Annotated in this window: 51 protein-coding genes and 1 tRNA gene (2 of these 52 cut by a window edge); 26 read left to right on the top strand and 26 right to left on the bottom strand. The window is 45.2% G+C overall.

Annotated elements, in window-relative coordinates; genetic code table 11:
- The 3 genes from ACWPOD_RS00525 to ACWPOD_RS00515 all read right to left on the bottom strand — a co-directional run.
- A protein-coding gene (locus tag ACWPOD_RS00525) for a M14 family metallopeptidase (protein ID WP_005395332.1) crosses the window boundary here: on the bottom strand, window positions 1-538 show its beginning. It extends 587 nt beyond the left edge of the window; only the first 538 of its 1,125 coding nucleotides appear in the window; its start codon is at window positions 536-538; its stop codon lies off the left edge, out of view.
- Between the two features lie 113 nt (window positions 539-651).
- Window positions 652-2,052: an FAD-dependent oxidoreductase gene (locus ACWPOD_RS00520; RefSeq protein WP_456231419.1), complete on the bottom strand. Its 1,401-nt coding sequence runs from the start codon at window positions 2,050-2,052 to the stop codon at window positions 652-654.
- A 216-nt stretch (window positions 2,053-2,268) separates the two neighbouring features.
- A complete protein-coding gene (locus ACWPOD_RS00515; RefSeq protein WP_005395335.1) occupies window positions 2,269-2,628 on the bottom strand; it encodes a DUF3316 domain-containing protein in 360 nt (119 codons plus the stop codon).
- Between the two features lie 424 nt (window positions 2,629-3,052).
- Between ACWPOD_RS00515 and ACWPOD_RS00510 the strand changes: the two genes are divergently transcribed.
- Window positions 3,053-3,961: a VirK/YbjX family protein gene (locus ACWPOD_RS00510; protein ID WP_046873855.1), complete on the top strand. Its 909-nt coding sequence runs from the start codon at window positions 3,053-3,055 to the stop codon at window positions 3,959-3,961.
- Window positions 3,962-4,013: 52 nt separating this feature from the next.
- Window positions 4,014-4,565: a porin family protein gene (locus ACWPOD_RS00505; protein WP_047008000.1), complete on the top strand. Its 552-nt coding sequence runs from the start codon at window positions 4,014-4,016 to the stop codon at window positions 4,563-4,565.
- Between the two features lie 47 nt (window positions 4,566-4,612).
- On the opposite strand, the gene ACWPOD_RS00500 is transcribed toward ACWPOD_RS00505, so the two are convergent.
- From ACWPOD_RS00500 to ACWPOD_RS00480, 5 genes are all read right to left on the bottom strand, one after another.
- Window positions 4,613-5,521 (bottom strand): EamA family transporter, encoded by a 909-nt coding sequence (locus ACWPOD_RS00500; RefSeq protein WP_456231418.1) that lies wholly within the window; start codon window positions 5,519-5,521, stop codon window positions 4,613-4,615.
- Window positions 5,522-5,652: 131 nt separating this feature from the next.
- Window positions 5,653-6,354 carry a phosphonate utilization transcriptional regulator PhnR gene (gene phnR, locus ACWPOD_RS00495; RefSeq protein WP_053808131.1) on the bottom strand — a complete coding sequence of 234 codons (702 nt, stop codon included), beginning with the start codon at window positions 6,352-6,354 and terminating at the stop codon, window positions 5,653-5,655.
- Window positions 6,355-6,363: 9 nt separating this feature from the next.
- Window positions 6,364-8,088, bottom strand: a complete 1,725-nt coding sequence (locus tag ACWPOD_RS00490) for a putative 2-aminoethylphosphonate ABC transporter permease subunit (RefSeq protein ID WP_005445406.1) — start codon at window positions 8,086-8,088, stop codon at window positions 6,364-6,366.
- 8 nt (window positions 8,089-8,096) lie between these two features.
- Window positions 8,097-9,203 carry a putative 2-aminoethylphosphonate ABC transporter ATP-binding protein gene (locus ACWPOD_RS00485; protein WP_047007997.1) on the bottom strand — a complete coding sequence of 369 codons (1,107 nt, stop codon included), beginning with the start codon at window positions 9,201-9,203 and terminating at the stop codon, window positions 8,097-8,099.
- 1,047 nt (window positions 9,204-10,250) lie between these two features.
- Complete coding sequence (locus ACWPOD_RS00480; protein WP_029830462.1) at window positions 10,251-11,261, bottom strand: putative 2-aminoethylphosphonate ABC transporter substrate-binding protein; 1,011 nt, start codon at window positions 11,259-11,261, stop codon at window positions 10,251-10,253.
- A gap of 266 nt (window positions 11,262-11,527) precedes the next feature.
- Here ACWPOD_RS00480 and phnW point away from each other — a divergent pair, with 266 nt between their 5' ends.
- The 3 genes from phnW to phnX all read left to right on the top strand — a co-directional run bounded on the left by phnW (window position 11,528) and on the right by phnX (window position 14,940).
- Window positions 11,528-12,631 carry a 2-aminoethylphosphonate--pyruvate transaminase gene (gene phnW / locus ACWPOD_RS00475; RefSeq protein WP_456231417.1) on the top strand — a complete coding sequence of 368 codons (1,104 nt, stop codon included), beginning with the start codon at window positions 11,528-11,530 and terminating at the stop codon, window positions 12,629-12,631.
- 26 nt (window positions 12,632-12,657) lie between these two features.
- Entirely contained in the window at window positions 12,658-14,037 is a 1,380-nt protein-coding gene (locus ACWPOD_RS00470; RefSeq protein WP_456231416.1) for an aspartate aminotransferase family protein, read from the top strand.
- Window positions 14,038-14,124: 87 nt separating this feature from the next.
- The gene (gene phnX / locus ACWPOD_RS00465; protein ID WP_029843612.1) at window positions 14,125-14,940 is read left to right on the top strand and encodes a phosphonoacetaldehyde hydrolase; all 816 of its coding nucleotides are present in this window, start codon (window positions 14,125-14,127) and stop codon (window positions 14,938-14,940) included.
- A gap of 76 nt (window positions 14,941-15,016) precedes the next feature.
- Here the strand turns inward: phnX and ACWPOD_RS00460 are convergent, their stop codons facing one another.
- Entirely contained in the window at window positions 15,017-16,045 is a 1,029-nt protein-coding gene (locus ACWPOD_RS00460; RefSeq protein WP_005463961.1) for a LacI family DNA-binding transcriptional regulator, read from the bottom strand.
- 249 nt (window positions 16,046-16,294) lie between these two features.
- Between ACWPOD_RS00460 and ACWPOD_RS00455 the strand changes: the two genes are divergently transcribed.
- From ACWPOD_RS00455 to ACWPOD_RS00445, 3 genes are read left to right on the top strand one after another with little or no spacing between them, the layout of a single operon-like run.
- Window positions 16,295-16,738 (top strand): PTS sugar transporter subunit IIA, encoded by a 444-nt coding sequence (locus tag ACWPOD_RS00455; protein WP_395203387.1) that lies wholly within the window; start codon window positions 16,295-16,297, stop codon window positions 16,736-16,738.
- A gap of 58 nt (window positions 16,739-16,796) precedes the next feature.
- Window positions 16,797-17,084, top strand: a complete 288-nt coding sequence (locus ACWPOD_RS00450) for a PTS sugar transporter subunit IIB (protein WP_262681428.1) — start codon at window positions 16,797-16,799, stop codon at window positions 17,082-17,084.
- Window positions 17,085-17,093: 9 nt separating this feature from the next.
- Window positions 17,094-18,350: a PTS ascorbate transporter subunit IIC gene (locus tag ACWPOD_RS00445; protein WP_074189780.1), complete on the top strand. Its 1,257-nt coding sequence runs from the start codon at window positions 17,094-17,096 to the stop codon at window positions 18,348-18,350.
- Window positions 18,351-18,472: 122 nt separating this feature from the next.
- Here ACWPOD_RS00445 and ACWPOD_RS00440 read toward each other — a convergent pair whose 3' ends face one another.
- Complete coding sequence (locus tag ACWPOD_RS00440) at window positions 18,473-18,820, bottom strand: hypothetical protein (protein ID WP_005395359.1); 348 nt, start codon at window positions 18,818-18,820, stop codon at window positions 18,473-18,475.
- Between the two features lie 9 nt (window positions 18,821-18,829).
- On the bottom strand, window positions 18,830-20,863 hold the full coding sequence (locus ACWPOD_RS00435) for a S8 family serine peptidase (protein WP_456231415.1): 2,034 nt from the start codon (window positions 20,861-20,863) through the stop codon (window positions 18,830-18,832).
- Between the two features lie 466 nt (window positions 20,864-21,329).
- On the opposite strand from ACWPOD_RS00435, the gene ACWPOD_RS00430 reads away from it, so the two are divergent.
- From ACWPOD_RS00430 to ACWPOD_RS00410, 5 genes are all read left to right on the top strand, one after another.
- The gene (locus ACWPOD_RS00430; protein ID WP_005395362.1) at window positions 21,330-22,586 is read left to right on the top strand and encodes a type 2 secretion system lipase; all 1,257 of its coding nucleotides are present in this window, start codon (window positions 21,330-21,332) and stop codon (window positions 22,584-22,586) included.
- 708 nt (window positions 22,587-23,294) lie between these two features.
- Window positions 23,295-24,638: an OmpP1/FadL family transporter gene (locus ACWPOD_RS00425; RefSeq protein WP_256949404.1), complete on the top strand. Its 1,344-nt coding sequence runs from the start codon at window positions 23,295-23,297 to the stop codon at window positions 24,636-24,638.
- A gap of 78 nt (window positions 24,639-24,716) precedes the next feature.
- Window positions 24,717-25,436: a carbonic anhydrase gene (locus tag ACWPOD_RS00420; protein WP_020841751.1), complete on the top strand. Its 720-nt coding sequence runs from the start codon at window positions 24,717-24,719 to the stop codon at window positions 25,434-25,436.
- Window positions 25,437-25,515: 79 nt separating this feature from the next.
- Window positions 25,516-26,067 carry a YtfJ family protein gene (locus ACWPOD_RS00415; RefSeq protein WP_029838455.1) on the top strand — a complete coding sequence of 184 codons (552 nt, stop codon included), beginning with the start codon at window positions 25,516-25,518 and terminating at the stop codon, window positions 26,065-26,067.
- A gap of 20 nt (window positions 26,068-26,087) precedes the next feature.
- Window positions 26,088-26,522, top strand: coding sequence for a hypothetical protein (locus ACWPOD_RS00410; RefSeq protein ID WP_005393700.1), 435 nt, complete (start codon window positions 26,088-26,090; stop codon window positions 26,520-26,522).
- Window positions 26,523-26,601: 79 nt separating this feature from the next.
- Here the strand turns inward: ACWPOD_RS00410 and ACWPOD_RS00405 are convergent, their stop codons facing one another.
- Together ACWPOD_RS00405 and yjjG are read right to left on the bottom strand one after the other, a co-directional pair.
- Window positions 26,602-27,141 carry an NUDIX domain-containing protein gene (locus tag ACWPOD_RS00405; RefSeq protein ID WP_456231414.1) on the bottom strand — a complete coding sequence of 180 codons (540 nt, stop codon included), beginning with the start codon at window positions 27,139-27,141 and terminating at the stop codon, window positions 26,602-26,604.
- A 51-nt stretch (window positions 27,142-27,192) separates the two neighbouring features.
- On the bottom strand, window positions 27,193-27,867 hold the full coding sequence (gene yjjG / locus ACWPOD_RS00400) for a pyrimidine 5'-nucleotidase (protein WP_029800868.1): 675 nt from the start codon (window positions 27,865-27,867) through the stop codon (window positions 27,193-27,195).
- Window positions 27,868-28,005: 138 nt separating this feature from the next.
- On the opposite strand from yjjG, the gene ACWPOD_RS00395 reads away from it, so the two are divergent.
- The 4 genes from ACWPOD_RS00395 to ACWPOD_RS00380 all read left to right on the top strand — a co-directional run bounded on the left by ACWPOD_RS00395 (window position 28,006) and on the right by ACWPOD_RS00380 (window position 30,440).
- Window positions 28,006-28,929, top strand: coding sequence for a LysR family transcriptional regulator (locus ACWPOD_RS00395; RefSeq protein ID WP_053307145.1), 924 nt, complete (start codon window positions 28,006-28,008; stop codon window positions 28,927-28,929).
- A gap of 115 nt (window positions 28,930-29,044) precedes the next feature.
- Complete coding sequence (locus ACWPOD_RS00390; protein WP_456231413.1) at window positions 29,045-29,359, top strand: hypothetical protein; 315 nt, start codon at window positions 29,045-29,047, stop codon at window positions 29,357-29,359.
- 47 nt (window positions 29,360-29,406) lie between these two features.
- Window positions 29,407-30,093: a helix-turn-helix transcriptional regulator gene (locus ACWPOD_RS00385; protein WP_005497912.1), complete on the top strand. Its 687-nt coding sequence runs from the start codon at window positions 29,407-29,409 to the stop codon at window positions 30,091-30,093.
- Window positions 30,094-30,257: 164 nt separating this feature from the next.
- Window positions 30,258-30,440 (top strand): hypothetical protein, encoded by a 183-nt coding sequence (locus ACWPOD_RS00380; protein ID WP_005393690.1) that lies wholly within the window; start codon window positions 30,258-30,260, stop codon window positions 30,438-30,440.
- 70 nt (window positions 30,441-30,510) lie between these two features.
- Here ACWPOD_RS00380 and ACWPOD_RS00375 read toward each other — a convergent pair whose 3' ends face one another.
- The 5 genes from ACWPOD_RS00375 to ACWPOD_RS00355 form a co-directional block, all read right to left on the bottom strand.
- The gene (locus ACWPOD_RS00375) at window positions 30,511-34,629 is read right to left on the bottom strand and encodes a M66 family metalloprotease (RefSeq protein WP_456231412.1); all 4,119 of its coding nucleotides are present in this window, start codon (window positions 34,627-34,629) and stop codon (window positions 30,511-30,513) included.
- A 31-nt stretch (window positions 34,630-34,660) separates the two neighbouring features.
- On the bottom strand, window positions 34,661-35,530 hold the full coding sequence (locus ACWPOD_RS00370; RefSeq protein ID WP_456231411.1) for a hypothetical protein: 870 nt from the start codon (window positions 35,528-35,530) through the stop codon (window positions 34,661-34,663).
- Between the two features lie 1,029 nt (window positions 35,531-36,559).
- Window positions 36,560-36,793: a hypothetical protein gene (locus ACWPOD_RS00365; RefSeq protein WP_005393681.1), complete on the bottom strand. Its 234-nt coding sequence runs from the start codon at window positions 36,791-36,793 to the stop codon at window positions 36,560-36,562.
- An 87-nt stretch (window positions 36,794-36,880) separates the two neighbouring features.
- A complete protein-coding gene (locus ACWPOD_RS00360) occupies window positions 36,881-37,435 on the bottom strand; it encodes a sugar O-acetyltransferase (protein ID WP_005393677.1) in 555 nt (184 codons plus the stop codon).
- Window positions 37,436-37,563: 128 nt separating this feature from the next.
- Window positions 37,564-37,962: an OsmC family protein gene (locus ACWPOD_RS00355; protein WP_005393675.1), complete on the bottom strand. Its 399-nt coding sequence runs from the start codon at window positions 37,960-37,962 to the stop codon at window positions 37,564-37,566.
- A 203-nt stretch (window positions 37,963-38,165) separates the two neighbouring features.
- Between ACWPOD_RS00355 and msrB the strand changes: the two genes are divergently transcribed.
- Both msrB and ACWPOD_RS00345 read left to right on the top strand, forming a co-directional pair.
- Window positions 38,166-39,308: a peptide-methionine (R)-S-oxide reductase MsrB gene (msrB, locus tag ACWPOD_RS00350; protein ID WP_257888485.1), complete on the top strand. Its 1,143-nt coding sequence runs from the start codon at window positions 38,166-38,168 to the stop codon at window positions 39,306-39,308.
- Between the two features lie 51 nt (window positions 39,309-39,359).
- A complete protein-coding gene (locus ACWPOD_RS00345; RefSeq protein WP_074189751.1) occupies window positions 39,360-39,506 on the top strand; it encodes a DUF2256 domain-containing protein in 147 nt (48 codons plus the stop codon).
- A gap of 71 nt (window positions 39,507-39,577) precedes the next feature.
- Here the strand turns inward: ACWPOD_RS00345 and ACWPOD_RS00340 are convergent, their stop codons facing one another.
- Genes ACWPOD_RS00340 through ACWPOD_RS00330 form a run of 3 tightly spaced genes read right to left on the bottom strand, consistent with a single transcriptional unit; the run spans window position 39,578 to window position 43,167 of the window.
- Window positions 39,578-40,285 (bottom strand): SDR family oxidoreductase, encoded by a 708-nt coding sequence (locus ACWPOD_RS00340; protein WP_456231410.1) that lies wholly within the window; start codon window positions 40,283-40,285, stop codon window positions 39,578-39,580.
- On the bottom strand, window positions 40,285-41,829 hold the full coding sequence (locus ACWPOD_RS00335) for a cryptochrome/photolyase family protein (protein ID WP_258689198.1): 1,545 nt from the start codon (window positions 41,827-41,829) through the stop codon (window positions 40,285-40,287). Before ACWPOD_RS00335 ends, ACWPOD_RS00340 begins: the two co-directional genes overlap by 1 nt.
- A 3-nt stretch (window positions 41,830-41,832) precedes the next feature.
- Window positions 41,833-43,167: a DASH family cryptochrome gene (locus tag ACWPOD_RS00330; RefSeq protein ID WP_456231409.1), complete on the bottom strand. Its 1,335-nt coding sequence runs from the start codon at window positions 43,165-43,167 to the stop codon at window positions 41,833-41,835.
- Window positions 43,168-43,533: 366 nt separating this feature from the next.
- Here ACWPOD_RS00330 and gefA point away from each other — a divergent pair, with 366 nt between their 5' ends.
- Window positions 43,534-44,547 carry a diguanylate cyclase GefA gene (gene gefA, locus ACWPOD_RS00325; RefSeq protein WP_005393654.1) on the top strand — a complete coding sequence of 338 codons (1,014 nt, stop codon included), beginning with the start codon at window positions 43,534-43,536 and terminating at the stop codon, window positions 44,545-44,547.
- Between the two features lie 104 nt (window positions 44,548-44,651).
- On the opposite strand, the gene ACWPOD_RS00320 is transcribed toward gefA, so the two are convergent.
- Window positions 44,652-45,230, bottom strand: coding sequence for an aldolase/citrate lyase/malate synthase family protein (locus tag ACWPOD_RS00320; RefSeq protein ID WP_005393653.1), 579 nt, complete (start codon window positions 45,228-45,230; stop codon window positions 44,652-44,654).
- A gap of 176 nt (window positions 45,231-45,406) precedes the next feature.
- Between ACWPOD_RS00320 and ACWPOD_RS00315 the strand changes: the two genes are divergently transcribed.
- Window positions 45,407-46,963, top strand: a complete 1,557-nt coding sequence (locus tag ACWPOD_RS00315) for a DUF3612 domain-containing protein (RefSeq protein WP_167427213.1) — start codon at window positions 45,407-45,409, stop codon at window positions 46,961-46,963.
- A gap of 388 nt (window positions 46,964-47,351) precedes the next feature.
- On the opposite strand, the gene ACWPOD_RS00310 is transcribed toward ACWPOD_RS00315, so the two are convergent.
- Window positions 47,352-48,707, bottom strand: coding sequence for a diguanylate cyclase (locus tag ACWPOD_RS00310; RefSeq protein ID WP_167427212.1), 1,356 nt, complete (start codon window positions 48,705-48,707; stop codon window positions 47,352-47,354).
- Window positions 48,708-48,838: 131 nt separating this feature from the next.
- Here ACWPOD_RS00310 and ACWPOD_RS00305 point away from each other — a divergent pair, with 131 nt between their 5' ends.
- Together ACWPOD_RS00305 and ACWPOD_RS00300 are read left to right on the top strand one after the other, a co-directional pair.
- Complete coding sequence (locus ACWPOD_RS00305; RefSeq protein WP_167427854.1) at window positions 48,839-49,444, top strand: alpha-ketoglutarate-dependent dioxygenase AlkB family protein; 606 nt, start codon at window positions 48,839-48,841, stop codon at window positions 49,442-49,444.
- Window positions 49,445-49,513: 69 nt separating this feature from the next.
- Window positions 49,514-50,593, top strand: coding sequence for a DUF3541 domain-containing protein (locus tag ACWPOD_RS00300; RefSeq protein ID WP_456231408.1), 1,080 nt, complete (start codon window positions 49,514-49,516; stop codon window positions 50,591-50,593).
- A gap of 54 nt (window positions 50,594-50,647) precedes the next feature.
- Here ACWPOD_RS00300 and ACWPOD_RS00295 read toward each other — a convergent pair whose 3' ends face one another.
- Entirely contained in the window at window positions 50,648-51,856 is a 1,209-nt protein-coding gene (locus ACWPOD_RS00295) for a NupC/NupG family nucleoside CNT transporter (protein ID WP_005393641.1), read from the bottom strand.
- 561 nt (window positions 51,857-52,417) lie between these two features.
- Between ACWPOD_RS00295 and ACWPOD_RS00290 the strand changes: the two genes are divergently transcribed.
- Together ACWPOD_RS00290 and ACWPOD_RS00285 are read left to right on the top strand one after the other, a co-directional pair.
- Window positions 52,418-52,501 (top strand) — tRNA-Leu (locus ACWPOD_RS00290).
- Window positions 52,502-52,533: 32 nt separating this feature from the next.
- Window positions 52,534-53,145 carry a DUF2913 family protein gene (locus ACWPOD_RS00285; RefSeq protein ID WP_005374167.1) on the top strand — a complete coding sequence of 204 codons (612 nt, stop codon included), beginning with the start codon at window positions 52,534-52,536 and terminating at the stop codon, window positions 53,143-53,145.
- Window positions 53,146-53,219: 74 nt separating this feature from the next.
- Here the strand turns inward: ACWPOD_RS00285 and ACWPOD_RS00280 are convergent, their stop codons facing one another.
- Both ACWPOD_RS00280 and ACWPOD_RS00275 read right to left on the bottom strand, forming a co-directional pair.
- A complete protein-coding gene (locus ACWPOD_RS00280; RefSeq protein WP_048624681.1) occupies window positions 53,220-54,620 on the bottom strand; it encodes a tryptophanase in 1,401 nt (466 codons plus the stop codon).
- 298 nt (window positions 54,621-54,918) lie between these two features.
- Window positions 54,919-56,163, bottom strand: a complete 1,245-nt coding sequence (locus tag ACWPOD_RS00275; protein WP_248379333.1) for an NADH:ubiquinone reductase (Na(+)-transporting) subunit B — start codon at window positions 56,161-56,163, stop codon at window positions 54,919-54,921.
- Window positions 56,164-56,325: 162 nt separating this feature from the next.
- On the opposite strand from ACWPOD_RS00275, the gene ACWPOD_RS00270 reads away from it, so the two are divergent.
- Window positions 56,326-57,671, top strand: the 5' portion of a protein-coding gene (locus tag ACWPOD_RS00270) for a cytochrome ubiquinol oxidase subunit I (protein WP_456231407.1). The gene runs 43 nt beyond the window's last position; the window shows 1,346 of its 1,389 coding nt (coding positions 1-1,346); its start codon is at window positions 56,326-56,328; its stop codon lies beyond the right edge, outside the window.

The raw sequence follows: 57,671 nt of genomic DNA, 5'->3' as shown, positions 1-57,671 counted from the left end.
TCATACCTTCCATGAACCATTCAGCCATGGTTTCACCCGGATGTTGGCGTGCAATCATCCAGATTTTCTTTTTGCCTTCTTCTGGCTCACCAAACGTTAGCAAGCTCATGTCATTGCCGTCTAATGTGTGGCCTAGTGTTTCTAGTTGGCAGTGGTGCGCGCTTTGTGCCATGTGTAACAAATCTAAGTGACGATCGTATGTGTAAGGCGCAAAGTACGCGAAGTAAATTGAGCTACGCTCAGGGATAACAGTGAAAGTCAGTGTGTCGCCATCGAACTCTGCTGGTATACGGAACCATTCTTCACGGTCGTAAGACGCTACGACATCATAACCTTGCCACCCTTCTGGATAAGCCGACTTAGCCAAATCAAGCAGTTTGATCGTGTGCGACTGCTCTGCTTCGGTTTCTAGACGGAAATGGAACCACTGGTAGAATTCCGACATATTGTCATTAGGGATTTTAAGTTGGATGTCATTTTTGTCGTCCGCTTTCACTACGTGAATGCTGCCGCTATCGAAGTTGCTGAATACTTTCATTATATTACTCACCTTTTAAATCTGAGCTTGAAAGACAGAGGCTAACACAAGGCTACATCGCCCCCCAATGACTTTCACTGCAAACTGTCTCGTTTGTGGCTAAAGTCTTCAGTTTAGTCGAGCTTATCCGCTTTGCCTGCTGGTCCTGCGAGTTTCGCTAGCCATTTATCCCAAACAAACGGACGTTTCTCATTATCTTCCGCTTCCTCTTTTCGGCGAACAGCATTTCGTACCATCATTGCTCCCAGCCAACGTATTGGTTCTGGTGGAAAATACCCAAGCGGTCCTCGCGCTAAACCACTTCGCGTCCATTCGTTATCTAGCCCTAACACCAACGACGATAAAATCTTTCCACCCATTCGAGTTTGGGCAACGCCGTTACCTGAATAACCAAACCCGTAAAAGACATTACTTTGCTCATCCAATTGGCCAAAAAAAGGAAACCCAGTTGCGGAACGATCCGAACCGCCAGTCCAAGAGTACTCAAATTCAGCCCCTTTTAAGCGAGGAAAAAGGTTGTCGAATGATTTTTTTAGTAGCGTTTGATAACGCGTCGGTTTGTTAAACATCGCATCAACTTGGTTGTTGAAAGAGAACTGATTACCGCCTTTACCTAGCATCAAACGGCCATCTGGCGTATCTCGGTAATAATGTACGAAGATGCGTGAGTCCAAGACACTCGAACCTGCTTGCCAACCAGATTGAGACAAAGTATCACCAAGCGGCTTGGTGATCACCATGTCGGAAGAGACCACCACGATACTGTTCTTGAACTGTTTAAACTGCTCCACCATCCATGCATTTAATGCCAACACCACCTGCTGCGCTTGAATGTTTCCTTTAGGTGTACAGACGGTGGCAGGTTTTCCATAATCTAGACGCGTCATTGGCGTGTTCTCATAAACTTCTACACCCAGATCAATAGCAATACGGCGTAACCCTCGCGCAAGTAAGGCGGGTTGTACGTTAGCAGCAACCGGAGAGTGGTAGCCTTCAATATGGCGAGGTGAACCCGCATTGGCACGCAGTTCCTCCACCGAGCAACGACGCCAACTGTTCACATCTAGCCGTTGTAACTCGTCGACAACTGGCTGCATTCCACCTTTCTGAGCCTGATTGGTTGCGGTGTAATAAACCCCTTTTAACGATAATTGCGCATCGATATTGTATTGCTGACAAAAGTCGTCAATCTCCAACACCGCTTGTTCCGACTCTTTTACCAACCAAACAGCATGTTCTTCACCGAATAACCGTTTCAACGTCGGGAACTTGGTAGACCATGTCAGCATACAGCCGCCATTCGCGCCAGATGCCCCACTGCCACACAAGCCCTTTTCGATAACAACCACCTGTTTTTCAGGAGATTGCTGCTTAATCATAATCGCTGTCCAAAGTCCGGTGTAGCCACCACCGACAATAGCAATATCGGTATCAATATTTTGATGTAATGGTTGCGGCGTTTCTGGCTGTTCAGCTTCAATGGCCTGTTTGAACCAGTATGAACTGTGTGTCATCGGATATCCTTGTTAGTGCGTTGCATCGTTTCTGTAAACACTTTACAAACGATGAGCACAATCAACGAGCAAGAATATCTAACGCTGAGCGATAGCAAATGTTGCTCTGAGAGAGTGGAAGTTTCCGCTATCAATGAATACAAAAATGGGGAGCAGCGCTCCCCAAAACAAACAGCAAGGATATAAATTATCGGAAAATCGAGACCGTCTTACTGGTTAGTATTTACCGGTTTCACGCATGCGGTACTCGTATTGAACATTGAGAATAGGCTGGTATACAACTTGCCCGTCACTTTGCAAGAACTCATTCACCATGACTTTTGAGTCGGTGATAGAAAACGACTGGCGATCAACATACTCTGTAAGGCTTGTAAACTCGTCACGAAGCTGACCTGGTGATTTGCTTTGATAGTTCTGAATCATGTCACGACCCATTTCATAAGCCGCTTGTTTGCTATCCATAACATCACCATGGATCGTTTCGGTATCGTTTGTCCACTGATAGCCACCAGCAAAAACAACAGAAGGTGCAGCAGTCAGAGCAATCATACTTGCTAAAGTCATTAAGCGTTTCATAAACCTCTCCTTACTTACCTTTATATCGGGCCAAAATTGGCTCGATATTTATAAGGTACGTATAAAGACCAGAAACACGTCAAAATAATTTCAAATAACGTTCAATTCTTGTTCAACTCATTTCACTTTAACTTAGCAACACGGCATCATACTCTGCCAACACGAGCATTTTTCCACCTCGTAATCACAACGTTCAAAGTGGCTTCCAAACTGACATTTCCTTACCAACCCATACAATACCTAAGGTCAATTTTCTCTTAGAATCCCAACAAAAGAACAGTGTTCAAAACCTTATATAAACGTCGGGCACAGCAAAACCTCCCCTTTTAGTAGTGCTTTGCATTTCCCCCTTTTTCGGGTTCTTCGCTGCTCGTCCGTCGGTTCTTAATTGTGGCTGTTGAGCACACGTTAATCTGGAGTGAAAATGACCGCGAACAAATCCATTTTTTACCATAGCAAATCAATTTACTCAGATGATTATGCTGATGTCTATAAGCCAATTTGGACCTACAGAGCGAAGTTCATCTTGCGCGCACTTTACTACAAACGAGCGTTTAAGCACCTGTCAGATAATATTGAATCGTCATTGCTAGAGATGCTTTGTGCACGTACGCACCGCTTTTTAGAAAAACCGTTTCGTCCCTACATCATCAAAAATAACTCAGCTTTCGATCGTTCAAACCTAGTGGTTGATCACTACAAAACCATTTCAGAGCTGTTTTCTAAACAGACCATTGAAGAGATCTATACCGATTCGACTGGCTTAACATTAACATCATTTGAAATCGACGAGACATTGTACTCTGTGCGATTGGTGTACGAAGCGCGTTACCAAAAAGAAGGCGACATGAGCCTAGTGCTACACAGCGCGGAGGATGGCAACTTCTATACGCTCTCATTTACTCTCGGCCACATAGAATCTGGACGCAGCATTATGATTGGCGGCTTGCAAGGGCCACGCAGCAGTGAAGAGAACAACGCAAAAATTAAAAAGTTAACTCGTAAGCTTTACGGGCAAAGACCAAAAAGCTTGATGGTGAGTTTGCTCACTTTACTCGCGCAAATTTGGGAAGTGAATACGATTCTAGCGGTAAAAACACAATCCCATACTTATGCTGCACGACGCTACAGTAAAGGACGAATCAAAACGGATTACGATGCACTCTGGCAAGAGTTGGGCGGCACCGAATACAACCGTCATTTCTACTCACTCGATGTGAATGCCCCGCGTCGTGATATCGAAGGCATGTCGCGTTCTAAGCGTTCGATGTATCGACGTCGTTACGAATGGTTAGACAATACCAAAGCGGAGTTCATGACAAGGCTACGTTAACCCAACGCACCACATGACGTTTTGTTTTTTCATTTTATGATTCGGAGTTTTTATGTCTTACAAGTACGCCGTTGCATGCTTACTGTCCGCACTTTCCTTAACGGCTCATGCACAACCAACCCAACATGTTGTTGGAGCAAATTTAGGCTACGGTAATGTTAGTTACGATGTGAACAATAGCCATGATGAAGGTGACATGTTCCTTGGTGATGTATATTACCGTTACATGTTCGATCACAACTTTGGTATTGAAGCCGGCTATAAGGGCGCATTTAACGGCATCGGCTCCGTACTTATCAGTCCCTTAACAGAAATCACCGATGTCAGTTATGGCGGGCCTCGACTCAGCGGTTACGCAAGTTACCCTCTGGGAGCTGGCTTTGAGCTTTACGGGAAAGGCGGTATCACTTACTACACGTTAAGTTACACGCTTAAAAACAATGGTCAGAATAAAGAATATGACGAGTCTAGTCTTGGCGGAGAAGCCGCTGCTGGTGTCGCTTGGGCCTATAAACACTTTGGTTTGAACTTAGAGTACAACTACGCCAAGAATAGCGATTTTGATTCTGGCGGTGTGATGTTTGGTGCACAATTGCGATTTTAAAAATTTAGCTGTGCCAAGGCACCGAATCGACATCGGTGCCTTATACCTCAAGCAGAGCTCAATGACATAATGATTCCGCTCAGGATCAACAGCACCCCGACGCCTCGCGTGAAATACCATTTTTCAGCCAACAACCACACGCCCATTAATAAACCAAACACAATGCTGATTTGTCGCAAAGCCACAACAAGGCTGACGTTATCAGTCATAGTCATCGCAAACAGCACCAAACCGTAGGTGGATGCCATCATGATGCCAGCCATGCTCGCACTTTTGCGAATCATCCAAGCGGTTTGTAGTTCTTGCTGACTCCCCGAAACAATACACCACAATAAAACCGGTACTCCCATAACCCAAAACTGCACGCCTAGATAAAAAGTCGCGCTATAGTGGTCGTTAAGAATGGTCGATGTTTGTTGAGTTAGCAGATTCAGTGCTTGCTTGTCCACAACGGAGTAACCCGTCGTGCCAAGCGCCGCAATCAAGGCCCAAAACACACCAACATTCAGGTACTCCCCAAGAGTAATTTGACGAAAACTGGTCACTGGAACTAGGACACAACCTAAAGTAATAAGCAGGAAACCCAACCACTGCTGAGCATTCAACTCATAACCTAAGGCGACGGTGAGTGCGCCCACCATCATTACAGGAAGTGCTCTCGCAATCGGATAAATCACTCCCACATCGGAGTGCTTGTAGGCCACGATCAAACCAACCAAATAGACGATTTGAGATAAACCACTGATAAACAGCATTCCCCAAAACACGTTGGGCAACGTCGCCCAGCCAATGTTAAAGAGATACCAAATAAGATAAGGCGTGAGCAGAAGGCAAGCAGATAAACTTGCCGCCATCGTAAACGCGAGCCCTGAACCAGAATTGCTTTTACCAAGAATATTCCAGCCAGCATGCATAACCGCAGACAATACAACGAGTGCGATTGCCAAGAGATCCATTCCGTTTTCCTGTTTATGATATTTAGATACCCTCAAGGTGCTTGGGTACAACAAAGGCCCCAATATGGAGCCTTTGAATTTGAGATATAAATTGCTCGCTGCCAACTAGACAGATGCCCAGCAAACAGAGATTAATTCAGCTCCGCGACAGACTCGATGCTGATGGCATCATGACGCCAGTATTCGATGTCACAGTCAATCAACTCGCCATGTTGGTTGTAGTTGATACGTTCAACCACCATTGCAGGCGTACCAGACGTCGCGCGCAATGCCTGTGCCACCTCACCCAACAAAGTACTAGTCGAAATTCGGTAACGAATTTTTTGATACGTCACACCGTAGTGTTCACGATAAATGTCGGTTAACGAGTTTGATAAATCATAAGACAATAAGTTGGGAAATATGTCTGGTCGAATGTAGTTCGTGACATAAACTACCGGACGCTCTTCTAGGTAACGAACGCGGTCGACACGAAATACGTCTGAAAACGGCTGAAGGTCCAACAAACGAGCGGCCAATTTATTAGCCAAAGTGCCTTTTGCGGCTATCACTTCTGTTTTTGGCACACGATTTTGCGCTTTCGCCATGTTCGGGAAGTTCAGCGTTTGGGTTGGGTCGTAACGCAATGGCTCAGGTGAGATAAACCAACCTCGGCGGTCTTCGCGATAGATTCGACCTTCCGCTTCTAGCAATGATAAAGCTTCACGCAGAGTGACGCGTGTAGTATCGAACGACTCCGCCAACTTACGCTCTGCTGGCAGTTTTTGACGCGGCGATAGCATGCCCGCTTCAATCTGTTCAACAATCGAATCTTTAATTTTTACGTATTGCACGAAGTGTCCTTATCTTTTGCGCCAAGCTTGTGTGCGATTCTCTAACAATTTACCCAAAGTCATCTGAACAATCTTCGCAATTGCGGCAGCAATCATGATCATCACCGCCATTGCCGCTGCAGCGCCAGTTTGACCTGCATCGTCCATATTCAGAATCGAGACCGAAGCCGGAATCGTATCGGTTGAGTAAAGGAATACTACCGCAGAAGTGGTGGTCAATGCATTAACAAACAAGTAAGTCGCAATGTCCAAAATCGCAGGTAAACACACAGGTAATGTCACTTTAAAGAACAACTTGTATTGAGGAAGCTTCACTGATGCTGCTGTGGCTTCAATCTCCGATGGCAACTGCTTTAGCGCTGTCAGGGCTGTCATGTGACCCACGGTGTAGTAATGCACTACCGTGTTAATCACCAAGAATGCCATGGTGCCATAAAGCACGTTCAAAGGATTGTTCGCATCATTGAAGTAAAAGATGTAACCCAAGCCAAGCACCATACCCGGAACTGCCATTGGCACCACGCTAAGCATTTGCATCACCTGACGAATTGGACCAAACGCACGCCCTTTCTCAATGCAGTAAGCACCGACAAAGATGATGGCTGTACCGATCACTGCCGTCCAACCTGCCAGCGTTAGCGAGTTGAAGAATGGGCTCCAACCGTAAGTGCTCATTTCAGCAAAGTTGTAATTGTTTAGCGTCAACGCTTTGTTCCAAGGCCAGAACGTAACTAACGAGCCATACACCGCCATGCCAAGCACAGCCAGCACTGCAATAGAAATGATGCTGCAGTAGACCAAACAGATGCTGTCGCGCGCTTTATTAGGTTCTGGCTGATAAGGCACCGAGCGAGTGTCGAATAAGCTCTTTTGTTTTTTCTGTACCCAGCGGTCTGCGCCAAACGCCATTACCGCAGGGAATAACAACATAATGCTAGTCACCGCACCCATGGCAAAGTTTTGCTGTCCCACGACTTGCTTGAAGATGTCAGTCGCCAGAACGTTGTAGCTGCCCCCAATCACTTTCGGCACACCAAAGTCCGTGATAACTAGCGTAAAGACGACGATAAGCGTACTGATCAAACCGTATTTCGCCGCAGGTAACGTCACCATAAAGAAGGTTTTGATGGGTGAGGTTTTAAGTGCACGGGCGGCTTCATACAAGCGAGCATCTGAAGTACGCAGCGAAGTGGTTAAAATCATCAATGCATGAGGAAAGGTCCAGAAAATCAAACCCATCGAGATACCAATCACGCCATAAATCGAGTTTCCTAACAGCATCTCTTTGGCAATGCCTTGATTACCAAAAAGGAAGATCAAACTGATCGCTGGCAGTAACGAAGGCGCGAGGATCGGCGCGGTACCTAGGATTTGAAACAAACCTTTAAACGGCATGCATGAACGAGTCAGCGCGTAGGCATAACCAAACGCAAGCACACCCACTACCGAGGTCACAATCACGCCCAAAGTGAAGGTGTTTCCCACTGACACCCACAAGCTTGAAGAGGAAAAGTACGTCGCAAAGTTTGCCAGACCGACAAATTCGCCATTGGCATTTTGCACACTCTTGGTCAACATTGCCCAAAGCGGCATCAAGATGAACAGCACCATCATAGTCGACAAACCAGCGAGCAAACCGAACAACACAAGGTTGTCGCGGCTAACACGTCCGAGTAGGGATTTTGCTTTGTCTTGCGTGGTTAGGCTATTCATCGTCATTGTCTTCGCATCCATGTTTACACCTACGCTGCTAGCGCTTTATCAACCGAGGGCACGGCGTAACCATGCAGCCCTTCTTCAGCAAACTGGATGTAACGTACATCGCCCGCTTTGATATTGAGTTTTTGAACCGTTTCCACAGGCACATCCACGACGATGGTTTTCGTTGAGCTGTCGTTTTGCAATACGCAATCAATGCGGAAAAACGCCCCCAAAAACTCGGTAGCCGTAACTCGCACTGGTAAAGAGTTGGTGTAGTTTTCAACGAACTTGATGCTTTCAGGACGCACCGCAAGGTCGAAGCGATCACCACGTTGGATCTTACAATTGGTCAAGCTTGGCGCTGGCATCAAGGTTTCTGCAATTCGTACTTGGGAGTCCGTTGCGACTGAGGTTTCAATAAAGTTCATGCTGCCGACAAACTCAGCGACAAAGCGCGTTGCTGGTTGTTGGTAGATCTCTTGAGGTGTGCCGACTTGCTCAATCACACCATGGTTCATTACCACAATACGATCCGCCATCGACAACGCTTCATCCTGATCGTGCGTAACCATGATGGTGGTGATGCCAAGCTTGCGTTGCAGCTTACAAATCTCGTCACGTAAGTGAACACGCACTTTTGCATCCAGCGCCGATAATGGCTCATCCAATAACAGTAGACCCGGAGACAACGCCAATGCACGAGCCAAAGCAACACGCTGCTGTTGACCACCAGAAAGTTGGTTAGGGAATTTCTCGCCAGAGGTTGGAAGACCAATGGTTTCTAGCCAATAATCTACTTTCTCTAACGCTTCTTTGGTCGACATGCCTTGGTTCTTCAAACCCACCGCAATGTTCTCTTGCACAGTTAGGTTCGGAAACAGCGCGTAAGATTGGAATACAATGCCGAAATCGCGCTTCTCTGGTGGCAGGAATGTGGTCTCTTGACCGTTTTGAAAGATTGCACCAGACGTTGGCAAGTCTAAACCTGCAATAGCACGTAATAGAGTGGTTTTACCGCAGCCAGAAGGACCAAGAAAACAAACAAACTCGCCCTTTTCAATCGCTAGCGAGATTTTCTTTAATGCAGTGAACTGTCCGAATTGCTTCACTACATTTTCAATATTTAGGTAATGTTGGTTAGTTGACATAACACACGCTCCAAATGGTATATACCAACTTTAGTTTTTGAGTGTTACGTTCCAATGACAAATTTATAGCCAGAAGATGACAAATAGATGAAGGGCGATGAGGTTTGTTTTAGAAGTTTAAGCTTCACTCTATGAATTGCACAGTTATGCACCTCATACATTTTCATCACAAATGCCTTACTAAAATCCGACAGGTTTTGACGGATCGCACGTCCTTTTTTCTATAACAGGATCTACACGCCTTGACAGATAAGGCGGCCCAGAAAAGCAAGTAGATTTCGCTCTGTTTTTGCAATTTTCACAGTTTTCTTCGCAACTGAGATCAACGCCAATAAGATCGATTTGTTGTCGCTCGCTACCCATTGTTAATTGATCATAATCAATGTTTTCAATTGGTGCTTCTCGTTAAATACCGTTAAATTACAGCATAAGAAAAGCCACACTATCCTGTGTTTTAAAAGGATTTTTTTACTATATATTGTGCTTTCTTAACAAAACCATTAGGGAGGAGAAGTGGAACAAGCGTGCGCTACAGGTAGTGCATAAAGGAAAGCCCCAGATGACTGCAATCAACTAGGGCTTAGTAGATAAAACTAACCCGAAGGTTACTGATATCTTGTGTTGAAGAAACTATAAATCAGTGAACTTTCGGGTGCAACCTTAATTAAGGAGCATGCGATGAGATTTAAAGATCCACTGAAAGACTCAATTCGCGATACCTTACCCGTGGTAGCTAGAGGAGTTCTAGCGGCTTTAGCTGGTAAGATTTTCGAACTATTCATGTGATGCACTAGGACTGTAGAAGGGGAGCTTTCTCTCCTTTTTGTCAGTTACACAATACGCTGAGATTCCCGACTCACTCCTTCGTCGTTCTCGAGAATGACGTCGTGAGTGTGGATAGAAGATCCCAACTTTCTTAAGTCCGTCATTCCAGCGAACCTAGGTGAGACTAGGAATCTACTTGCAGCAAACTCTGAAATAAGAGGGAAAACAAAAAATCCACCTCAACCGAGGTGGATTTCAGCATTCAACTCAAAGCAAATTCAATTAAGACTTTGGCTCTGATTTCGCGTCAAACTTCTCAGACCAAGCCGCTAGAATCTCTGCACGCTTGCTGCCCATTTGCGCGAAGTCCATCTTCGCCATGTTCTCTTGAACGTTCGGGAAGTTAGACACGGTCGCTTTCACGTCTTTATGTGCAACCACTGGGTACATTTCTACGTAAAGCTCGTTTGCTGCTTTAGAGATTGACCAGTCGACAACACGCTTCGCTGCATCCGATTCTTTTACTAGACCAACCGCTTCTGATTCCCAGCCGATGCCTTTTGGTGTGATAACCGCTAGAGGTGCACCTTGTGTTTTCAGCTTCGCGCCGCGGCTCGCCATCGAAATACCGATAGCCACTTCACCCATACCCGCTTGAACACATGGCTTAGAACCAGAGTGCGTGTAGTGTGCAATGTTTTTGTCTAAGTCACGCATGTAGTTCCATGCCTGATCTTCACCCATGTTTTGTAGCCAAGCAGAAACCTGCATGTAGCCAGTACCTGAAGAAGCTGGGTTCGGCATTGCAATGTGACCTTTGTAAACTGGCTTTGTTAGGTCTTCCCAAGACGTTGGTTTCGGTAGGTTAAGTTGTTTCGCTACCGCTTCGTTGAAACAAACTGCGTTAAAGAACGCATCGTTACCAAACCAAGCTTGGTTTGATTGAGGGTCGTTTAGGTTCGCGTGCAGCTCTTCCAAACCTTTTGGTGTGTAAGGCTTAAGAAGACCTTCATCTTTAAGCAGTGCCATTGACGAGCCAGCAAGACCCCAAACCACTTCCGCTTGAGGATTGTTCTTTTCTGCCAGCAATTTCGCCGTCATGATACCGGTGGAATCGCGAACCCACTTAATCTTGATATCTGGGTTATCTTTCTCAAACGCAGACTTGTATTTAGCAAGAATGTCAGTTTCAAAAGCGGTGTAAACCGTGACTTCCTGTGCTGCCATTGCATTCGTAGCTAGCAGAGAGACAAGTGCAGCCAGCGATCCTTTCATCAAACGGTTTTTCATCATTTTCTCCAGTTAATTTGGCTAAGTTTTTATTTGGTCTGTACCAGTTGACGATATACACCCTACTGAGCCTTTATGACGAATTCATGACCATTAAATGGCAGTTTTACGAAAATCATCGATGAATAATCGTTCAATTGATCCGCCATTTTCTGGATATTAAAGTTTTATGAAATTGGATATTCGCCTATTTACTGCCCTTTTCTTCCTCGCTAGAGTGAACTCGAAATTTGGTGTAGACCAATTAACCTATTCTGATGGAAATCGAGATGAAAAACGAATACCTACTACTGACTCCAGGTCCTCTATCTACTTCTGAAACGGTACGTGAAGCCATGCTTAAAGACTGGTGTACTTGGGATGATGAATACAACAAAGACATTGTAGAAGTGATCCGCACTAAGCTTGTAAAACTGGCGACGGAGCAAGACGGCTACACCAGCGTACTAATGCAAGGTAGCGGCACCGCATCAGTAGAAGCAACGATTGGCAGTGCCATTGGCAAAGATGGAAAATTGTTGGTTGTCGACAACGGTGCGTACGGTGCACGTATCGCTCAGATCGCTGATTACCTAAATATTCCATGCCATGTAGTTTCCCCAGGCGAAACATCACAGCCACACTTGAACGAGGTGGAAACTGCATTGGCATCGGATCCTGCGATCACACACGTGGCGATTGTTCACTGCGAGACAACCACTGGCATGCTTAACCCAATTGAGACATTTGCTTCTGCAGCGAAAGCACACGGTAAAGTGGTGATTCTCGATGCCATGTCGAGCTTTGGTGGCATTCCTATCGATATTGCTGAGCTAGGCATCGATTTTATGATCAGCTCTGCAAACAAATGTATTCAAGGCGTGCCGGGCTTTGGCTTTGTGATTGCGAAACAAACTGAGCTAGACAAGTGCCAAGGTCAGGCTCGTTCTTTAAGCCTTGATCTTTACGACCAGTGGCACTGCATGGAAGTGAACCACGGCAAATGGCGTTTTACGTCTCCAACGCACACGGTGCGCGCTTTCTATCAAGCATTGTTAGAGCTGGAACAAGAAGGCGGCATTGAGGCTCGTCATAACCGTTACCAAACTAACCAGAAAACACTGGTTGCAGGTATGCGCTCTTTGGGGTTTGAGCCACTACTGAGTGATGACCTTCACTCGCCAATCATCACTTCTTTCTACTCTCCGACGCACAGTGATTACCAGTTCAAAGCGTTCTATACACGTTTAAAAGAGCAAGGTTTTGTGATTTATCCGGGTAAGGTATCGAACGCAGATTGCTTCCGTATCGGCAACATTGGCGAAGTTTACCCAGCAGATATCGAGCGCTTAATCGGTGCAATTGAAAAAGCAATGTACTGGCAAGTTGCTTAAAGCAGCCTTCTGATTGAGAGAGCGTTATGACTCAGAATATCAAACCGACCCATTTCCGCAGCGAAGGCGATGTCAACACGACACCGGCGCGCCAAGCTTGGAATGCATCGATGGATGACGAACGCACGCAAGCATTACTGAAGCGTGATTCGAAGGTCTTTCTTCATCAAGCCATGTCGACACCTTGCTTAGATACCTTGGAAGCAGCGGAAGGCATCTATATCCAAGATGCTACCGGCAAAAAGTACATGGACTTTCATGGCAATAACGTCCACCAGCTAGGCTATGGTCATCCGCATGTGATTAAACGTGTGCAAGAGCAAATTGCCAAACTGCCGTTTTCACCACGTCGTTTTACCAACGAGACCGCGATTGAATGTGCCGAAAAACTCACCCAAATCTGTGGCGGCGAATTGAACCGCGTGCTGTTTGCTCCGGGTGGCACATCTGCGGTTGGTATGGCTCTTAAATTAGCACGCCACATCACGGGCAACTACAAGGTGGTGTCGTTGTGGAACTCCTTCCACGGCGCATCATTGGATGCCATCTCAGTAGGTGGCGAAGCGTGTTTCCGCCAAGGCATGGGACCATTAATGGCAGGTGTTGAGCGCATTCCACCAGCGGTGTCTTACCGTGGCGCTTTCCCAGTCGCGGACGGCAGTGATGTGCATTACGCCGATTACCTTGAATACGTGATTGAGAAAGAAGGCGGCGTGGGCGCGTTTATCGCAGAAGCGGTTCGCAATACCGACGTACAAGTGCCGAGCAAAGCCTACTGGAAACGCATCCGTGAAATCTGTGACAAACACAATGTCATGCTGATCATCGACGATATCCCTAACGGTATGGGTCGCAGCGGTGAATGGTTTACCTACCAAGCCTACGACATCGAGCCAGATATGCTCTGCATCGGAAAAGGCTTGGGTGGTGGCTTAGTGCCTATCGCAGCCATGGTAACCAAAGACAAATTCAACACCGCCGAGCAAATCTCCATGGGTCACTACACTCATGAGAAAAGTCCTATCGGTTGTGCTGCAGCACTGGCAACCATGGAAGCCATTGAGCAAGACGGCTTGCTAGATAAAGCCAAAGCCGACAGCCAGTTCATGCGTGAAAAGCTGCTAGAGATGAAAGCCAAGTACCCTGTGATTGGCGATGTTCGTGGCATCGGCATGTTGTGGGGCATTGAGTTGGTCACTGACCACGAAAGCAAAGCACGCGCGTATGACGAAGCGGAAGCAGTGCTGTACCAATGCCTCAACAACGGAGTGAGCTTTAAGGTATCGCAAGGCAATGTGATTCAACTCAGCCCACCGCTGATCATCACCCGCGAACAACTAACAGAAGCGTTAGCGCTCTTCGAAGAAGCCATCGCCAAAGTGTGCAAAGACTTTAACTACTTTTAGGGTCAATAGACCTCAACAAAACCAATTATCCTGAGCGCAGTTCCAATGTGTAGGCAGCGCTCTGGCAAGCAAGAAAAAGGATTGAACATGAGCAACTCTCCAATTCAAGCAGTGATCTTTGACTGGGCTGGCACTATCGTCGATTTCGGCTCTTTTGCGCCAACCAGCATCTTTGTGGAAGCATTCAAACAAGGCTTTGATTTTGAAATCGACCTTGAAGAAGCGCGCGAACCAATGGGGCTTGGTAAGTGGGATCACATCCAAGCAGTGGGTCGCATCCCTGCGGTTGATAAGCGTTGGAATGAGAAGTTTGGTCGCTCAATGACCAGCGAAGACATCGACGCTATCTACGCAGCCTTTATGCCTTTGCAAAAAGCAAAAGTGGCTGACCACGCAGAACCAATCCTCAATGCGATTGAAGTTGTGAACGGTCTGAAAGACAAAGGCATCAAGATCGGTTCTTGTTCTGGTTACCCGCGTGAGGTGATGGACGTATTGATTCCAGTTGCAGCGGACTACGGCTACCAACCAGATTACGTTGTCGCGACAGACGATCTGCCCCAAGGTGGTCGCCCAGCACCATTTATGGCACTGAAAAACGTGATTGAGCTTGGTGTAACCGACGTTAAAGCATGCGTCAAAGTGGACGATTCAGCACCAGGCATCTTTGAAGGTCACAATGCGGGCATGTGGACGGTGGGTCTGCTGCTTTCTGGTAACGAAGCGGGTCTGACATTTGAAGAATACCAAGCCGCAGACGAAGCAACCTTAGAGAAAGCTCGTGAAAAAGCACGCGCGAAGTTTATCAAGAGTGCACCTCACTACTTAATCGATACCATCTCCGATCTGCCAGAGGTGATCGTAGATATCGAACAACGCCTAGCCGCGGGCGAACGTCCGTAGTTTTCGCTCATGAATTCAGAATGTAAAAAGCCTCTCCATCTTGAGAGGCTTTTTGTGTTTATGGAAAGCGGAGGTGTCAATTAATCGCGGTACTTGCTCGACGCTTTAGCTTAAAGCCCATACTGGTTGGCCTTTCTTCTGGCTCACCTTTGATGGCATGCAACAGTTTTTCTGCCGCCTTGGTGCCCATGCGCTCATAATCAAATTCTGCAGATGTCAAACTTGGGTAAGCGTGCTCCCCCATAGAAGAGCCTTCAAGGCAAATAATGGCAATGTCGGTCGGGACTTTGAGCACGCGGCGATGGCACTCAAAGAGCGCACCAATTGCGATCTCCTCATGGCTACACACCAAAGCATTCAAGCTTGAATCGCGCAGCAATAACTTCGCCAATCCTTCCGCACCCAATTGTGAAGATGGCGCTTCATGAGTCGTCAGAAAATGATCTGGGGTGAGATAGTTTTCAATCATCGCACTTTGCCAACCGTGTAACTGGCGTTGCAACGTTGAGTGATTCCCGCGCGCCCCAATAAAACCAACGTTCTTAAAACCTTGTTCAATCAGGTGTCTGGTACAGGCCTTACCCACTTCGAAGTGATCCACGCCAATGTTGAGATAACTGGCCTTTGAGCTCAGTTCGGCAATCTCTAACACTGGCGTATTTGACGCCTCTAACAGTTGATGCGTTCGCTGACTATGCTCACTTCCAAACAGTACAACGCCCGCAGGACGGCTCTCTAAAAAAGTCGAAAGCAACTTTTCTTCTTGCTCAATCGAGTAGTCGCTGTAACCCAGTAATAATTGATAACCCGCTTTGTTTAACGCCTGTTGGAAGCTTGGTAAGAAATGCGCGCATGCTTTTTCAAACAGTGACGGAATGATAAGAGCGATGGAATAACTTTCTGCAGATGCGAGTGCCCCTGCGGCTTTGTTCGGGATATAGCCGAGCTCATCAACCACTTGTTGAATTTTCTCTCTCAGCTTATCGGATACCAGCTCTGGCGTTCGTAATGCTCGCGACACCGTCATCGTGCCTACGCCTGCTTGTTTGGCGACATCAGCCAAAGTGACGTTGCCGGTACTTCTTCGTTTGCGAGGTTCGCTCATTGTTTTTATTTAATGTTCTCTAATTTCAGCTGCAACATCTTATCACAGCGCTTTAATGGTTTTGATATTAGCGCATTAGAACTCGAACACCAGCACATGAAACTTCGATGCCTGATAAAAATGATAGCGCTATCACAATTAATGGTAGCGCTATCAGATAGCGCTACCATTTGTGATCACTCTCAGGTTTTTCTGGCAAATTGATCGATAAAGTACGCAGCAACAAAACAACAAATCGGAAACATTCCAATGCTACGTGAACTGATTACCTCTGATGTCATTCGCATCCATTCTGACGCAACCGACTGGAAAGATGCGATCAGCAAATCTTGTGAAGCTTTGATTGAAAATGGCGCGATAGAACCAAGTTACGCTGAAGCAATTTACCGCTCGCACGAAGAGCTTGGCCCTTACTACGTGGTAGGTCCGGGCATGGCGATGCCACACGCTCGCCCTGAAGATGGCGTTAACCGCTTGTCTCTTGCTATCACGGTGATTCAAAACGGCGTGAACTTCGATTCTGAAGGTAACGATCCAGTGAAAATGCTGGTTACGCTAGCCGCGACAGACAGTAACTCGCACGTGGATGCGATTTCTAAACTGGCTGAGTTGTTTATGAATGAAGAGCATGTAGAAGCCATCTGCTCCGCTCAAAACACACAAGATGTTCTTGCGATCATCGAAAAATACTAACTCCTGAAGTGCCCTTCGAAATGGGCATACCCCCCTATAAAAAGAAAAGGTCTGAATTATGAAAATTATGGTTGTTTGCGGTCACGGTCTTGGTACTAGCCTAATGATGGAAATGAGCATCAAAGGCATCGTGAAAGAATTGAATGTAAACGCAGAAGTGGATCATATCGATCTAGGCTCTGCAAAAGGTACGGATTGTGACATCTTCATCGGTACTAACGACATCGTTGAACAGTTGAACGCACTTGGCGTTGAACCACGCATCGTTGCGCTTGATAACATGGTCGACAAAGTGGCAATGAAAGAGCGTCTATCTTTAGCACTTCAAGAGCTTGGCGCTCTGTAAGGTGGCGTTATGGAATTTTTCAGTTTCTTAATGAACGATGTTCTATCAGAGCCAGCGGTTCTGGTAGGTCTCATCGCCCTAATCGGCTTAATTGCCCAGAAAAAACCGGTCACCGAGTGTATTAAAGGCACGGTAAAAACCATTCTTGGTTTCATCGTACTTGGTGCGGGTGCGGGTCTGGTTGTGACTTCTCTGGGTGACTTCGCGACGATTTTCCAACACGCATTTGGCATCACAGGCGTAGTTCCAAACAACGAAGCTATCGTCTCTATCGCGCAAGAAGCGTTTGGTAAAGAGATGGCGATGATCATGTTCTTCGGTATGTTAGTGAACATCTTGATCGCTCGCTTCACGCCATGGAAATTCATCTTCCTAACCGGTCACCACACGCTATTTATGTCGATGATGGTAGCAGCGATTCTGGCATCTAGCGGCATGAAAGGTGTTCCACTGATCGCGCTTGGCTCTGTGGTTGTGGGTTCTGTAATGGTGTTCTTCCCTGCGATCGCTCACAAGTACATGAAGCAAGTTACAGGTTCTGACGACGTTGCGATTGGTCACTTCTCTACCCTTTCTTACGTGCTAGCTGGCTTTATTGGCAGCAAGTTCGGTAACAAAGAACACTCTACTGAAGAGATGAATGTCCCTAAAAGCTTGCTGTTCCTACGTGATACACCAGTGGCGATCTCGTTCACCATGGGCATCATCTTTGTGGTGACGTGTTTATTCGCTGGCGGTGATTTTGTCCGTGAAGTCAGTGGCGGTAAACATTGGTCTATGTTTGCGCTAATGCAATCCATCACATTTGCAGGTGGTGTATACGTTATCCTTCAAGGTGTACGTATGGTTATCGCAGAAATCGTTCCAGCGTTTAAAGGCATCTCAGACAAACTGGTTCCAAACGCAAAACCTGCACTGGATTGTCCGGTTGTGTTCCCATACGCGCCAAACGCGGTATTGGTGGGCTTCCTATCGAGCTTTGCAGCCGGTCTAGTGGGCATGTTCCTGCTGTACGTGATGGGTCTTACTGTGATTATCCCAGGTGTCGTTCCACACTTCTTTGTGGGTGCTGCGGCAGGTGTATTTGGTAACGCGACAGGTGGTCGTCGCGGCGCAATTCTAGGCGCGTTTGCACAAGGTTTACTGATTACTTTCCTACCTGTCTTCCTAATGCCAGTACTGGGTGATCTTGGCTTTGCAAACACAACATTCAGTGATGCTGACTTCGGCATTGTAGGTATCCTACTTGGCCTGATTGTGCGCTAAGCTTTTATTCTTATGAATGCAGAATTAGGCTCGTCGGCATTCATCTCTCAAAGGCTCTAGCAGGAAAAGCACTCAAACAAAACGCCCCTCACGTGAGGGGCGTTTTTCATATTGAGGCTATCTTATTGAGACAACAACTTTCTCGTTGGTTCTTGCTCGGTGTATTCAACGGATTCGTTACCAGATAGCTTATCGACGTCCGCTTGTTCGCCGCTCACCACCAGTACCTGTTGCTTCACCAACGCATCAACCACTTTAAGGTTATGTTGACGAAGAAGCGCTCTCACTTCGCTCTCTTTCCCTTTGTGATACTTAACAAAGTAACGCGTAGGTTGTTGCTCAGCTTGTTCAGAACGTTCATCCACGAGCGGAAATCCTTGATTGTTCGCCAAGCTGGCCGAGCTTAGTCCGATTGCCAATAGTGCGGTAGCACTCACCGCAGACAAAGAAAGTAAGGTCAACTTCTTCATAGCCACTCCTTATTGAAAAGTCAGAGTCCAACTGTTGATTGTGCCTGTGTCTCTTCTGGCACTGTCTACCGCTTTTAGTTCCCAAGAACCTTGTGATTCAAAACCAGAGAAATCCGCTTGGAAAGTGGCTTTGATATCGTTAGCGCTGCCGCCAGTATTATCGTGAAGCACGACTTCTCCACCAGTAGGTGAAGTTAGCGTCACTCGTAGGTCACCGATGTAAGTGTGGCTAATATCAACGTCAATACTTACTGTACCTGAATCACCAGAGCGATCGACATCTACTGCGCTGATTGCGCCAGCAGATTTGTTGTCAGGAATCGCAACAGGGTTGGTGTTTGAGAAGCTAGAGTCCGAAGAGCTACCGCCACCGTCAGGACCGTTACAGCCCGCATCCAAGAACAGTTTCGCCGCTTCCGCATTCACTAGGCCGTGACCTGTGCGGTTGTCTCGTCCAGCGACATCAATGTCTGTTGCCGTTTGAACTAGGGCATTACGTACTTGCGCTGCTGTACACGTTGGGTGGTAACTCCACACCAAGCCTGCTACGCCAGTTACATGAGGTGTTGCCATCGATGTACCATTGTAGTACTCGTAATCTTCACCAGAGGTAGTTGAAACCGTAATTTCTTGACCTACATACCCCAGCAACTCTTGACCAAATGCACGGTCAACCGTCATCGAAACCATGCGATAAGCGTTGTTTGTGTCAACCAAGAATGGGTTTTGCAAACCAGGTAGTTCAGAGTTGCTGTATACGATTGCCGCTCGTGCACCTGCATTGTAACAAGCTTGAACCGCATCCACTTCTGGGTAGTTACCTGAAGACTGGTTGCCAATACGTTCAGTCAAACAAATTTTGCCCGACATATCACCACAGTTAAAGTTACCGCCAGATACATCACAGCTATCTAGCATTGCTGTTACTGAACCAGCGATTGGATCCGGAACATACGAAGAACCGTTATTGATCAAACGATTGTGAGGGACAATGCCGCGATCAAATTGGCTTACGCCATTCAAGGTAATATCAGAAAGTTTACCTTCGCCTACCGTAACCGTTGATAAGATCGCCACACCTGGGCCAGAGATCTCAACTTGATCAGTAGATTGCGAGAACGCCGCATGATCATTTTGGTTATCGACAGCAGCAACAGACATAACTGAATCGTAAGAAGCTGGGTAGCTGTGTGCGGTGTTACCGTCATTACCAGCTGCGGCGATTAGCAGAACGCCTTGATCGTAAATGTTTTGCAGTGCATTTTGCTCAGTTCGGCTTGATTGACTACCACCAAGACTCATGTTCACAACGTTGGCACCATTATCTGCACACGTTTGGATCGCTTTAACAAGTCCAGATGAGTAACCCCAACCTGATTCGTTAAATACTTTCACGATGTGCAAATTCACATTCTGGTTTGGCATCACACCCTTCACACCTTCGGTGTTGGCAATCGCTGCGATAGTACCTGCTACGTGAGTACCGTGGGCGTTATTGTTACCCGGATCGCTCCATGACCCTGTACCACTATCGTTGGTACCTGCAACACGGTTACCGCTTAGGTCGTTGTGCGAGATGTCGTACCCTGAATCGATAATACATACAGTGCGATTACCAGCATTGAAGTCGTCTAACTGTTGAGCATTAACCGCTTCATAACCCCACGGGGTAGTTTCACTGAGCAAATAGCGAGGCGGATCGACTTCGACATATTCCACATCACTGCGATTACGAAGTGGTTCTAAGTCATCACCATCCAACTCAACGCTGTAAATGGCGCGATTACCCAGTTTTTCCACCTTACGTGCCTTCACCTGTTCTAAAACAGACTCCTGCGCGATTCGTGGTCCCCAAAAAGAGTTACCACCCATTGAAGATCGGCTGACTGCATCTTCTTTGAATTTGACGATGTACTTCGTCGGTAACTTAGATTCATCAAATCCCATTGGTGGAGCCGCAAACGCTGACATAGAAGTGGTCAGTGCTATCGCTACGGCAGACAACGAAAATAAGCCTTGTTTTTTACTTGTTGTGTAGTGCATTTGCCCTATTCCTTATTTGAGCTAATTTTTATTCACTATATTCCCATGAAAAGTCATCACCATGATGTTTGCATGAGAGCTTCAGCTATAGTTTATAGGCCAAAAATGCCAAACAATTTGTTTCATGAATATACAACTTTGTACAAAAGATCATTCAATAAACATTTTTAGTTAACATCAAAAAGCATAAACAAAACCTTATAAAGCAATCACTTAATTAACAAAAAGTGCATGTTAAATTAATGTTAGTGAGTAATTATTCTAAATAGCACACGTTTAATCGATTGCTATGCTGAATGGATTTTTTGACCGTGGTGCCAAAACTGAAATATTGAATATTTAGTTGTTGACTGTCTTGAGTATTTACTCAGAATTAGAAGGTTTAGTGAGAAAAATTCTCATCTAAATACTGTTATAGCCGAGCGTATTCACGTATTCGGAACCATAACCATTACAAGAAGAGTGAATGATGAAAAAAACAATCACACTATTAACTGCATTACTTCCGCTTGCCTCTGCCGTTGCAGAGGAGCCAACATTATCACCAGAAATGGTTTCTGCGTCTGAAGTGGTCAGCACGCAAGAAAATCAAACCTATACTTACGTTCGCTGCTGGTATCGTACGAGCCACTCTAAGGATGATGCGGCTACCGACTGGAAATGGGCAAAAAACCAAGATGGTAGTGACTTCACTATCGACGGTTATTGGTGGAGCTCTGTTTCATTTAAAAACATGTTCTACACCAACACTTCACAAAACGTGATTCGCCAGCGCTGTGAAGAAACACTAGATCTGGCGAACGAGAACGCAGACATTACGTTTTTTGCTGCTGACAATCGCTATTCTTATAACCACACGATCTGGAGCAATGATGCTGCAATGCAACCAGATCAAATCAACAAAGTAGTGGCTTTGGGCGACAGCTTATCTGATACAGGCAACATCTTTAACGCTTCCCAATGGCGCTTCCCTAACCCAAACAGCTGGTTCTTAGGTCACTTCTCGAACGGTTTTGTTTGGACGGAATACGTTGCTAAAGCCAAAAACTTACCGCTTTATAACTGGGCAGTTGGCGGCGCAGCAGGTGAGAACCAATACATTGCGCTAACAGGTGTCGGCGAACAAGTTTCTTCTTACTTGACCTACACAAAACTGGCGAAAAACTACAACCCAGCAAACACATTGTTTACGTTGGAGTTTGGTTTAAATGATTTCATGAACTACAACCGTAGCGTGCCGGAAGTAAAAGCGGATTACGCTGAAGCTCTGATTCGTCTAACAGACGCGGGCGCGAAGAACTTCATGTTGATGACACTGCCAGACGCAACCAAAGCACCACAGTTCAAATACTCAACGCAGGAAGAAATTGAAACGATTCGCGCGAAAGTATTGAAAATGAACGAGTTCATCAAAGCACAAGCGATGTACTATAAAGCTCAAGGTTACAACATTTCATTGTTTGATACGCACGCGCTGTTTGAGACGTTAACCTCGGCACCAGAAGAACACGGGTTCGTGAATGCAAGTGATCCTTGTCTGGACATCAACCGCTCATCTTCTGTGGATTACATGTACACTCACTCATTACGTTCTGAATGTGCAGCATCTGGCGCAGATAAGTTTGTGTTCTGGGATGTGACTCACCCAACCACAGCCACGCATCGTTATGTTGCTGAAAAAATGTTGGAAAGCAGCAATAACTTAGAAGAGTTTCGCTTTTAATAAGACTTTCTTATAGGTTAAACTCTTAATTATCATAAATACGTTGATGATTAAAAATGGCCACGAAATATCGTGGCCATTTTGTTTTCATATACATGAGTCTACTTTATATTTAAATATAGATGAACAATAATTAAAATACAAAATTTCAAGTTATAAGTATTATAAACAAAACTTTTAAATACCAGTAAAATCTAAACTTATTCAACATGCAATCCATTTAAATTTCATCATGGTCATTTTTGATTATTGAATTTAAAGAAGAGTTAAGTGACAAGTTAAATAAAAAATACCCACATAACACAGGTAAGACCGAGAGGAGTGTGTCATGTGGGTTTAAAACGATAGTTCTCTTGCTGATTCGAACTACCAACGTTGGGATGCAATGGAAATACAAATGACTCAGAGTTTCCATCACGGACACTTTATCGCTGGATTTCCCTCTATTTGTTAGGGAACAGTCAGCACAATAAAAATAGAGAAGTAATACCGCAAAAATAAAAATAGAGGTTCAGAATTTAATTTACACATAAATAACTACTATATTCACGCCATGAAGCATTAATAAATTCACCAATAAATATTTATTAAGTTAAATTTACTTATTGTCAGCACACTGTTAGTTTTACTCCTAAATACACTGGTCAGATTTGTTTATTTTACTGATTTTCGTTGCAATACAACTTCTAATTAATTCATGAGAAAAACATGCAGCGACAATTAACTCTTTCACCGATTTATTTATTAATCGGGTTAGCCTCCTCGACGGCGTATGCCGGTGGTTTTCAAATTAACGAACATTCGGCGACGGGTCTTGGTCGTGCTTTTGCTGGTGATGCTGTTATTGGTGATAATGCGTCTGTAGTCAGCCGCAACGCCGCAGCGATGACGCTGTTTAAACAAAATGCCTTATCGTTCGGTGTCACTTACGTCAAACCTGACGTTACCGTTAAAAATGCGCAATATCATCGAGCTAATATTAATGCGGATGTCAATGTTGGTATGGGCGGTTTTCCTCCGTCCCCTCAAGTTGACATTACCCCGTCCTTCTCTCAAACCGTGACAGACATTGATGACGTCGATGGCGTTGGTCAACCAGCCGTTGTACCCAATTTTTACTTTATTCACCCTATCAACGACGACTGGTATCTAGGCTTATCGGCATACTCCAACTTCGGAACCGACATGGAGTTTAAACCAAACTATGGCGCACCTGTTTTTGGCGGTGTCACCAGCGTAGCGAGTGTCAACCTTGGTGCAAGCTTGGCATACAAGGTGAACGACCGTTTTAGTATCGGTGGTGGTATTGATGTGATTTACGGCTCTGGTGAGCTGTACCGCGACATGGACGTGGGTGTTTGCGTTGGTGGGAACATCCTTGGAAACGAACTAGAACAACGTTGTGGATCCGTAAAAGGCAACGCACTTGATGTGGAAGCTGGCGGCATTGGGCTTGGCGCGAACATTGGCATAATGTACGAGTTTAACGAACGTCATCGCTTAGGTTTGAGCTACAAACACAGCCCTAACATTAATGCCAAGGGTGACATCCACTTTGCTGGCGAATCGTACGACTCGCTTGCCATGCCGCTACCGGATATTGCGGAGTTTTCCGGTTATCACCGCGTCTTACCTAAATTTGCCCTGCACTATTCTGTGCAGTGGATTGGTTGGTCAGCATTTGACAGCTTGAAAGCTGATGATCAGTTGCTAAAAGATTTTCAGTGGCAAGACTCCGCGCACTACTCCATCGGTGCGACTTGGTACGCCAATGAACGTTGGACACTTCGCACGGGTTACATGTTCGACAAAACACCTGTCGATGAGCTGACTTCGCTTTCTATCCCAGATTCGAACCGTCACTGGTTATCCGCGGGGGCCTCTTACCAATGGTCATCAGATACCACGGTTGACATCGGCATGACGTACTTGATTGGTGAAGATGTCAACGTAGAAGAGTACGCGTATGAAGGTGTTCCTGCACCGATGGTGACGGGCGTGACCCATTCAAATGCGTTCCTAATTGGTGCCCAACTCAGCCACCGTTTCTAATTTGTCAGGCAGTGATCAAACCTCTAGGTCATTGCCTTGTAACAACGCTTATCAAAGCGACCGAACAGAGACATTATTATGAACAAAACACTACTTGCTTTTTCACTCTCACTTCTCACTCTAAGCGCTGCTCAGGCTTCGGAATGGGGCTATGGCAATGACAAACACGGGCCAGAGCACTGGGGAGAAATCGCCAAAGACTGTGCTACCACAAAAAACCAAAGCCCAATCAACATCGACAACCCTGCCGATGCAAAACTGGAAGCATTGAACCTTTCGTACACTGGTCAGGTCATTGGTTTAACCAACAATGGTCATACGCTGCAAGCGCAAGTGAACGGACGTAACAGCTTCACCATCGATGGCGAGACGTTCGAGCTGCAACAGTTCCATTTCCACACACCTTCAGAAAACCAAATCAAAGGCCGCCAATATCCACTTGAAGCGCACTTTGTACACGCCAACGCAGACGGCGAGTTGGCGGTAATTTCGGTGATGTTTGATGCAGGCGATCAAAACGCAGCGCTGTCTAAACTGATCAACGCAATCCCACAAGAGAATCAAACCACGTTCTTTAAAGATACGTTTGAGATTAACGACTTACTGCCAAAAACTGCAAACTACTATCGATTTAACGGCTCCTTAACCACACCACCATGTTCAGAAGGTGTGCGCTGGTTTGTGCTTAAAGACACTCAAACCTTATCCAAAGATCAAGCCGCGAAACTGATGGAAGTCATGGGACAAAACAATCGTCCGCTGCAACCGTTAAATGCGCGCGTTGTACTTTCTAACTAATCGCCAAATCCGATAAGGGGCATCGTATTTGCCCCTTATTTTGATTCGCTCTAACCTCACTTAGTTACAGGAACCCCCAATGAAAACTCCATCTGTTCTGTCACTCTTACTCGCACTCGCCCCGACACTCTCCTTCTCTCATAACCTTTCTGTCGGTCAAACTACCCCTTCCGTCAGCATTGATACCTATGGCGAAATGACGCTGCAAGGAGACGATGTGGCTTATCAACCTTGGGCAACTCAGCAGATGTTAGGCAAAGTCCGTGTGATACAAGCCATTGCAGGTCGTAGTAAAGCTAAAGAGATGAACGCGCCGCTGATGTCAGCAATCACTGCCGCTCACTTTCCTGAAGATCAGTATCAGACCACAACCGTAATCAACCAAGAAGACGCCATATGGGGAACCGGTACATTTGTTAAATCGTCGGCAGAGGACAGCAAAAAGACATTCTCTTGGTCTTCCATGGTGTTAGACAAAAATGGCGTATTAGCAACAACTTGGGATCTACAGCAAGAAAGTTCTGCGATTATCGTACAAAATAAACAAGGCGAAATTTTATTCGTGAAAGAAGGGGCTTTAACTCAAGACGAAGTCACACACGTCATCGAACTGATTAAACAGAATATCTAAACCTAAGGTAAGGAAAAGCTATGAAACTGTTCAACACCATCGCACTCTGTCTTTTAGCGGCTGTGGCCTCTTTCCAATCGGTTGCTGGAGACAACGATTGGGACAAGATTGCAGATAAAACCGTCAGTTTTAAATCGGAAACCGACACAGTCAATCCACTGTCCCCATTTGCTAACGCTCGTTTCAGCCACATCAAAATCAAATGTACGCAAGGTACGGTCGATCTGAAAAGCGTTAAAGTGATCATGAAAGATGGTCAGGAAAAGACGTTCGACAGTTTAGGTGTTCTGACTAAAGGCATGTCATCAAGAAGCTTAAGCCTACCAACGAAAGATAACGCGAAATTAGACAAGATCGAGTTGAACTATGAATCGGTTGGCAGCACAGCGCTGCAAGTCGCGGGGGTGACCAAGAAAGCAAAAGTAGAAATTTTAGGTAAGAAAATCGACGAGTAAGCGATGGCTCAACGAGCTCTCCCAAACTAAAAACAGCGGCACTAGGCCGCTTTTTTCATTAAAAAATCGTCATGGATAACTAAATGAATTTCTTCAGCTTCGCCAAACCATAAGCCGCGATAGTGACACAATCTTTGATCGTGCCGTCGATCATCATTTGTTCGAACTCCTCAACAGAAAAAGCGCGAGTGATCAAATCCTCTTCTTCACTGTCGAGTTGATTGCCCACGTCCGTTAAATCACTGGCGAAGTAGACGTGACATGTCTGATTCAAAAAGCCGTATGCGATAAACTGCGCGCCGACATACGCCATGGCGCTCGCCTGCATGCCCGTTTCTTCACGTAGCTCACCTTTGGCAAGCTCAAGATGATCCGCATCTGGGTTTGATTCCCACGCCCCTTGTGGGATCTCCCAGCAACGTTGACCTACGGTGTAACGGTACTGCTGAACCAAGTGAATCATCCCATTATCGATAGCCAGAATCGCAGCACAATCAGATTTGTCGACCACACCATAGATGCCCTCTGCGCCGCTCGGACGTAAAATTTTGTCCTCACGCACCGTCATCCACTTATTCTGGTAAACGACTTTGCTGTCTAGCTGTTTGATGTCTGGCATGGTTATTCCTTGATTTTTCTGAGGGTTACTGCGGAATAATACCCGATTCGGTTACGCCACCAAAATGTTCTTTAGTTCACTCAAAGACTCAACGGTGTAATTTGGTGCGATACGCTCATCGACACTTGCGCCTGTGGTATTTAACCAGCAAGTTTCAATACCAAAGTTATTGCCACCAAGAATATCGGAATGCAGGTTGTCACCCACCATCAGTACACGCGTTTTGCATGGGTTGCCCATTTGCTGCATCGCGTATTCAAAAATGCCTAAGTCCGGTTTTGCGACGCCCACTTGTTCAGAGATCACCACTTTATCGAAGTACTCAGTCATCCCTGTGCGCTCAAGGCGAATTGCTTGCAACTCTGTAAAACCGTTGGTGATGATGCCCATTTTAGCTTTGCCTTGCAGCGCTTCCATCAGCTCTTTTGCACCTGGCAACAAACTGCAAATATCGGCCATTGCTTCTAAAAATGCGCTATTGAGATCTGCTGTTGTGGTATTCAACTTCTCAGCCCACTCGGTAAAGCGGTTATGTTTTAGCTCATCTGCCGTTACTTTGCCGTCTTGGTAATCCACCCAAAGCGGTTTGTTTACGGTTTGGTAATGAGCAAAATCTTGTTCAGTAAAATCTACGCCTTTGCGAGAAAACATAAGCTGCAAACCTTTGAAAGCATCAAAGTGGAATAAGGTTTCGTCAGCGTCAAACAGGATCCAATCGTACTTCATTTTCTTCTTCCCAAAATCAAGGTCGTAATACTGATGCATAGTCTAGATTGTTTTCTTCTTGAAGATAATCTCTATAATTGGAAATTAATTGTATCCTTGTGCTCAACAATAAATGCTTCACGATGATAGGAGATTGATGTGAACGCGATTGCCTCCCTGCCCGTTTTTGTTGCTGTTGTCGAATGCGGCAGCTTTTCCCTTGCGGCCAAACAGCTGAATCTGACGAAATCGGCGATAAGCAAACGCATCAACCAACTAGAAGACGATTTGGGTATTCGTCTCCTTAACCGAACCACGCGTAAGCTGAGCCTGACCGAAGCGGGAGAACGCTATTTTGAGTACGCTTCTCAAGCGCTCAATCTGGCCCAGCAAGGCGTGGACGCGGTATCGGAACTGCAAGGCTCTCCACAAGGTCGGCTCAAAATTACCGTGCCGATGTCTTTCGGTGTGCTGCATATCGCGCCTTTGATCAGCGAGTTTCTCGCTCGTTACCCGAAAATTGAAGTGGATTTAAACCTCGAAGACAAAATGGTCGATTTGGTTAAAGACGGTTTTGATTTGGGGATCCGTATTGGTGAACTCACCTCTTCCAATCTAATCGCAAAACGTCTCGCCCCTTGTAAAAGTGTGCTTTGTGCCTCGCCAGATTACTTAGCGGAGTTTGGAACACCACAAAAACCAAGTGATTTAGTCGGTCACAACTGCCTGCGCTACTCCTATTTCCGTGGCGGCGTCGAATGGATGTTCATCAACAATGGCAGCGAATACAAGGTGCTTCCAAAAGGAAACTTTATCGTCAATAACAGCGAAGCCATTCGCCAGTTGCTGTTGAGAGGTTCGGGCATTGCGCAACTGCCGACGTTTATTGCAGGAAGAGACTTTGCCGCAGGAAATCTAAAACCGGTGATGGAAGAGTATTCTCTACCAGAACACGCCATTTATGCGGTGTTCCCTGAGCGCAAGCACATGCCGTTGAAAGTAAGAGCCTTTATCGATTTTATCAGCGAAAAACTCGGCACAGATTTACCTTACTGGGATCGTTACAACAGCCCAGAAAAATAACCATATTGATGATAAGTGAGTGAGATTTCACTACTGACATGTTCTGACATTCCATCCGCGTAACCTTATTTGGAACTCAACAGGCAATCCGCCAAAACCAATAAGGAATCACAATATGGAAACCGTTATCGAAACTGTGCAATTTCGTCAAACCGCAGGCACAACAGAGCAAGACGTGATCGCTGCTGCCAAACAGTCACAAACGTTTGTGAAGAATCTGCCGGGCTTTTTGTATCGCTCACTCAGTCACGAAGCGACGGACGATGTGTGGACAGACATCATTTACTGGCGTTCAATGGACGATGCAAAACAGGCGGGAAAACAGATTAAGCAAGCCGTTGAATTTCAGCCTCTGTTATCAATGATTGACTGCGAAAGCTTCGAGCTTAAACATCACAACTTAAAAATGTGCAGTGAGCTAGAGAAGTAATCAGCCACACTACCACTAACAACCAGTAGGTCTAGATAAGGAACATCATGAGCAAATCAGAACGACTGTTTGAGCTACTGACGCTTTTGCGCGCAAAGCGTTACGCCGTGACAGCGAAAGAGCTCGCAGAAAGAATGGAAGTCAGCGAACGTACGATTTATCGCGATATTCAGTCGTTGCTCAGTTCTGGTGTTCCTATTCAAGGTGAAGCAGGTGTCGGCTACCTGTTGCAAGCTGGCTCTCATCTGCCGCCTTTGATGTTCTCAGAAAAAGAGATGATGGCGCTTGAACTGGGTATGCGGATGGTTCGAGCCTGGTCGGATGCCGAACTTGCCGAAGCGTCTCACTCTGCGTCCACCAAAATACTTTCGGTATTGCCCGATAAGCTCAAACAACAAGTGGAAGATTGTCCGCTGATTGTGCCCGATTATCATACCCAATCCGAGACTGCCAAACGAGGGCAGCTTCTGCGCCACGCGATTGATCATCAGTTTAAGGTCAGTTTGGATTACCAAGATGAAAGCGGACAGGTGACCGAGAGAAAAATCCAACCGTTAGGCCAGTTCTTTTGGGGCAAAGTCTGGACGCTGGTCGCCTGGTGCGAATTGCGCGATGACTACCGCCAGTTCCGCCTCGACCGTATCCAAGCACTGCGTATGCACGATGAAGAGTTTCAGAGTGCGGAAACCAAATCTCTCAAACATTATATTGCGCAGTATGAATCGAAAGATTGAGTGTTTTTCATCCCTCCATCACAAGGATTCTAAATTGCTCTGCTCAATGCGCGATATTTGGAAAGGCACATTTGGTTAAACTAATGTTTCATTTTTAACAGATGCGCAACCAACCTAAGATCGTTAACTTAAGTAGCACGTCAACCACACCGGAGCGTGAAGCTATGAAAGTACTGATTCAATACACCCAAGCAGGGAAATATCGAGATCAAGCGTGGGAATCTTTAACTCTTCGATCTAAAGGTGATATGCAGGCCGTTACCCCTTCTTATGCTGCCCAACTTATCGAACAAAGCAAAGCGACACTTGTGATGACAGAAGACGGACAGATCATCTTTCACTCCTAAATTCCATCAGTCCTATGACGAAAAAGGCCTGCATTGCTGCAGGCCTTTGTATGAGTGAATTAAGAGTTATTTACTGGAAACTCACTGCAGTTGGTAGGCGATCAAGCATCTTGTAGTAATCACCAGCCACAGCGCCGATATCACCACGCAAATACGCTTGAATCATATTGAGATCTTTCAGCCAAAGTTCTTTGTCAGCATCTGAAGACGCCATGTACCCTGCGTACACATTGTCGACCGCGAACATCATGTCTTCGGCGTGATCGTTGTAAATCAAAAGCATCGCATCAGTGTAAGCTTCGAACGCTTTCAGCTCATCGTGCGCTTTACCACCTTTGTAGCTCAATGTGCCCGAAGTTGCATCGATGACCAAATCACCCGAAGTCACATTCGCTGTCGTAAAGTTGATGAAAGACTGGCTAAACGACAGCATACCTGCCGCGATATCCGCATCAATGGTTCGCTTCATTGCGTTGACCATTGGTGCATCCAGCAGCAATACAGGATCGTGGAACGCTGGGACAATCGCTGTTCGGAATGGCCCCCAAGCGCTATCGATGCTCTCTGCAACCTTGTTTAGTGTTGCAGGCTCATAGCTATCTAGGTACGTTTTGAGATCGTAACCTTTGGACGTCACCAGTTGATTTGCGTAGTCGTAAGCCAGCTTGTTTGCTTTTGTTGCCACAAACTTCTCGCCGTCGATAACAAACTCAACCTTGTCACCCGCGATGATACCGTAGCGGTCTTGCTGCTTCGTAAACGTATCAAACTGAGATTGACCACGAGTCTTCACTGTATAATCGTAAGACTTCATTTGGTTCACACCCATTCTCAAGATGACATCGCCAACACGTCCGCGACCTTCTGCACCAATATCAAGGAATCTTGCAATACCACGAGGCATTGGTGGTAGGGACTCCATTTGCTCAGTGATGTGTAGGTTCACGGTAACACCTTTTAGATTGGTGTATTCCTTACCGTCTTTACCCACCAGTTTAACTGGTGTATTTAACGCGTCATTTGCCACGATGTTGCCCATGATGTCTTCGTATTCAGCTTGCACCCCAGGGATATCAAGCAGCGATGCAAAGCTCACCTCATCAGTAAAACGGTTCGAGAATCGACGTGCTAAGAAATAGCTCGCAAGCGCTTTGTCTGGCCAGTTACCCAACACAGACACCGCATTTGACCAAGGGTAATCCGGGTCAAAGCTACCAATTGAGTTTAGGAAGCGTCCATTCGCAGTTTCCGCAACAGCTATATAGCCCTCATCTGAATCTTCGATAAAGCGTGCTGCCAAATCATCAAAACAGCTGGCTGTTGAAAGATCGTAATCAGCCGGAATTTGGTGTGAGTTGTTGTCTAACAGTTGACCAAAAGAAATCACTTTTTGGTTGCCTGCCGCATTTTCTATCACACATTGATGCTCTGGTGTGCGCAAGATATCAAGGAAGAACGCCGCGGATTTTTTCGCCCCATTCGCGTAATCACAGAACCATGAGTTATCGGCTTTGTCTTCGCTACAGTATTGAGGGTTTGAAGCAAGGCGCAATAAGAAATCACCCGGCTTATCCGTTGACGAAGTGTAACCAAGATTGGTGTACAGGTTATCGATGCGCTCAAGATCTTCCATCTTGTCACGGATAGCGCTCATTTCCATGTAACGGCGCACTAAGTAACCAGGATAATCGGACGAGAATAATCCCGTCGTCCCATATAACTCCAAGTTGCGTCGATCATAGCTATCGAGATAGTTCTGCCACTCGTAAGAAACAATTTCTTCTAGGTTTGTACCTTCGTCAAAACGGTTACAGTCGCTGTTTAGAGAAACGTTCCCATCGGTACAGAAATCGTAAGACTTACGCTCAATTTCATTCACTTTATCTAGGTAGTAAAGTGCGCCATAACGAGTTTTCGCATTCAGTTCTGGATCATCAGACAACGCGGCGGTATCGAATCGGCTAAAGTCACAGTTGTAGAGTGATTTGCCTTTCTCGTTCCCCGTTAGTGCCTTCACTTCAGAACACACCATCAGCGATGTGTTGTCTGGATTGTTGCCAAACTTGTATGCAAAGCTTTGTTGGTAGGCTTGCTGATCAGCGAGGTACCGGGCGTATGCCGCTTTGTCTTCATCGCTTGCACTGTCTGCCGGCTTCGCAACAGGTTCAGGAGCCGAGCCTGAAGAATCTTGAATCGTCTCGACTTTACGACCATAACCAAACTTAAAGGCCGCAATGTCGTACAGACCCCAAGTTGGCGTTTCATCCAACATGCTTGGCGCGTAGTCCATCGTCGAACTGTAAGCAGGAATGTTGTTCAAACCAAGTTGATGCGCTTGCTCTAGCGTGTAGTAGTTCGCTTTGTCATTTGAGCCTTTAAAGTTATGGCGCAGACCCATGTTGTGGCCAAGCTCGTGAACGAGCGTATTGCTGTAAGTCGCAACCGTAATCGCATCTGCGGCTTTCACTTGCAACTCTTTTGGCAGGTATTTCCAGCGCTTAAGCTGACGCGATACTTCGTTACCTGCGTCATCGAGTTTGATCTCAAAGTAACGCTCGTCGTCCAACTTCAAGTTGTCCAACATGGCCTTGTTAGTTGAAGAAACCCACGACGCTTCAATTGGATAGACGTTGTTCTCTGCCCAGAAAGACAAACGGTTCTCTTCAGCTTCAACCACCTTTTCAAACTCCATGTCATCATTGAAGTTTTTCATTAGCTGAGTTGGGCTCTTCGTCGCCGCTTTTCCAGAAACGATGTCTTCTTTTGATACGAAAGGCGCATAAATGTTTTCATCCGATTTCAGGCTCGCCATTGCTGCCATTGTCGAGAGGGCTTCAACTCTATCCTCGACCTCTGTTTTCACCGTTTCACTATTAGTCGGCAGTGGATCCAATCCATCTAAGTCCAGCTGATTACGATTGTAGAATCGCGCCAAGTTATCCCAATAGAAAGGTACACCCGTTCTTGCAACGCCTGCGTATTGGTTCACGTGGCCTTTGATGATTTCCCCCGTCATCGGGTTAGAAACCGACGGGCCGTAGCCAAGCAGACCATTCGCTAGAGGCTCGTCAATCAGATTAATCACGTTGTAACGCAGATCTCCTGGGTGAATACCAGCCGCTTTGGTTTTGTTCACAATCTCGATTTCAGGCTTGCCTGCATCCGCCCCAAATACATTCAGCGCTTGGTTCATCTTGTCGATCGATTGCAGCGTTGCATCCAAGAACAACTTGTTCTTCTCTTCAAAGAAGTTATCGCTCAAGTAGTATTTGATAGAACCTTGATTCGGGTTGAAACGATTGAGGTAAACCACATCACGGTCGTATTTATTCGTGACTGGGTTAAGCTTTTTCGTCGACGTGGTGAAGAAACCAATGTCGTTCTCATCACCCACTGGGTACAAGATCGGTTGGTAACCTTCGGTTACCACTTCACTTTCGTGCACTAACGAGTAGTAGAAACGAGATTTAAACGCGCCATCAACAAGCGCTTCATCCAAGCTCGCTTTCGTTGCAAAGTTGATGTAGTCGGAAATATTATCTAAATCGATACGGAACGTGCGCTCTAGTTCGAAATTGAGAAGACCGTTTTTAGGGTCAAAGTCCCACGAGATCAATCGTGGTGTGCCAATTTCATCAATGCCCTCGGTAATGCCATACAGATCTTCCATATTGAATTCTGCAATTTCGAGATCTTCAGGACGAGGAGTGAAGTGAGTTTTCTTCTTGTAGTTTAAGCTTGCGTCTTCGTTGGTTTCTTCTTTGTTGGTGCAATCACCATGCGCGTCTTCTTGACAGCGATACGCAGCAAAGTCACCCGGAATCGTCAGCACTTGTGCGAAGTTAACGCCGTCGTCGTCTGCGACAAATTTCTCTTCACCGCAGTAATTATTGGCATCTTTGCTTAGATGCGCGTCTGGGTAGTTTTTATCGTAACTGCGAACTTCCAGACCTTCTTTGGTAAAACAAAGCTCAACGTAACGAGGTGAACCTTGCAAGAATGGGAATTGGTTCAGAGCAAAGCGTGGCGCGGCACCAGTCGTCGGAACGTAAAACCAACGACCGTCTTTAAGATCTTTTACTGCGACTTCTTTTGCATCTCTTTCGACATAGTCATACGCCTGATCATCTGCGCCACAGCCTACAAGTGCGGCCGTTATTGCTGACACCAGAGTCAATTTTTTAAACATTATTTGGATATCCTTAATTGTTGTTATTTTCCTAGAAGGAGTAAGTCACTGTCGCGATGTAAGACGCTTTCTCTTGGTCCAACAAATCGATGTTGCCCAAGGTGCCTCGCTCTGCATCTTGATAGAAACCCGTTGATGACGCCGCGAGTAGCAATGACCAGCATTCATCAAACTCGTATGTGCCGTACAACGCCCCTTCATACTGCCAACTGCTTCTGCGCGTACCTTGATAACTGATGCTGTTACCACCTAACGCCGTGATCCCCACTGCGAACGATTCCCACGACTTTTCCGCAACAGCAAACAATGAGTAAGTCCACTCAGTCAGCGAGCGTCCCCCCATGGTTTTGTATTCGTGGAAATTTTTTCTCAGTCTTGGCGAAACCGAAAAATCGACGCTCCAAGCTGAAAAAGAGATCGGCACATCTAAACGAACCGCGGTGTGCAGTTCATCTTTACGAGATGTTTCTGAAGTTGGAATGGTGAGCTGACCCGCAACGCCGATTTTCCCTGTATCTCCAAAGCGATATAGGTTCGTGTATTGCAAGCCCAACACCGAATCTGTCGCGTAGGTGCCGACTTCATCTTCTAGGGCACGATAGCCACCCGTAGAAAAATAGGCTTTTGTGTCGCTCGAAAAGGAATAAACGAGATCGCCTCCCCACGAGAAATTGCGGACAGAACGGTAGTCGTCTTTATCGTAAATGTTTGTATCGTAAGATAGGTAAACGGCCCCACTAAACTTACAAACAATACAGGACGCATCTCCTTCATTTTGTGTAGATTCAGGCGTGCTAGTGCTATCAATTACACTCGTTTCCACCGCGAATGATGGCGCTGAAAACAGCGTACCCAACAACATTGCAAGCGGCGTCATCATCCACTTTGTTGTGTGCTGCATGTTTTGAAACTTCCATGAGAATTAAGTTCATTAGAATAAACTTAAAGACAAACAGATTATTGGGATGAAATTCCATAAAAATTCAGATAATCAACCCCAATAAACCTATCAACCATAAAATTACTCTTATGGTTAAATCCTTATTTAATTTTTTAATACTATTTATCTGAGTATTGTCGCGTTCTACTTTGCTTAAAACGTACTTTAAAATGACTTTTTATAAATAAAACCACTCACCACAACATTAAAGAAGCAGCAAAGCAACGCCATTAAAATAAAAGCTAAAAGACAATTATTATCAATAACTTAAAATCAACAAAAACAGTTAAAATGAATGAGTAAAAATGTATAAGTTAAAATACAAAAAATATAAGAACATCATTCCGTTTAATTTTAGTCGTTATTGTATTGAGAAAGTTTAATTTTCAATTTCTAAAATTGGTGGGATACACATAAGAGAAATCATCAAAACCATCCGTTGTTAATAATGAATTTCGCATTTAAAACAAAAGATAGAAACAAGATCAAATTCATGTTTTCTAATATATCTATTCAACCCTTCACAAGTTTGAATAGAAAATCAAACTTTCAGTCAATCTAAAACCAACAAAACATTCACCAAGTGAATACTCAAAAGATAAGTCAAAACTAAATAGCACATACGGTCAGCATATTTGTGAATTACTATTCATTAAATGTTTTTTTATAAATTAAACATTAATGTGACCAATTTCACACAACCGCACTGTATATAACATAAAGCAAACGAAATTTAAGTGTTTACGGACCCAAAACGTGTCGATAGAACAGAGGTTAAACATCGAGCTGAAACACGTATTTCCCACCAAAATTTATTATACATAGCAGTGATTTACCTGTATCCAAGCGGTTAAAATGCGTACTGATGTGACTCATTTTTGAGAAAGGAACATAAGAAGAGCAAAAGCACTAAAAGAGGATAATGCGATTTGAATAACCAGTGCTTCAAACCGCACTTATGAACTTATGCAGAGAAAGAAAGACTATCAGTTACTGTTGAATGGTTTTATGACCACAGTTTTCGCAGATCAAGTGACGTTCAAATTCATCCATAGAAGCAAGGAAGGCGCCGAACACTACACTTTTGAGAAATCCAGCGATGAACTCTTTCTTGTTGCGATTTTTATCGCCTTCAAAGCCACTTTTCTTTCTGACTAACACCACTACATGATGCGTTTCTACCCCACATGTAGGGCACATGAGGACTTCTGTCTTGTTCGACATCTTAGACTCCTTGGCGAATTATCCCTTTCTGATGGCATGATTCTCTTATGCCTGTAAAGCGAGTCATCATACCATCACTATCGATTCTTACTCTTCTTCGTTGAGACGACGAATCAACTTAGCAGGTGTGCCTCCGTATAGACAATCTGGCGGCACATCATGGTTGACGACCGAGTTCGCCGCAATCACCGAGCGAGCACCAATCGTTACACCTTGGTTAATGACGGAGTTACCACCAATCCACACATCATCTTCAATCGTGATAGGTTTACAAAACGTCTCCCAACGTCGGCGACTTCGGTAATCAACAGAATGAGAAGCCGTATACAATTGCACGCTTGGACCGATTAGCACGTGGTTCCCGATGGTAATTTTAGCGCCATCAAGCATGACCACATTCATGTTGATAAAGGTTTCTTCGCCGATTTCGATGGTTTTACCGAACTCGCAATGGAAAGGTGCTTGAACAATGCAAAGACCCGCTTTGCCAAACAGCTGTTTTTGTAATTCGTCGCGCTGACTTTCGTCGGTATTGTTATTGAGCGCTCTAAGTGCTTGAAGAGCATGACTTCTAATGGCGTCAATTTCTTTGTCCATGCCATCAAAGATTTGACCAGACATCATTTTTTCGAGTTCTGTCACTGGGAGACTCCTAAAACCTGCGATTACTACTTTCAGATTAATCACACGGTACGTGAATTGCGGAATAAAAAAGAGAAAAGCCTGCACTTTTCTCTTTCCTGTTTTTATATTTTGTGGAGTCTGTCGACTTACACGATTTCCCAGCTGTGGGTCATCTCAACACCTTCACCTAGCATTAAGCAAACCGAGCAGTATTTTTCTAGCGAGTCAGCCGCCACTTTTGCTACGACTTCTGGGTCAAGCTCGTCACCTGAAACTTCAAAGTGGATATTCACTTGCGTAAAGATACGTGGTGCGGTTTCACGACGCTCTGTGGTTAGCTTGGCATTAACTGACAAGACCTTTTGGCCTGCCGTTTTCAAACCGTCGACAACATCGACAGAGCTACAGCCACCAGCGGCCATTAGTACCATTTCCATTGGGCTTGGTGCCGTTGCACCGCCATTGCCATCCATCACTACGGAGTGACCCGACTGAGATTGCCCAAGGAATTTAAAATCTTCTACCCATTTAACTTCTGCTTGCATGATTTACCTCATTTAGCATCGCTCGTTGAAGACATCGTTGCCCTATCAAGCGGTGTATTTCGTGTCGATACTTTAGCTTTCTCGCATAAAAGGGCAACGGAATTTTCAACATTGCTGTAATTTTTTCGCTCGGTTGCCTTTCTCTATACGTAACACTTTTTATTTCAGTCACACTTTCTACGGAAAACAACGTTGAGGTAGCTATGAAGAATATATCTAAGTTATTGGTCGGATTCTCTTTCGCACTTCCTGTCTTGTTCCTACTTTTGAGTAAAGCAGGCACCGCCGATACGATGGATAAGATGAAGGCTTCAGAGAATGCAGAAATCGCGACACTGGCTGGCGGCTGTTTCTGGTGTACAGAATCGGATTTGGAACAGTTGACTGGCGTAGTCGATGTCGTATCAGGCTATTCTGGTGGTCATGTTGAAAACCCAACTTATCGCCAAGTTTCATCAGGTAAATCAGGTCACATAGAAGTGATCGAAGTTAAGTACGATCCTAAAGTGGTTAGTTACGAGCAAGTGTTGGACTACTTTTTCCGTCATATCGATCCTACTGACGATAAAGGCTCTTTTGTCGACCGTGGCCCACAGTATCGCCCTGCTATTTTCTATCATAACGCTGAACAAAAGCAGATCGCAGAACAGTTTATAATGGAAATCGACAAGGCGATGATCTATCCAAAACCGTTGAAAACAGAATTGATCGAGTTTGAAAAGTTTTATCCCGCAGAAGAGTATCACCAAGACTATTACAAAAAGAGCAGCTTAAAGTATAAGTATTATCGCTATGCGTCTGGTCGAGATAAATACTTGGATGAAGTATTTGGTGATGATCGTAAAGAGACCCCAAAAACGCTTCGTCAGTTGATCGAAGAAAAAAAGTTGCTATCAAAAGTGAAAGAGTACAGTAAGCCTGCTAAGTCCGAGATCAAATCAAACTTAACGGAGTTGCAATACTACGTAACACAAGAAGAAGGCACCGAGCGTCCGTTCGACAACGAATATTGGGACAACAAAGAAGCGGGGATTTACGTTGATATCGTAACTGGTGAGCCGTTGTTTTCTTCTACCGATAAATACAAATCGGGGACGGGTTGGCCAAGTTTCACTAAGCCAATCAACCCAGGTTACATCGTTGAAAAAACCGATTACAAGCTGATTTATCCAAGAACGGAAGTTCGCAGTAAGTTTGGCGATTCTCACCTTGGTCATGTTTTTAAAGACGGTCCGAAGCCAACAGGATTACGCTACTGCATGAACTCTGCGGCAATGAAATTTGTACCTGTAAGTGAAATGAAAACGCAGGGGTATGAAGAGTATCTGTATCTCTTTGATAAATAGTTCGTATTCATTCAACTTCAAGGGCATACGATGGCGAATGGGGAGGACCAGATGAAAGGTTTTAAAACACAATTACCAACCAAAATCTGCTCTGTTTGCCATCGCCCATTTTCTTGGAGAAAGAAATGGGCAAGAAATTGGGACGAAGTCGTTTACTGTTCTGAGCGCTGCCGAAGAAACAAATCAGTCAAAAGTTAGAACCACAAAAACTTTATGCCGCACTGCTAGCCTTATTTTCCAAGGTTACTTTGCCCAGACCAAGCTGCGCTTCACCAAGGTAACAAGGCACCATCATAAGCCCAAAATGCCCCACTATCCTGCGGGATTGCTTTGTCAATCAATCCCCATAAGTCTCGCGCGACACGCTCTGGCCTAAACAGCTTTCCTTCAGGTACATTCGCTTGAAAAGGTGCCGACAAAGCCGTATCTGTTGTGCCTGGGTGAAGAGCGAGTACAGTCCCGTGTTTGACCATTCTCCGCCATTCAATCGACATGGTTTTGAGGAACATATTTAACGCGGCTTTCGATGCACGATAGCTGTACCAACCGCCTAAGTGATTATCACTAATACTGCCAACTTTGGCCGAAATGGTCGCAAACTTGGGGTTGGTACTGCGTTTTAACTTGGGCGTGAAGTATTTCGCCAACAGTAAACTCGGCAAAGTATTAACCATGATGGTTTGCTGAAAAAAGTCTGCGTCGAGCGAGCTAAGATTCTTCTCAGGACCTTTATCTTGGGTATGCAACATACCAACGCAGTTCACCAACCAATCAACATGTTCAATTTGCTCACTGAGTGCTTTCACCTGCTCGTCCTGCGATACATCCACTTGATGCCAAAATACATTTGGGTGTTGCCAATCTGGTTGGTGATTACGATAAGTGGCATGCACGCGAGCTTGGGGAAAGCGAACTAGCGCTTGTTGAACGATCGCCAATCCAATGCCGCCATTTCCACCAACGATCAGTATGTCCATTACAAGCTCTCCAAGTTTTCCATATAGTGCTCTGCGGTATCTAATATCGCTTGGCGTTGCTGCTCTTCCATATTGTCCCAAGATCGGAAAATCATCCCTATACGTGGATTCGTTGCTAAGCGTTTGTCGTGTTTGTTCATAAAGCGCCAATACAAGCTGTTAAACGGACACGATCCTTCCCCGCTCCTCGCCTTATTGTCGTAGTGGCAACCCTTACAGTAGTCACTCATTTTGTTGATGTAAGAGCCACTCGCCGCATACGGTTTGGTACCAACAATCCCACCATCTGCAAACAGTGCCATACCGCGCGTATTGGGCATTTCTACCCATTCAATCGCATCAACGTAGATACCGAGATACCATTCATCCACTTGGTCTGGGTCGATCTCGGTTAATAAACAAAAGTTACCGGTTACCATCAAGCGCTGAATGTGGTGCGCATAAGCGTAATCAAGAGACTGGCCAATCGCGTTTCGCATACAGGCCATTTTGGTTTCGCCGTTCCAGAAGAAGTCTGGCAGCTTTCTACTCGCTTCCAGTTCATTCTTTTTCGGGTAATGAGGCATGTTCGCCCAATAAACGCCTCGGATGTACTCTCGCCACCCCAAGATCTGACGAATAAAACCTTCTACTTGAGAAATGTCTATGTCGGCATTGGCATGAAATGCCTTAAGTGAAGCGTCAATCACCTCTCTCGGATTCAGCAGCTTACTGTTCAGCGAGAACGAAATCCGGCTATGATACAAGCTCCATTTAGCCTCGTGCTGACCTGTCATGGCGTCTTGAAAACGACCAAACAGTGGCAAACAGACCTGACAAAAATGCGCGAGTAAAGACAAGCTTTGAGAGCGACTTACTGGCCAAAGTAAATCACCATTTAATTTACCTATGGTTTGAATGTTGTGCCGACCTAAGCGCTCGACAATATCACTGACGTCATGACTAAACATTAATGGCTTTGGCAGCTGTTCAATGTCTTTTGCTTTAAGTTTATTTCGGTTATTGGCGTCGTAGTTCCACTTTCCACCAATAGGCTTACCGTCTTGCATCAAAATGTTGAAACGCTTACGCATCCGGCGGTAAAAGTGCTCCATCATGATGTGTTTACCTTGAGGAAACTGCGATTCTATTTCCTCAAACGGTAACAAAAAGTGTTCCGAATCGACGCTGCGCATCACGACCCCATCAAGCTTTAGTTTGGCTAACTGCTCTAGTAAACGGTATTCGTCGGGACGTTGATATTCAAACTTACTTGCACCAACTTCACTCACGTAGTGTTGTAAGACTTGCGCAAGATCCTCGAAAGATTGTGTGTCATCCAACGTAAGGTGCAAAACTTGATGCCCTTCTTCCTGCAGCTCGTTGGCAAAATTCGCCATCGCAGAGAAAAAAGCACACACCTTTTGAATATGATGCGTAACATAAGTATTTTCTTGTTTTAACTCAGCGACAAGGTAAAGCACCGAATCGTCTACACGTTGAAACCACGAATGCTCGCTATTAAGTTGGTCACCAAGAATGAGCCGAACCGTCTCGTAATGCATTGGTTATCTCCCGCTCTCTTTTTTTGGCGCAATCGGCCAATCCACCATATCGACACTATCAAGATGTACGCCTACGCATCTCCCCTGCCATTTGTCGATAAATGAGAAATCTGGATCATAAGTTTGTGTCTGCTTTTCTAGATTAAACTGACGTGAGCCACGTGGGTCAGCGCCAACACCAGCCAAATACTGCCAGTTGCCCCAATTAGAGCCGACATCGTAATCAATCAACTGAGTTTCAAAATAAGCAGCACCGTAGCGCCAGTCGAGTCCGAGTTCATGAACCAGACAGCTCGCGACCAGTTGGCGCCCTCGGTTAGACATATAACCCGTTTTATTAAGTTGATGCATACATGCGTTGACTATTGGAAAAGGTGTCTCGCCTTTCTTCCACTGTTTGAAGCGTTGCGCATAAAAACTGGTCAGTGGTGGCTGGTTGGCGATACCGCCAAATCGAAACAACTTCTGTTGATACTTTCTCGCGTACCAATAAAAGTATTCCCGCCACAACAACTCGAAATAGATCCAATAGGTTGAATCATTTGCTCCGTTCTTTTGCTCATATTGTTTGAGCATGGCATAAATGATTGTAGGCGAGACGCAACCATGAGCTAACCAAGGTGAAAATTTAGTTGAATACTCCACCCCATCAAGCCCATTGCGCGTCTGTTTATATTCGCTCGCTAAACTTGAAGCAAAATAGCGTCGACAATGTTCAAGACCGCTCAGTTCTCCGCCATCAAATGCTGGTTTGGTGTCAAAGTAATATGTCGTGGCGGTAGGAAAATTCGTACCTGAAGGTGCTGGCGGTAAAGCATGAACGCTCTCGTAAGGCTGAGAGAGGTCTAAACCTTCGACCTGCTTTCTAAATTTCGTGAAGGTCACAGGCAGTTGCCTTAATTCAAATGGTAACTGTTCTTCGCACAACAAAGTGCGGATCGCTTGCTGTTTTATGTTCACATGGGGAGTGCCTTTAATTGCACGCTCTAGTGCCTGTTGCTCGTCCGAACCCGCAAACGCATCAGCATAAATATGAGTGATACCGAAATGACTGATGGCATATTTGAGCGCTTGATAAGGTGTCAGTTCAACCGTCCATAATCGTTGCCCCAATTTAGCTAAAGATTGATTAAGTTCATTAAGCGATGCCTCGAGAAACTGCAATTTCGCACGGCCTAAAGAGGTCTCCTGCGCAAAGTGCTGCAAGTAAGGTGTCACCGATGGGCGACAATACAAACAAATTAACTCATCCATTTCTGCACAAGCGTCTATCAACAGCGGGTTGTCATGCAAACGCAGGTCATTAGTGAACCAATACAGTCCTATTTTCTTATCCAAGTCGCCCCCTCTTTTGTAAACTCGTTTTTTGTAAACTCGGAGTCCCCGCGTTCTTGTTGCAAATAGCCTAAGCGCTAAGTCTTTTATTCCACTCGTTGTTGTACGGGCAATAGAGCTTTACGATCATTAGGTTACTGACAATCTCACTAAACCGATTGGCTGGTCATCTTAGAGCCCTTAACACCAAAACATCGTTTGCGTATGTTTCATACTAAGATTTTATAAAACTAAAATTTGGCGATATTGATAACGGTCTTAATCACTCATTTTTTATATAAACCATGCAAAAATGATAAAAATTAAAGCGATATTGGTTAATATCCGTTAATCTAAGTCCAATTCCATTTTGCTAGTACCATCGCAGAAATGACCGACGAGTTTAAAAAATCGACCGCTAATTTGAAAAAAGCGGTCCCACTAATGATCAAAAATCATGTTGCTGCCACGCCAGCCAACTATGCGCTTTGGTATACCTACGTTGACAAGACCATTCCTGAACTCAACTTTGAGTTGGATACGGTGTTAGAAAACTACGGTATCTGCCCGCCTGCAACCAATAAACAGCTTTATAACAACTATGTTGCCAGTAAAGCAGAAACTAGCCTTGAAGATCTTAGAACCAATGTAGAAGTTCTGCTGCATGAAGTGTCCAGCTCGATGAGCGATACACTTTCAGATACTTCTTCCTTTTCTGAAATGGTAGACAAAAGTTTTAATAAGCTAGAAAAAGTTGAAGACAACAGCTTAAGTATTGAAGAAGTGATGGTGGTGATTCGTCAACTTGTCGCAGAGTCACACGAAATTCGTCACTCGACAAAGTTTTTGAATAGCCAATTAACTAATGCGAGTGAAGAAATTTCTCGCCTCAAAAATCAGCTGGCTGAAGTACAGCAAGACGCATTGTTTGATGGTCTATCCAACCTTTACAACCGTCGAGCTTTTGATAAAGATCTGTCTTCGCTTATCGCATCAAATCAAGCAATGACCTTGATCATGCTTGATATCGACCATTTCAAGTCATTTAACGACAATTATGGCCACCTTTTCGGCGATACGGTACTAAAAGCCATTGCCCGTCGACTACAACAAAGCTGTCGAGATGGAATATGCGCGTATCGTTTTGGTGGTGAAGAGTTCGCTTTAATTGTGCCCAATAAATCTCTGCGAATTGCTCGCCAATATGCAGACACACTACGCCGCATGATAGAAAAACTGCGCATCAGAGATAAGCGTTCTGGTACACAAGTTCACAGCATTACCGCTTCTTTTGGGGTAGCAGAATATGAGGTGGGTGATACACCTGAAGCTCTGGTCAATAAAGCCGATAAGCAACTTTATGAGGCAAAACAACTCGGTCGTAACCGCGTGATGCCCATTTAAATCAATTTGTTATGTAAGCTTGGTTAATAGGACCGACTTTTTCGAAATAGAATAAAAAACCCGCACTATTGAGTGCGGGGTCTATTTATCTGGCGCTTCACATCTTAATCGACACTGTAGCAGTAGCTTAGAATATAGTCGTCACCGTTTTTCGCAGTGTATTCTTTATCTTCACTGCATGCCATCGGCTTACCTTTTTTGTCGCCTTTGATTAAGCTGATCCAGTGGCGCATCGCCGTCGGCGCATTACCCGTTAGTTCAGGATTAAACGTAGTGCGTGTTTCCAGTTGAATGTCATCAATATCCATCAACTCCACACAACCGGTGCCTTTATGACAGCCAAATAGCACTTCTACGTGGTTACCTGAATCGTCTTTAAACAAGATCGATTTTGGATCTTCTTTCTCACCCGTATACGCCACAAAGTGTTTTGGGCTTTTCAGGCCGCTGTGTGTGCCGTCTTTGAAGTAAGCCAATACATGGCGGTAATCAATTACGTAACTTGATACATCTTGGTGCGACCCGTTCTCCAATGGGAACATGCGGTCTAGTAGTTGCTTCGCTTTTACTTGCTTCTCGCTCTGCTGCTCAGCACTTACCGCTTCGACGGCAAATACAGCTTCAGCGATAAATGGGCGTTGTTGTTGTTGCATCTCTTTTTTATCGAAGTTCAGCATATTCATCGTCATATCCTCGCACTTAAAAAAACTCGTCCTAGAGTAAAAACTTAATTCCTTCGTTTAAGTTTCAGGCAATTCTGTGAAGTTGATGGTTAATTTCCTTGCCTGCTTATTATGTAGACTAGCGAAATATTGACTACAATTTCACAACAAAAATTTTACAATGTGAATTTTACAAAATGTCTGTGTCAAAAAGCCTTATTCGTCAGTCCCATTTTCTAGGTACGAAAATTCGCAACCTAAGGAAAAACAACCATTTAACGATGGAGGATTTATCTGCACGCTGTGTAAGGATTAATCCTGAGTACGCACCGTCGGTATCTTACCTTTCGATGATAGAGCGCGGAAAACGCGTTCCGAGTATTGATATGCTCGAAGTAATCGCGGAAGTTTTTCAAAAAGATCCTGCGTGGTTTTTAGATGATGAACCGGAATTAGAAGCCATTACACCCAACAAAGGGAATCGTGGCGGTATCAACGGTATGGCATTGGAGCCGAGCTTTTTGTTCTCCAATGATATTCTCCAAATCGCGATTCCAGAGATGTTGTCTCAAACGGGTATTACTGGACGTCAATTCGCCCACTTGTTGATCCGTGCGCACCAAGAGAACCATCAAAACCATTTTCCTGATTTAGAACGCGCAGCCGAAGAGGTCGGCTTGAAGCGCCTGAATCTATCAGTAGAAGATCTGATAGATATTGCGAAAAGCATGGGGTTGGATATCCGCTGGGTAGACCGAGCACCACAGGATGTGATTGATGAACTGGGCGTCTGCGCCAAACAGTTGATTACGTCTTTCATGGAGCCACCTGGCACCATTTATCTCAATAAACGAATGCGTGACTACCCAACCCGCTTGAAATATGACTTGGCGGTATACATCGGCCATCGCGTGCTCCATAGCAGTGATGCAATGAATAACGTTTTATCTATTGGGCACCAAAACAACTGGGAGCAAATGGACAGCCCAGTTTCCAACTCTGAGCTCAACTCGCAAGATATCCTACAAGCATGGCGCGATTTTGAGTCCAGCTTTTTTGCTGGTGCCCTGCTTTGCCCCAAAGTACCATTTCGTCAGTTACTTGACCGTTCCGGTTACGAAATTGATGTTCACAAAAAGGCCGGCGTTTCTCCTTCCGTTGCGATGCGTCGTATGACCGTGGTTTCTCCGTACCCTCATTGGCACTACTTTGATGCCTATGGTCCGGGCAAGTTGAAAGCGGTATATCGTGGAAATGGCATCCCGCTTCCTTGGGGCAATATGCGCAAAGTGAACGATCCTTGCCAACACTGGGCCGTATTTAGACGTCTAGCCCAACCTTTGGATACCAGTTCAGCGCAAATTTCGATTTTGAATGTAGGCGACGAGCCACGTATTTACTGTTGTGAATCAGTCAACGTATTTGACCCTGCGGGGAACAACCGAGTGTTGTGCGCGGGGATAGATTTAAACCCTGCGATTTCTGCGCAAGGTGGTGATGCGGTTTCTATTGCGGAAGAGCTGAAGTCACTTTGTGTCGCTTCCGGCGGAAGTAGTGTCATTCCTCCCCACATCAAAAAAGACTTAACAACCATCGCTAAGATATTAAACATCAATTGGATAGAACGAGGTATTCAAACCCAAGCTAGGCTAATCTGCTCAAGAGGGGCCGTTTGTCCAAGGCAGCCTAGTTGTTACAGTAAGTGCGGAGAAGCCGATGAGACAGGTGACAACGTGAATATTATTGGTCTCTAGAAAGAAAAAACGCCAATCACAATAATCGTGATTGGCGGTATATACTTGTGAACAATGTGTATTCACTAACAACGTCAGTTGGCTAGGTGACCCTCGGCTTAATAAGGGTCACTCTAGATAAAGCACGATGCGTGCCAACTTTAAAAAGGCCGTTTTTTAATAGATCCAGATGCATATCGTTGCTTTATTAACCATAAATTTCGCAAACTGCATTTGCAAAATGCAACAACGTGCAAATATGCCACTTTATGCACTGCTAATAATGACTCTCTCAGCAAAGAGTCTATTGACATGTAAAGTCATATATTCTTATACCCAAATGATGGTGAGATTTCGGATTCTCAACCTTACCACTGCTCCAAAGTCCTTATTGAAACTGGGCTCAGGCTCATCCGCCATGTTTTTGTTGATACATTCTCTCATCAGCGATTTTCATCATTTGCTCTGGAGATGACATGTCCGGATCAAATATCGCGTACCCAATGCTGGTTCTCAGGTAGATGAGCGCTTCATCGTAAATCACGGGCGTCGAACATAAAGCTAACCTGAGCTTTTGTAGCAGAGACTGAACATTTTCTTCCGTCCCAGGGTTATGAACGACAACTAAAAACTCATCACCTCCCATTCGGGCCACTATATCTGATTTACGCAGAGAGCTTCTCACTCTTTCAGCCGTAGCGACTAAGACCTTGTCGCCTGCGTCATGACCATAGGTATCGTTAATATGTTTAAACCTATCCAGATCTATATTGATTAAGGCGAAGCTGTAACGCTTTTTGTAACGTTTCGCTATTTCAAACTGCTGCTTGTAAAACTTCATAAAATAGCGACGGTTTGGTAAGTGCGTCAGTTCATCATGCAGTGCTCTATCATCCGCAATGGTGTACAAGCGATAAATCGCAATAAGCGCGAGGCTCAGTGCAAAAACAATGGGATAACCGATGAGCCTTGCTAAATAAAGCTGATGCCAAGGAATTTGATGGTCTAGTTTGTCTCCGGAGAAAACCACCATACTCCACCCACCATAAGGAAAATGAACCATTTCTTTCGCGTATGGCTTTTTGGTTTCACTCAGTGCGCCAAAGAAAACGTCACCAAAAGCACCGCCACTGTCGTAACCACGAATCATCAAAGGATAGCGATAAGAGAAATCGATCACGCCAGTTTCTCGCATCAGAGCATCAAAATTAATCACCGCACTGATCACACCCCAATAATCTTGGTTCAACGGTGGATCAAGAAAAACCGGAACCCGCACGATCAAGCCTTTGCCGCCTTGAATCAAGTTGACAGGCCCTGCTATAAATATTTCTTGTATATCCTTAGCTTTTTGTACCTGTACCCACTGCTGTGGCACCGTTCGGTAATCGAGGCCGATTAAACGCTCATTACCTTGGCGGGGAAATATATGACTGATAACATCATTCTTCGCAATGCCAATGATCGTAATATGTTCGCTTTTGCTCAGAATGCGGTGAGCCGCAATGTTCAATTCGTCTTCTTGGTTTTTAGGCAGTAAAGTAATGAGTGTCGCCAAGGTACTGGCTTTATAGATATCCGCCATAAGTACCGCTTCCAAATTGGAACGGAGGGTGGAAAGTTGCTCTTTAGCCTCAACTTGAACTCGCTCTTGATGAAGCTCTAGCTGATTTCGATGCAACAGCTCAATAACCCCAACGCATAAAGCGAAAAAACAGAGGAAGAACAATGCAAAATAGCATCGCTTTCTGGGTAAATAACGCATTTTCTCCCCACAACTCGTATATCGTTACGAGATTTTTATTTATTGTTAAAATTCTTATTATCACAAGAATAACCAATCCCAATCGGAAAGGTAACAGTGATTAAAATTTTTTATGTTTTAGGTATGAGATGATGCATCAACAAGGCGATTTATTTGGCGGTACTCAGTGGCAAGAAGTAGAAAGGGGTAAACTCTATTACGATCCTTACTTTCTTAGCCATCTAGAAGCGGATCACTACTTTGACCAACTTCTGGAAATACTGCCATGGCATCAAGAGCGCATTACCATGTTCGGCAAGTCAGTACTTCAACCTCGTTTACAAGCGTGGCACGGTGATGCAGCATATACTTACTCAGGCTTAACCATGCAGCCTCACCCTTGGACTCCTGAGTTAACTCAGCTCAAAGTGCGCTGTGAGACGATTGCGGATGTAGCCTTCAACTCTGTACTTGCCAACCTATACCGACACGGCCAAGATTCGATGGGCTGGCACCAAGACAATGAACCAGAGCTAGGTAGAAATCCGGTTATCGCCTCTTTGAATTTAGGTGAAACACGTCGATTTTTGCTCAGAAATTTACATTGTAAAACTGAGATTGAATATGAGCTTTCTCACGGCTCCTTACTGGTTATGGCTGGCGAGCTCCAACATCACTGGAAACACTGTGTACCAAAAACCGCGAAAACCAAAGGTGAACGTATCAATCTGACTTTTCGACAGATTTTTAACTATTGACTCAGCTTTTACATTCTTAATTAATATTGATGGTAGGTTTAGATTCAGGACTTCATAGGGAATGGATTTATGCGTATCAAACCTCTTATCTTACTCTCTTGCTCACTTACCTTTGCTGTTCAGGCATCACAGGAAGAGATACCGCTCCTAGATAATGCTCAATCAGCACAGTTGATTCGTAATACCTACGAGCAGGAACTGTTCACTTTACCTGCGTTTAAAGAGGGGCACTTTGGCTTACGCATGTACCGCCAGACATTAGATGAGAAATATCACGCTGCCGTTTGGACCGACATGGCACAAATAGCTAGCCGATTAAACCGATTTGCTAATGAAGTCGTTGAACCTGAAGATATTATTCTTTATTCATCACAAAGATTGACCGCGTATCAAGAGAAAGAAAGTGAGCGAGGGCAACGACGCTATACCGTCACTAAACACCATCCTGAATATCTTTATCTTGGCGTGGATTTGCTTGGCGCAATGGCAAGAGCAAACGAATATGGTCTGAAACACAAGCAAGACAAAACGCTGAGAAAGATCCTGAGGCGCTACGATTTCTCGCGTTACGTTACGGACAAAGAAATGATAGAGGCGTGGGCAGCTCAGCTCGCAAACCAAGTCTACTGGCTTCGCCAGCTTGGTGAGCAAGATGTGGTCGAGGAATTTACTCAAACCTTTCGCAATACCTACCCCGACGATAAAGATAAGATGCTGTCAGCTCAGCAGTATTGGAATAAACTCTATGGTATGACGCACATCATCTTTGCCGACTCACAGTACTATCAAGAACGAGTAAGCGAAAAGAAACACCAATGGATTTATGATTACTTTCGCAACAACATCGACACTATTCTACTGCGCGCCAAAGAAGATGTGATTGCAGAAGTCGGCATTTCGTTTTTGTTAGCAGGCTTGGACCATGATCCGGTCGTAAAGAAAACCCGCCAAGCCATTCGTCACGCAATCAACGCTGAAAAAGGGATGATTCCATCGGTCGATGGGAGTTTTGATCTCAAGTACGGCGAGCACCGTAACGTGCTAGCCATCATGCTGCTAGATTGGAAAGGGGTACATAAAGCGCCAACTTATCAAGAGCACCCTGACGCTTTTAAATCAATACCCTACGGCTTAATACCTAAGCCTTAGAAATAATAAAACCCGCCATTTAGGCGGGTTTTTAGTGTGCATCTTCAATCTAAATTAGAGCGAGATGAAAATACCCGCTAAACACGCACTCATCAGGTTAGCGAGTGTGCCAGCAGCAACCGCTTTTAGGCCTAAACTTGCTACATCTTTGCGGCGCTCAGGTGCCATCACGCCGATAGAACCCAGCTGAATAGCAATTGAACCAATGTTTGCAAAGCCACACAACGCAAAAGTGATGATGACTTGAGTATGCTCAGACAGCGTCGCTTTGTGCTGTACAAAATCGATAAACGCGACAAATTCGTTCATCACAACTTTCTGACCAATGTATGAACCCGCAGCAAGGATTTCGTGGCTTGGCACACCAATCAACCACGCTAGAGGTGCAAACAAGTAACCAAAAATCGCTTGTAGCGTCACACCAGAGAAACCAAGTATGTCACCTAAGTTTTCTAGTCCCGTGTTCACCATCGCGATAACACTAACAAAAGCGATAAGCATGGTACCAACAGCAACGGCCACTTTCATACCGCCCATAGCACCGCTTGCTAGCGCATCAATAACGTTGCTTTCTTCTGATTTATCTAGCTCAATATCGTTGTAATCGCTTGGCGTTTGGCGTTCAGGAACAATGATTTTTGCCATCATCAAACTACCTGGAGCTGCCATAAAGCTTGCCGCAATCAAGTATTTTAGGTCGACACCTAAACCGGCATAACCACCAAGCACACTGCCCGCCACTGAAGCCATACCACCAGCCATCACAGCAAACAGTTCAGAGCGAGTCATGTTCGAAAGAAATGGACGAATAAGAAGTGGGGACTCGCCTTGAGATAAGAAAATGTTACCTGTTGCAACCAGAGACTCTGCTTTGCTGGTGCCCAAGAACTTCTGGATAGCGCCGCCAATAAATTGAATCACTTTTTGCATAATGCCCAAGTAGTAAAGGGCGGAGATAAGAGCACTGAAGAAGATGATGATAGGAAGGACACGAATAGCGAAGATAAAGCCAGAAGAAGCGAGGTCACCAAAGAGGAATTTAATCCCCTCATCAGCAAAGCTGAGTAGCCCCGCGACACCATTACTTAAACTCGCCAGCGCCGCCTGACCTAACGGGAAATAAAGCACTAAGGCAGCAAATCCCATTTGTAGCATCAAGGCGCGAGATACGGTTTTCCAATTAATGGAAGAACGGCCCTCAGAAAGTAGGAAAGCACAACCTAGCAGTGCAACAATACCAAATAGACTAAATAGAACACTCATGAGCTGGACCTACTGAACGTTGAAAAAGAAAAAAGAGCCAAAGGAATTGGCAGAAGAAAGGGACAACGCAGCGAGTGATAACTCGCCTTCAGATCCAGAATGTAGACAGAACGAATAGTTCGACATCTTATTTTTACCTTATACAAGCAATTGAACGTAGCTGGTCCGGTCCGTGGGGTCATTCACTGCTGGCGAGCGTATTGCTTGGCCTGCTCCATGTGACGGCTTGTATGGGTAAGGGTCCTGAACAACTAAACCCTAATTCCCGCTTAAACGGGACGCAAGTATAGCCAACAAAAAGAGATATTCATCACATTTATTTACGCAAACGTTCAAGCGTTCAAAATTTAGGCAAAAACGTTCTTTTGTCGTCATACTGTTAATAAAAGTAAGGGCATAAGGACAGACTTTTATGGTAAAAACGCAAAAGTGACCAATAAATACGCAATCAAACTCGAAAGTTCCAAAATTCGTCATTTTGCTCTCGCCAACAGATGGATTTTGGTTATACAATTCGCGGTGCTTCTTTTCGAGGCCTCTGAGTATTCAGAGCATCATGATGCCGAGATGGTGAAATTGGTAGACACGCTAGCATGAGGTGCTAGTGCCTTTGGTGTGAGGGTTCGAGTCCCTCTCTCGGCACCATTATCCTTCTTCCCTAATTTTGTTCGAGTGTAATGCAAAGTTCTAAGCAGGCAAGACAGTCTACAGATGCTAACCAACTTCTGAGTGAGCTTGCGGTTCACGCTTTATTGCACCTGCACTTTAAAATTCACGCGTCCTCGCATGGCCTCTCCCTTAAAGAACGTAATGACTTACTTCAGAAATGGCTGAAACCAAAACTGAAGAGTAATCGCTATAAGCTGATTAAAAAGCCGTTAAAATCTTTGACTCAGCAGGCAAAAGGTGAGAACGGAAATCTGGAAGCATTACTCGAGCGCTGCGTCGGTGCAGACAAACCCAGCAATCCTCAACCCGATCTAGATAGCTACTTGCTGTTGATTAACGAGATTGAGAAGAAGTTGGGGACTACCGTATTATTATCTCGACCGGAAGACGTCGACTTATCTCACGACCAACACGGCTGTTTGCTATGTGTGCTTTCTGAGAACTTAAATCAGCATTTCGATGATAATAACGCCCTAATCGCTCCTATTTCGATGCTGTTCCGTGGACCAATGAGCCAACGTTCACTTTTCCTTGGCAGCATTTACGCCAGTGGTACATTCAATTATGAAGTGCAGTACCAGGACGATCAGTTCGTTCGCATTACATTAGAGTTGGCGTAACTGTAACGCTAAGAAACAAATCGAAAAAGGCCGCGAAACTCGCGGCCTTTTGCTTTTCTATATTCAAACCTTAATTAATCGATTTCTTTAAACCGAGCAGTAAAGTGGCGCAGCACTGGTGGTTCATACTCAAAAGTGAGCCCTTTTAACTCATGTGCACGATTTTTCAGCTCGATAATCGCATCCGCAATGTAATCCATATGGTCGTTGGTATAGACGCGGCGTGGAATGGTCAAACGCATTAATTCTAACTCTGACGCTTTTTGTTTACCCGTATCAGGGTCACGACCAAGCAGTAGTGATCCTATCTCTACTGCTCGAATACCCGCCTCCAAGTACAAGGCATTACACAATACCTGCGCAGGGAACTGATCCGTTGGAATATGTGGCAAAATCTTAGCGGCATCCACAAACACTGCGTGACCACCCGTTGGGTATTGAATTGGAATACCGCCTTCACGTAAGCGCTCACCTAAGTATTGAACTTGGCTAATTCGGTAGTGAAGAAAATCTTCATCTGCCGCTTCATACAAACCGCGAGCGAGCGCTTCCATATCACGCCCAGCCATACCACCGTATGTCACAAATCCTTCCATGGGTACACAACGTGTCTGCACTGCTTGGAACAACTCTTTATGATCACGAATACAACACATACCACCAATGTTTACCATCGGGTCTTTCTTAGCCGACATGGTGAGCATGTCACCGTATTGGTACATCTCGCGAATGATTTCCAGAATCGATTTATCTTCGTACCCTTCTTCACGCTGCTTAATAAAGTAGGCGTTCTCACAGTAACGAGCCGAGTCAATCACCACTGGAATATCGTACTTGGTTGCAATCTCGTACACGCTGCGCATGTTTTCCATCGACACAGGCTGGCCACCGGAGCTATTACAAGTAATCGTGGTGATAATCGCACAAATGTTATGTGAACCGTGCGCTTCAATTGTTGCCACCAGCTTATCGATATCAAAGTTGCCCTTCCAATCATAAGGCGTAGTGGTGTCGAATGCTTCTTCCGTTACCACGTTAATTGCTTTACCGCCATTGAGCTCGATGTGACCCGCGGTGGTATCAAAATGGTAGTTCGAGATAAATACTGGCGTTTCGCCACCACGCACCTGACGCATACGCTCAATCAAAGCTGGGAACAAAATTTGCTCGGCACCACGTCCTTGGTGCGCAGGCACGGTGAGCTTGTAACCAAAGAAGTGCTCGACTGCATCACACAGGTTGTAGTAATTTCGGCTACCCGCATAAGATTCATCCCCCATCATGATGCCAGCCCACTGATTATCACTCATGGCACCAGTGCCAGAGTCAGTCAGCAAATCGATATAAACATCATCACTACGAAGAAGAAATGGGTTATAACCCGCTTCTTTTAACGCGACTTCACGGTCTGCCAAAGTGGTCATTTTGATTGGCTCAACCATTTTGATACGGAAAGGTTCTGGAATACGTTTCATTGTTAATTTCCTTATACGCATTGCCCTACGCGCTATCACGTAAGACTAAAAAACAAATAGATAAAATGCTTTTCAATGCGGTTGCATTGAGGAAATCAACGAGAAGAGATTTTACTAAGAAGAGACAAGCAGTAGTCTAGGTTGTACCAGAACGACAGCACCAAACGGCTATCGAGAATATCCTTTATTCTCATCGTCTTCGTCCTCCTGATAAAAATAAAAAGCCAGAAACCCCATGTTTCTGACCTTTTCAATATAGTGCAGTTTTCAATCAACTTTCAGTGAAGTCACCCTCATTTTAAGAAGGTCTCGCCCTTTTCATTCTGCGTTTGATATTACTTTCTTTGACTAAATAATCGAAAAGTGGCGCGAATAAGTTAGCAAATAGAATCGCTAACATGATGCCTTCTGGATAAGCTGGGTTCAGCACTCGGATAAAAATCGTCATCACACCGATTAATAGTCCGTATGCCCATTTACCGCCATTGGTAAAAGCCGCCGAGACAGGATCTGTCGCCATAAAGAAGGTACCAAACGCGACCCCACCAATCACGAAGTGCCAGTAAAACGGCATGGAGAACATTGGGTTAGAGTCCGAACCGATCGCATTCAATAATAATGAAGCCGCCACTAAACCAACCAACACGCCTGCAACGATTCGCCACGACGCAATCTTCATAAAGATAAGAATAAAGCCTGTTAATGCAATCAACAGCGTGGAGACTTCACCCATCGAGCCTGGCAAGTTACCAACAAAAGCATCTCCCCATGAAATTGGCTGCCCCGTCATATTATTTATCAAGGCACTTTGCCCACCTTCATACCATTGGCTCAGCGGTGTAGCGCCAGAGTAACCATCTGCCGCAACCCACACGGCACCACCGGACATGTTAGCGGGATAAGCGAAGTACAAGAAGGCTCGCCCTGCTAGTGCCGGGTTTAAGAAGTTTCGCCCCGTACCACCGAAAATCTCCTTCGCCACAACAATACCGAAAGTGATACCTAAAGCCGCTTGCCACAGTGGAATTGTCGGTGGAAGGATCAGCGCAAAGAGTATAGAGCTGACAAAAAAGCCTTCATTTACCTCATGCTTTCGCACAATAGCAAACAGAACTTCCCAGAAACCACCAACGATAAACACCGTCGCATAAACGGGTAGAAAATAAGTAGCACCAAGCCACATTTTACTTGCCCACCCCGCTTGTGAAACCGCATCTAACGAGCCCCATACCCAACTCAGTTGCCACGAAGAAGCCAGCGCTTGCTGAGCTGAGGCTTGATCCATTCCATACAACAAAGCATCGCTGGACTGCTGACCTATGTTGTACATACCCCAGAACATGGCAGGGAAGACCGCCAGCCACACCATGATCATAATACGTTTTAAATCGATGCTATCTCGAACGTGAGTCATGCCCTGGTTAACCTTACCAGGCGTGTAAAAAATGGTTTCGACAGCTTCGAACAATGGATAGAACTTGTGATACTTCCCACCAGGGCCAAACTTAGGTGTCGCTTTCTCAAAGTAGTGTTTAAGGCTCATAACAACTCCTCCTTTACCTAAAAGATGGTACGCACTGCCGTAAAAAGCGATCGTTTTTTAATCTCTTAGCCTTCCTTCTTCGTATTCCATTTTGTTCGTCGCTCTTCCCTCATCTCTTCTAATTCGGCGAACTGTTAATTCGAAACTTAAAAGGGAATGCCCATGGACACACTCGCCATCGATTTAGCCAGATTCCAATTTGCCTTTACTGTCTCTTTCCACATCATTTTTCCAGCGTTTACGATTGGTTTGGCAAGTTACCTCGCCGTGTTAGAAGGCTTGTACTTAAAAACGGGCAACAAACAGTACATGCAGATCTATAAATACTGGCTCAAAATCTTTGCCATCAGTTTTGGTATGGGTGTGGTGAGTGGCATCGTGTTGAGCTATCAATTCGGGACCAACTGGAGCGTATTTGCCGACAAAACAGGCCCAATCCTAGGCCCGCTAATGGGTTATGAAGTTTTCACTGCATTTTTCCTCGAAGCGGGGTTTTTAGGCGTGATGCTTTTCGGTATGGATAAGGTAGGTAAGAAGCTTCACTTCGCCGCGACTTGTATTGTTGCATTCGGGACGTTTTTGTCTGCGTTTTGGATACTTTCGGTTAATAGTTGGATGCAAACACCAGCGGGCTATAGTATCAACGAAGCCGGACAGTTTATCCCTGAAGATTGGTGGGCGATTGTCTTCAACCCTTCCTTCCCTTATCGGCTCGTCCATATGTTGCTCGCGGCTTACCTCACTACCGCCTTTGTTGTAGCGGGCGTTGCCGCTTATCACTTATTAAAAGCAAACCATAATCCACTAGCCAGAATTATGTTCTCGATGGCAATGTGGATGGCTGCCATCGTGACACCAATTCAAATCGTTGCTGGAGACATGCACGGCTTAAACACCCTTGAACATCAACCCGCCAAAGTTGCCGCGATGGAAGGGCACTATGAGTCTCACCAAGGCGCGCCATTGATTCTCTTCGGTATCCCTAACGATAAAGGAAAACGTATGGAATACGCACTGGAAATCCCCAAACTTGGTAGTTTGATCTTAACTCATGACCTCAACGGCGAAGTGAAGGGGTTAGATGCTTTTCCAGAGGAGGAACACCCTCCTGTATCTATCGTTTTCTGGTCTTTCCGAGTAATGGTCGCGCTTGGTTTTGGCATGTTTGTTATTGGTTTGTGGAGCCTATGGCTAAGAAAACGTCGCAAACTTTTTGATTCAAGGGCACTTCAACGTATTTGTGTGCTGTTTGCTCCAGCGGGGTTCATTGCGGTTTTAGCAGGCTGGATAACCACCGAAGTCGGTCGCCAGCCTTACACTGTGTACGGTCTTTTAACCACAGCCAATTCGGCATCGCCTATTGATGCCGCCGCGGTGAGCGTCTCCCTGACGGCGTTCATCGTGGTTTACTTTGTGGTTTTTGGAGCTGGCTTCTTCTATCTCCTACGTTTGATGCGCAAGTCTCCAACTCGATATGAAGAAGGTCTAGATAGCCGACTTCCTGATGG

This window comes from Vibrio sp. JZG120 (genome assembly GCF_053890955.1).
Note: the sequence above shows the minus strand (reverse complement) of the source record. Positions and strands in the feature narration are given on the sequence as shown.

What these genes read in the sequence shown, in the direction of transcription:
- ACWPOD_RS00520 (WP_456231419.1), bottom strand. Translation starts at nt 2,052, where the DNA reads ATGACACACAGTTCATACTGGTTCAAACAGGCCATTGAAGCTGAACAG.
- ACWPOD_RS00515 (WP_005395335.1), bottom strand. Translation starts at nt 2,628, where the DNA reads ATGAAACGCTTAATGACTTTAGCAAGTATGATTGCTCTGACTGCTGCA.
- ACWPOD_RS00510 (WP_046873855.1), top strand. Translation starts at nt 3,053, where the DNA reads ATGACCGCGAACAAATCCATTTTTTACCATAGCAAATCAATTTACTCA.
- ACWPOD_RS00505 (WP_047008000.1), top strand. Translation starts at nt 4,014, where the DNA reads ATGTCTTACAAGTACGCCGTTGCATGCTTACTGTCCGCACTTTCCTTA.
- ACWPOD_RS00500 (WP_456231418.1), bottom strand. Translation starts at nt 5,521, where the DNA reads ATGGATCTCTTGGCAATCGCACTCGTTGTATTGTCTGCGGTTATGCAT.
- ACWPOD_RS00490 (WP_005445406.1), bottom strand. Translation starts at nt 8,088, where the DNA reads ATGGATGCGAAGACAATGACGATGAATAGCCTAACCACGCAAGACAAA.
- ACWPOD_RS00485 (WP_047007997.1), bottom strand. Translation starts at nt 9,203, where the DNA reads ATGTCAACTAACCAACATTACCTAAATATTGAAAATGTAGTGAAGCAA.
- ACWPOD_RS00480 (WP_029830462.1), bottom strand. Translation starts at nt 11,261, where the DNA reads ATGATGAAAAACCGTTTGATGAAAGGATCGCTGGCTGCACTTGTCTCT.
- phnW (WP_456231417.1), top strand. Translation starts at nt 11,528, where the DNA reads ATGAAAAACGAATACCTACTACTGACTCCAGGTCCTCTATCTACTTCT.
- ACWPOD_RS00470 (WP_456231416.1), top strand. Translation starts at nt 12,658, where the DNA reads ATGACTCAGAATATCAAACCGACCCATTTCCGCAGCGAAGGCGATGTC.
- phnX (WP_029843612.1), top strand. Translation starts at nt 14,125, where the DNA reads ATGAGCAACTCTCCAATTCAAGCAGTGATCTTTGACTGGGCTGGCACT.
- ACWPOD_RS00460 (WP_005463961.1), bottom strand. Translation starts at nt 16,045, where the DNA reads ATGAGCGAACCTCGCAAACGAAGAAGTACCGGCAACGTCACTTTGGCT.
- ACWPOD_RS00455 (WP_395203387.1), top strand. Translation starts at nt 16,295, where the DNA reads ATGCTACGTGAACTGATTACCTCTGATGTCATTCGCATCCATTCTGAC.
- ACWPOD_RS00450 (WP_262681428.1), top strand. Translation starts at nt 16,797, where the DNA reads ATGAAAATTATGGTTGTTTGCGGTCACGGTCTTGGTACTAGCCTAATG.
- ACWPOD_RS00445 (WP_074189780.1), top strand. Translation starts at nt 17,094, where the DNA reads ATGGAATTTTTCAGTTTCTTAATGAACGATGTTCTATCAGAGCCAGCG.
- ACWPOD_RS00440 (WP_005395359.1), bottom strand. Translation starts at nt 18,820, where the DNA reads ATGAAGAAGTTGACCTTACTTTCTTTGTCTGCGGTGAGTGCTACCGCA.
- ACWPOD_RS00435 (WP_456231415.1), bottom strand. Translation starts at nt 20,863, where the DNA reads ATGCACTACACAACAAGTAAAAAACAAGGCTTATTTTCGTTGTCTGCC.
- ACWPOD_RS00430 (WP_005395362.1), top strand. Translation starts at nt 21,330, where the DNA reads ATGATGAAAAAAACAATCACACTATTAACTGCATTACTTCCGCTTGCC.
- ACWPOD_RS00425 (WP_256949404.1), top strand. Translation starts at nt 23,295, where the DNA reads ATGCAGCGACAATTAACTCTTTCACCGATTTATTTATTAATCGGGTTA.
- ACWPOD_RS00420 (WP_020841751.1), top strand. Translation starts at nt 24,717, where the DNA reads ATGAACAAAACACTACTTGCTTTTTCACTCTCACTTCTCACTCTAAGC.
- ACWPOD_RS00415 (WP_029838455.1), top strand. Translation starts at nt 25,516, where the DNA reads ATGAAAACTCCATCTGTTCTGTCACTCTTACTCGCACTCGCCCCGACA.
- ACWPOD_RS00410 (WP_005393700.1), top strand. Translation starts at nt 26,088, where the DNA reads ATGAAACTGTTCAACACCATCGCACTCTGTCTTTTAGCGGCTGTGGCC.
- ACWPOD_RS00405 (WP_456231414.1), bottom strand. Translation starts at nt 27,141, where the DNA reads ATGCCAGACATCAAACAGCTAGACAGCAAAGTCGTTTACCAGAATAAG.
- yjjG (WP_029800868.1), bottom strand. Translation starts at nt 27,867, where the DNA reads ATGAAGTACGATTGGATCCTGTTTGACGCTGACGAAACCTTATTCCAC.
- ACWPOD_RS00390 (WP_456231413.1), top strand. Translation starts at nt 29,045, where the DNA reads ATGGAAACCGTTATCGAAACTGTGCAATTTCGTCAAACCGCAGGCACA.
- ACWPOD_RS00385 (WP_005497912.1), top strand. Translation starts at nt 29,407, where the DNA reads ATGAGCAAATCAGAACGACTGTTTGAGCTACTGACGCTTTTGCGCGCA.
- ACWPOD_RS00380 (WP_005393690.1), top strand. Translation starts at nt 30,258, where the DNA reads ATGAAAGTACTGATTCAATACACCCAAGCAGGGAAATATCGAGATCAA.
- ACWPOD_RS00375 (WP_456231412.1), bottom strand. Translation starts at nt 34,629, where the DNA reads ATGTTTAAAAAATTGACTCTGGTGTCAGCAATAACGGCCGCACTTGTA.
- ACWPOD_RS00370 (WP_456231411.1), bottom strand. Translation starts at nt 35,530, where the DNA reads ATGCAGCACACAACAAAGTGGATGATGACGCCGCTTGCAATGTTGTTG.
- ACWPOD_RS00365 (WP_005393681.1), bottom strand. Translation starts at nt 36,793, where the DNA reads ATGTCGAACAAGACAGAAGTCCTCATGTGCCCTACATGTGGGGTAGAA.
- ACWPOD_RS00355 (WP_005393675.1), bottom strand. Translation starts at nt 37,962, where the DNA reads ATGCAAGCAGAAGTTAAATGGGTAGAAGATTTTAAATTCCTTGGGCAA.
- msrB (WP_257888485.1), top strand. Translation starts at nt 38,166, where the DNA reads ATGAAGAATATATCTAAGTTATTGGTCGGATTCTCTTTCGCACTTCCT.
- ACWPOD_RS00345 (WP_074189751.1), top strand. Translation starts at nt 39,360, where the DNA reads ATGAAAGGTTTTAAAACACAATTACCAACCAAAATCTGCTCTGTTTGC.
- ACWPOD_RS00340 (WP_456231410.1), bottom strand. Translation starts at nt 40,285, where the DNA reads ATGGACATACTGATCGTTGGTGGAAATGGCGGCATTGGATTGGCGATC.
- ACWPOD_RS00335 (WP_258689198.1), bottom strand. Translation starts at nt 41,829, where the DNA reads ATGCATTACGAGACGGTTCGGCTCATTCTTGGTGACCAACTTAATAGC.
- gefA (WP_005393654.1), top strand. Translation starts at nt 43,534, where the DNA reads ATGACCGACGAGTTTAAAAAATCGACCGCTAATTTGAAAAAAGCGGTC.
- ACWPOD_RS00320 (WP_005393653.1), bottom strand. Translation starts at nt 45,230, where the DNA reads ATGAATATGCTGAACTTCGATAAAAAAGAGATGCAACAACAACAACGC.
- ACWPOD_RS00315 (WP_167427213.1), top strand. Translation starts at nt 45,407, where the DNA reads ATGTCTGTGTCAAAAAGCCTTATTCGTCAGTCCCATTTTCTAGGTACG.
- ACWPOD_RS00310 (WP_167427212.1), bottom strand. Translation starts at nt 48,707, where the DNA reads ATGCGTTATTTACCCAGAAAGCGATGCTATTTTGCATTGTTCTTCCTC.
- ACWPOD_RS00305 (WP_167427854.1), top strand. Translation starts at nt 48,839, where the DNA reads ATGCATCAACAAGGCGATTTATTTGGCGGTACTCAGTGGCAAGAAGTA.
- ACWPOD_RS00300 (WP_456231408.1), top strand. Translation starts at nt 49,514, where the DNA reads ATGCGTATCAAACCTCTTATCTTACTCTCTTGCTCACTTACCTTTGCT.
- ACWPOD_RS00295 (WP_005393641.1), bottom strand. Translation starts at nt 51,856, where the DNA reads ATGAGTGTTCTATTTAGTCTATTTGGTATTGTTGCACTGCTAGGTTGT.
- ACWPOD_RS00285 (WP_005374167.1), top strand. Translation starts at nt 52,534, where the DNA reads ATGCAAAGTTCTAAGCAGGCAAGACAGTCTACAGATGCTAACCAACTT.
- ACWPOD_RS00280 (WP_048624681.1), bottom strand. Translation starts at nt 54,620, where the DNA reads ATGAAACGTATTCCAGAACCTTTCCGTATCAAAATGGTTGAGCCAATC.
- ACWPOD_RS00275 (WP_248379333.1), bottom strand. Translation starts at nt 56,163, where the DNA reads ATGAGCCTTAAACACTACTTTGAGAAAGCGACACCTAAGTTTGGCCCT.